53 protein-coding genes and 1 pseudogene (2 of these 54 cut by a window edge) are annotated in these 55,756 nt (G+C 71.2%); 18 read left to right on the forward strand and 36 right to left on the reverse strand.

Annotated features, from left to right (window positions below; translation table 11 throughout):
- The 4 genes from ACIRVK_RS15840 to ACIRVK_RS15855 form a co-directional block, all read left to right on the forward strand.
- Window positions 1-223, forward strand: the 3' end of a protein-coding gene (locus tag ACIRVK_RS15840) for an aspartate aminotransferase family protein (protein ID WP_404247211.1). Its footprint begins 1,133 nt before the window's first position; only the last 223 of its 1,356 coding nucleotides appear in the window; its start codon lies beyond the left edge, outside the window; it ends in the stop codon at window positions 221-223.
- 140 nt (window positions 224-363) lie between these two features.
- The gene (locus tag ACIRVK_RS15845; protein ID WP_404247212.1) at window positions 364-1,065 is read left to right on the forward strand and encodes a GntR family transcriptional regulator; all 702 of its coding nucleotides are present in this window, start codon (window positions 364-366) and stop codon (window positions 1,063-1,065) included.
- The gene (locus ACIRVK_RS15850; protein ID WP_404247213.1) at window positions 1,062-3,524 is read left to right on the forward strand and encodes a dolichyl-phosphate beta-glucosyltransferase; all 2,463 of its coding nucleotides are present in this window, start codon (window positions 1,062-1,064) and stop codon (window positions 3,522-3,524) included. Before ACIRVK_RS15845 ends, ACIRVK_RS15850 begins: the two co-directional genes overlap by 4 nt.
- Window positions 3,525-3,599: 75 nt before the next feature.
- Window positions 3,600-4,250: a hypothetical protein gene (locus ACIRVK_RS15855; RefSeq protein WP_404247214.1), complete on the forward strand. Its 651-nt coding sequence runs from the start codon at window positions 3,600-3,602 to the stop codon at window positions 4,248-4,250.
- A gap of 44 nt (window positions 4,251-4,294) precedes the next feature.
- On the opposite strand, the gene ACIRVK_RS15860 is transcribed toward ACIRVK_RS15855, so the two are convergent.
- The 4 genes from ACIRVK_RS15860 to ACIRVK_RS15875 all read right to left on the reverse strand — a co-directional run bounded on the left by ACIRVK_RS15860 (window position 4,295) and on the right by ACIRVK_RS15875 (window position 9,974).
- Entirely contained in the window at window positions 4,295-4,588 is a 294-nt protein-coding gene (locus ACIRVK_RS15860; RefSeq protein WP_404247215.1) for a hypothetical protein, read from the reverse strand.
- A 109-nt stretch (window positions 4,589-4,697) separates the two neighbouring features.
- Complete coding sequence (locus tag ACIRVK_RS15865) at window positions 4,698-6,623, reverse strand: glycosyltransferase (RefSeq protein ID WP_404247216.1); 1,926 nt, start codon at window positions 6,621-6,623, stop codon at window positions 4,698-4,700.
- A gap of 78 nt (window positions 6,624-6,701) precedes the next feature.
- The gene (locus tag ACIRVK_RS15870; RefSeq protein WP_404247217.1) at window positions 6,702-8,519 is read right to left on the reverse strand and encodes a bifunctional metallophosphatase/5'-nucleotidase; all 1,818 of its coding nucleotides are present in this window, start codon (window positions 8,517-8,519) and stop codon (window positions 6,702-6,704) included.
- A gap of 171 nt (window positions 8,520-8,690) precedes the next feature.
- Complete coding sequence (locus ACIRVK_RS15875; protein WP_404247218.1) at window positions 8,691-9,974, reverse strand: adenylosuccinate synthase; 1,284 nt, start codon at window positions 9,972-9,974, stop codon at window positions 8,691-8,693.
- 205 nt (window positions 9,975-10,179) lie between these two features.
- On the opposite strand from ACIRVK_RS15875, the gene ACIRVK_RS15880 reads away from it, so the two are divergent.
- Window positions 10,180-11,010, forward strand: coding sequence for a diacylglycerol kinase (locus ACIRVK_RS15880; protein WP_404247219.1), 831 nt, complete (start codon window positions 10,180-10,182; stop codon window positions 11,008-11,010).
- Here the strand turns inward: ACIRVK_RS15880 and ACIRVK_RS15885 are convergent.
- Window positions 10,988-11,581 carry a Uma2 family endonuclease gene (locus tag ACIRVK_RS15885; RefSeq protein ID WP_404247221.1) on the reverse strand — a complete coding sequence of 198 codons (594 nt, stop codon included), beginning with the start codon at window positions 11,579-11,581 and terminating at the stop codon, window positions 10,988-10,990. The two genes, ACIRVK_RS15880 and ACIRVK_RS15885, sit on opposite strands and share 23 nt — an antisense overlap.
- Window positions 11,582-11,769: 188 nt before the next feature.
- Here ACIRVK_RS15885 and ACIRVK_RS15890 point away from each other — a divergent pair, with 188 nt between their 5' ends.
- On the forward strand, window positions 11,770-13,281 hold the full coding sequence (locus ACIRVK_RS15890) for an APC family permease (RefSeq protein WP_404247223.1): 1,512 nt from the start codon (window positions 11,770-11,772) through the stop codon (window positions 13,279-13,281).
- Window positions 13,282-13,439: 158 nt separating this feature from the next.
- Here the strand turns inward: ACIRVK_RS15890 and ACIRVK_RS15895 are convergent, their stop codons facing one another.
- Window positions 13,440-13,928, reverse strand: coding sequence for a GbsR/MarR family transcriptional regulator (locus ACIRVK_RS15895; RefSeq protein ID WP_404247225.1), 489 nt, complete (start codon window positions 13,926-13,928; stop codon window positions 13,440-13,442).
- A 92-nt stretch (window positions 13,929-14,020) separates the two neighbouring features.
- On the opposite strand from ACIRVK_RS15895, the gene ACIRVK_RS15900 reads away from it, so the two are divergent.
- Both ACIRVK_RS15900 and ACIRVK_RS15905 read left to right on the forward strand, forming a co-directional pair.
- Window positions 14,021-14,905 carry an ATP-binding cassette domain-containing protein gene (locus tag ACIRVK_RS15900; protein WP_404247227.1) on the forward strand — a complete coding sequence of 295 codons (885 nt, stop codon included), beginning with the start codon at window positions 14,021-14,023 and terminating at the stop codon, window positions 14,903-14,905.
- Window positions 14,905-16,473 (forward strand): ABC transporter permease, encoded by a 1,569-nt coding sequence (locus ACIRVK_RS15905; RefSeq protein WP_404247229.1) that lies wholly within the window; start codon window positions 14,905-14,907, stop codon window positions 16,471-16,473. Before ACIRVK_RS15900 ends, ACIRVK_RS15905 begins: the two co-directional genes overlap by 1 nt.
- A gap of 24 nt (window positions 16,474-16,497) precedes the next feature.
- Here ACIRVK_RS15905 and ACIRVK_RS15910 read toward each other — a convergent pair whose 3' ends face one another.
- The 3 genes from ACIRVK_RS15910 to ACIRVK_RS15920 all read right to left on the reverse strand — a co-directional run bounded on the left by ACIRVK_RS15910 (window position 16,498) and on the right by ACIRVK_RS15920 (window position 19,831).
- Window positions 16,498-17,646, reverse strand: coding sequence for an acyltransferase family protein (locus tag ACIRVK_RS15910; RefSeq protein WP_404247231.1), 1,149 nt, complete (start codon window positions 17,644-17,646; stop codon window positions 16,498-16,500).
- Between the two features lie 151 nt (window positions 17,647-17,797).
- Window positions 17,798-19,003 (reverse strand): cytochrome P450, encoded by a 1,206-nt coding sequence (locus tag ACIRVK_RS15915; protein ID WP_404247233.1) that lies wholly within the window; start codon window positions 19,001-19,003, stop codon window positions 17,798-17,800.
- Between the two features lie 123 nt (window positions 19,004-19,126).
- Window positions 19,127-19,831 carry a TetR/AcrR family transcriptional regulator gene (locus tag ACIRVK_RS15920; protein ID WP_404247235.1) on the reverse strand — a complete coding sequence of 235 codons (705 nt, stop codon included), beginning with the start codon at window positions 19,829-19,831 and terminating at the stop codon, window positions 19,127-19,129.
- 109 nt (window positions 19,832-19,940) lie between these two features.
- Between ACIRVK_RS15920 and ACIRVK_RS15925 the strand changes: the two are divergent.
- A pseudogene (locus ACIRVK_RS15925) lies at window positions 19,941-20,312 on the forward strand (hypothetical protein).
- Between the two features lie 18 nt (window positions 20,313-20,330).
- Here the strand turns inward: ACIRVK_RS15925 and ACIRVK_RS15930 are convergent.
- From ACIRVK_RS15930 to ACIRVK_RS15945, 4 genes are all read right to left on the reverse strand, one after another.
- The gene (locus ACIRVK_RS15930; RefSeq protein WP_404247237.1) at window positions 20,331-21,095 is read right to left on the reverse strand and encodes a maleylpyruvate isomerase family mycothiol-dependent enzyme; all 765 of its coding nucleotides are present in this window, start codon (window positions 21,093-21,095) and stop codon (window positions 20,331-20,333) included.
- Window positions 21,096-21,170: 75 nt separating this feature from the next.
- Window positions 21,171-21,701: a DinB family protein gene (locus ACIRVK_RS15935; RefSeq protein ID WP_404247239.1), complete on the reverse strand. Its 531-nt coding sequence runs from the start codon at window positions 21,699-21,701 to the stop codon at window positions 21,171-21,173.
- Window positions 21,702-21,756: 55 nt separating this feature from the next.
- Complete coding sequence (locus ACIRVK_RS15940; protein WP_404247241.1) at window positions 21,757-22,101, reverse strand: ArsR/SmtB family transcription factor; 345 nt, start codon at window positions 22,099-22,101, stop codon at window positions 21,757-21,759.
- The gene (locus tag ACIRVK_RS15945) at window positions 22,098-22,559 is read right to left on the reverse strand and encodes an SRPBCC domain-containing protein (protein ID WP_404247243.1); all 462 of its coding nucleotides are present in this window, start codon (window positions 22,557-22,559) and stop codon (window positions 22,098-22,100) included. The genes ACIRVK_RS15940 and ACIRVK_RS15945 overlap by 4 nt, the downstream gene beginning before the upstream one ends.
- Before the next feature lie 189 nt (window positions 22,560-22,748).
- Between ACIRVK_RS15945 and ACIRVK_RS15950 the strand changes: the two genes are divergently transcribed.
- Both ACIRVK_RS15950 and ACIRVK_RS15955 read left to right on the forward strand, forming a co-directional pair.
- Window positions 22,749-23,684, forward strand: coding sequence for a protein kinase family protein (locus tag ACIRVK_RS15950; protein ID WP_404247245.1), 936 nt, complete (start codon window positions 22,749-22,751; stop codon window positions 23,682-23,684).
- Window positions 23,685-23,742: 58 nt separating this feature from the next.
- Window positions 23,743-24,177 carry an SRPBCC domain-containing protein gene (locus ACIRVK_RS15955; protein ID WP_404247247.1) on the forward strand — a complete coding sequence of 145 codons (435 nt, stop codon included), beginning with the start codon at window positions 23,743-23,745 and terminating at the stop codon, window positions 24,175-24,177.
- Here ACIRVK_RS15955 and ACIRVK_RS15960 read toward each other — a convergent pair.
- From ACIRVK_RS15960 to ACIRVK_RS16040, 17 genes are all read right to left on the reverse strand, one after another.
- On the reverse strand, window positions 24,174-24,839 hold the full coding sequence (locus tag ACIRVK_RS15960) for a response regulator (RefSeq protein WP_404247249.1): 666 nt from the start codon (window positions 24,837-24,839) through the stop codon (window positions 24,174-24,176). The two genes, ACIRVK_RS15955 and ACIRVK_RS15960, sit on opposite strands and share 4 nt — an antisense overlap.
- Window positions 24,836-26,206, reverse strand: coding sequence for a sensor histidine kinase (locus ACIRVK_RS15965; protein WP_404247251.1), 1,371 nt, complete (start codon window positions 26,204-26,206; stop codon window positions 24,836-24,838). The genes ACIRVK_RS15960 and ACIRVK_RS15965 overlap by 4 nt, the downstream gene beginning before the upstream one ends.
- Window positions 26,207-26,310: 104 nt before the next feature.
- Window positions 26,311-26,985 (reverse strand): response regulator, encoded by a 675-nt coding sequence (locus tag ACIRVK_RS15970; RefSeq protein WP_404247253.1) that lies wholly within the window; start codon window positions 26,983-26,985, stop codon window positions 26,311-26,313.
- Window positions 26,982-28,376: a sensor histidine kinase gene (locus tag ACIRVK_RS15975; RefSeq protein ID WP_404247255.1), complete on the reverse strand. Its 1,395-nt coding sequence runs from the start codon at window positions 28,374-28,376 to the stop codon at window positions 26,982-26,984. Before ACIRVK_RS15975 ends, ACIRVK_RS15970 begins: the two co-directional genes overlap by 4 nt.
- Window positions 28,369-29,616 (reverse strand): acyltransferase, encoded by a 1,248-nt coding sequence (locus ACIRVK_RS15980; RefSeq protein ID WP_404247257.1) that lies wholly within the window; start codon window positions 29,614-29,616, stop codon window positions 28,369-28,371. Before ACIRVK_RS15980 ends, ACIRVK_RS15975 begins: the two co-directional genes overlap by 8 nt.
- On the reverse strand, window positions 29,609-30,652 hold the full coding sequence (locus ACIRVK_RS15985; protein ID WP_404247259.1) for an alpha/beta hydrolase: 1,044 nt from the start codon (window positions 30,650-30,652) through the stop codon (window positions 29,609-29,611). Before ACIRVK_RS15985 ends, ACIRVK_RS15980 begins: the two co-directional genes overlap by 8 nt.
- 163 nt (window positions 30,653-30,815) lie before the next feature.
- Window positions 30,816-31,721: an alpha/beta hydrolase gene (locus tag ACIRVK_RS15990; RefSeq protein ID WP_404247261.1), complete on the reverse strand. Its 906-nt coding sequence runs from the start codon at window positions 31,719-31,721 to the stop codon at window positions 30,816-30,818.
- Between the two features lie 286 nt (window positions 31,722-32,007).
- Window positions 32,008-33,207, reverse strand: coding sequence for a kynureninase (kynU, locus tag ACIRVK_RS15995; protein ID WP_404247263.1), 1,200 nt, complete (start codon window positions 33,205-33,207; stop codon window positions 32,008-32,010).
- Window positions 33,200-34,039, reverse strand: a complete 840-nt coding sequence (locus ACIRVK_RS16000; RefSeq protein WP_404247265.1) for a tryptophan 2,3-dioxygenase family protein — start codon at window positions 34,037-34,039, stop codon at window positions 33,200-33,202. The genes kynU and ACIRVK_RS16000 overlap by 8 nt, the downstream gene beginning before the upstream one ends.
- 149 nt (window positions 34,040-34,188) lie before the next feature.
- Complete coding sequence (locus ACIRVK_RS16005) at window positions 34,189-34,602, reverse strand: DUF3151 domain-containing protein (RefSeq protein ID WP_404247267.1); 414 nt, start codon at window positions 34,600-34,602, stop codon at window positions 34,189-34,191.
- 67 nt (window positions 34,603-34,669) lie between these two features.
- Window positions 34,670-36,136, reverse strand: a complete 1,467-nt coding sequence (locus ACIRVK_RS16010) for an MFS transporter (protein ID WP_404247269.1) — start codon at window positions 36,134-36,136, stop codon at window positions 34,670-34,672.
- 69 nt (window positions 36,137-36,205) lie between these two features.
- Window positions 36,206-37,228, reverse strand: coding sequence for a class II fructose-bisphosphate aldolase (gene fbaA, locus ACIRVK_RS16015; RefSeq protein ID WP_404247271.1), 1,023 nt, complete (start codon window positions 37,226-37,228; stop codon window positions 36,206-36,208).
- 157 nt (window positions 37,229-37,385) lie between these two features.
- The gene (gene pyrE / locus ACIRVK_RS16020; protein WP_404247273.1) at window positions 37,386-37,937 is read right to left on the reverse strand and encodes an orotate phosphoribosyltransferase; all 552 of its coding nucleotides are present in this window, start codon (window positions 37,935-37,937) and stop codon (window positions 37,386-37,388) included.
- Between the two features lie 10 nt (window positions 37,938-37,947).
- A complete protein-coding gene (locus ACIRVK_RS16025; protein ID WP_404247275.1) occupies window positions 37,948-38,748 on the reverse strand; it encodes an aldose 1-epimerase in 801 nt (266 codons plus the stop codon).
- Between the two features lie 256 nt (window positions 38,749-39,004).
- Complete coding sequence (locus ACIRVK_RS16030; RefSeq protein WP_404247614.1) at window positions 39,005-39,829, reverse strand: SRPBCC domain-containing protein; 825 nt, start codon at window positions 39,827-39,829, stop codon at window positions 39,005-39,007.
- Window positions 39,830-39,927: 98 nt separating this feature from the next.
- Window positions 39,928-41,571, reverse strand: a complete 1,644-nt coding sequence (locus tag ACIRVK_RS16035; protein ID WP_404247277.1) for a polyamine aminopropyltransferase — start codon at window positions 41,569-41,571, stop codon at window positions 39,928-39,930.
- Between the two features lie 26 nt (window positions 41,572-41,597).
- The gene (locus ACIRVK_RS16040; protein ID WP_404247279.1) at window positions 41,598-42,194 is read right to left on the reverse strand and encodes a DUF2617 family protein; all 597 of its coding nucleotides are present in this window, start codon (window positions 42,192-42,194) and stop codon (window positions 41,598-41,600) included.
- Window positions 42,195-42,635: 441 nt separating this feature from the next.
- Between ACIRVK_RS16040 and ACIRVK_RS16045 the strand changes: the two genes are divergently transcribed.
- Window positions 42,636-43,166 (forward strand): YbjN domain-containing protein, encoded by a 531-nt coding sequence (locus tag ACIRVK_RS16045; RefSeq protein ID WP_404247281.1) that lies wholly within the window; start codon window positions 42,636-42,638, stop codon window positions 43,164-43,166.
- A 14-nt stretch (window positions 43,167-43,180) separates the two neighbouring features.
- Here ACIRVK_RS16045 and ACIRVK_RS16050 read toward each other — a convergent pair whose 3' ends face one another.
- Window positions 43,181-44,383, reverse strand: coding sequence for a hypothetical protein (locus tag ACIRVK_RS16050; RefSeq protein ID WP_404247282.1), 1,203 nt, complete (start codon window positions 44,381-44,383; stop codon window positions 43,181-43,183).
- A 107-nt stretch (window positions 44,384-44,490) separates the two neighbouring features.
- Entirely contained in the window at window positions 44,491-45,678 is a 1,188-nt protein-coding gene (locus tag ACIRVK_RS16055) for a pyridoxal phosphate-dependent aminotransferase (RefSeq protein ID WP_404247284.1), read from the reverse strand.
- Between the two features lie 129 nt (window positions 45,679-45,807).
- Here ACIRVK_RS16055 and ACIRVK_RS16060 point away from each other — a divergent pair, with 129 nt between their 5' ends.
- Window positions 45,808-46,101: a hypothetical protein gene (locus tag ACIRVK_RS16060; protein ID WP_404247286.1), complete on the forward strand. Its 294-nt coding sequence runs from the start codon at window positions 45,808-45,810 to the stop codon at window positions 46,099-46,101.
- A gap of 63 nt (window positions 46,102-46,164) precedes the next feature.
- On the opposite strand, the gene clpB is transcribed toward ACIRVK_RS16060, so the two are convergent.
- Window positions 46,165-48,762 (reverse strand): ATP-dependent chaperone ClpB, encoded by a 2,598-nt coding sequence (clpB, locus tag ACIRVK_RS16065; RefSeq protein WP_404247288.1) that lies wholly within the window; start codon window positions 48,760-48,762, stop codon window positions 46,165-46,167.
- 116 nt (window positions 48,763-48,878) lie between these two features.
- Here clpB and ACIRVK_RS16070 point away from each other — a divergent pair, with 116 nt between their 5' ends.
- Window positions 48,879-49,292 (forward strand): pyridoxamine 5'-phosphate oxidase family protein, encoded by a 414-nt coding sequence (locus ACIRVK_RS16070; RefSeq protein WP_404247290.1) that lies wholly within the window; start codon window positions 48,879-48,881, stop codon window positions 49,290-49,292.
- A gap of 105 nt (window positions 49,293-49,397) precedes the next feature.
- On the opposite strand, the gene ACIRVK_RS16075 is transcribed toward ACIRVK_RS16070, so the two are convergent.
- Window positions 49,398-49,733, reverse strand: a complete 336-nt coding sequence (locus tag ACIRVK_RS16075; protein WP_404247292.1) for a hypothetical protein — start codon at window positions 49,731-49,733, stop codon at window positions 49,398-49,400.
- On the reverse strand, window positions 49,730-49,981 hold the full coding sequence (locus tag ACIRVK_RS16080; RefSeq protein WP_404247294.1) for a hypothetical protein: 252 nt from the start codon (window positions 49,979-49,981) through the stop codon (window positions 49,730-49,732). Before ACIRVK_RS16080 ends, ACIRVK_RS16075 begins: the two co-directional genes overlap by 4 nt.
- Before the next feature lie 182 nt (window positions 49,982-50,163).
- Here ACIRVK_RS16080 and ACIRVK_RS16085 point away from each other — a divergent pair, with 182 nt between their 5' ends.
- Both ACIRVK_RS16085 and ACIRVK_RS16090 read left to right on the forward strand, forming a co-directional pair.
- Window positions 50,164-51,114 carry a helix-turn-helix transcriptional regulator gene (locus ACIRVK_RS16085; RefSeq protein ID WP_404247296.1) on the forward strand — a complete coding sequence of 317 codons (951 nt, stop codon included), beginning with the start codon at window positions 50,164-50,166 and terminating at the stop codon, window positions 51,112-51,114.
- Window positions 51,115-51,126: 12 nt separating this feature from the next.
- Window positions 51,127-52,113, forward strand: a complete 987-nt coding sequence (locus tag ACIRVK_RS16090; RefSeq protein WP_404247298.1) for a LuxR C-terminal-related transcriptional regulator — start codon at window positions 51,127-51,129, stop codon at window positions 52,111-52,113.
- On the opposite strand, the gene ACIRVK_RS16095 is transcribed toward ACIRVK_RS16090, so the two are convergent.
- Complete coding sequence (locus ACIRVK_RS16095; protein ID WP_404247300.1) at window positions 52,064-53,104, reverse strand: LuxR C-terminal-related transcriptional regulator; 1,041 nt, start codon at window positions 53,102-53,104, stop codon at window positions 52,064-52,066. The genes ACIRVK_RS16090 and ACIRVK_RS16095 overlap by 50 nt on opposite strands.
- A 381-nt stretch (window positions 53,105-53,485) precedes the next feature.
- On the opposite strand from ACIRVK_RS16095, the gene ACIRVK_RS16100 reads away from it, so the two are divergent.
- Both ACIRVK_RS16100 and ACIRVK_RS16105 read left to right on the forward strand, forming a co-directional pair.
- Window positions 53,486-55,030 carry a circularly permuted type 2 ATP-grasp protein gene (locus ACIRVK_RS16100; protein WP_404247302.1) on the forward strand — a complete coding sequence of 515 codons (1,545 nt, stop codon included), beginning with the start codon at window positions 53,486-53,488 and terminating at the stop codon, window positions 55,028-55,030.
- Window positions 55,027-55,756, forward strand: partial view of an alpha-E domain-containing protein gene (locus ACIRVK_RS16105; protein WP_404247304.1) — the 5' portion only. It continues 203 nt past the right edge of the window; only the first 730 of its 933 coding nucleotides appear in the window; the start codon lies at window positions 55,027-55,029; the stop codon falls past the right edge of the window. The genes ACIRVK_RS16100 and ACIRVK_RS16105 overlap by 4 nt, the downstream gene beginning before the upstream one ends.

Below are 55,756 nucleotides of genomic sequence, written 5' to 3' on the forward strand. Positions count from 1 at the left end.
CCGGGAGACCCGCGAGCCGCTGGTGCCGTACAACGCGACCGGTGAGGCGAACGCGCCGATGGCCGCCTTCGCCGCCGCCGCGAAGAAGCACGGCCTGTGGCCCTTCGTGAACATGAACCGCACCCATGTGGTGCCGCCGTGCAACGTGAGCGAGGCGGAGCTGAAGGAGGGCTTCGCGGCGCTGGACGCGGCGCTCTCGGTGGCCGACGAGTACACGCGGTAGCCGTCCCCTCGCCCTCAGCGGTCGCACCGGCCGCGTACAGCTACGCGAGTAAACACCGGGGCAACCCGAACGCGTAAGGTGGCGTGCTCGTAGATATGGACGAGTACGCCACCCGACGTTTTCGAGGAGACGCCCCGACCATGCCCGGCAGCAGTGGCAACGGCTCCGTGACCCGCAGCACCCTGCGGCAGCAGATCGCCGACGCGCTACGCGACGAGGTGCTCGCCGGGCGGCTGCAACCGGGCCAGGAGTTCACGGTCAAGGAGATCGCCGAACAGTACGGCGTCTCCGCGACGCCGGTGCGCGAGGCGCTGGTCGACCTGTCCGCGCAGGGGCTGCTCGACGCGGACCAGCACCGCGGCTTCCACGTCCACGAGTACTCGGCGGCCGACTACCGGGGCATCGTCGAGGCCCGCAGCCTGATCACCGACGGCATGTTCCACGCCCTCGAGGTCGACGGCGACCGCTTCCCGCCGCACGACGAGGCGCGTGCCGTGGCCGCCCTCGCCGGGGTGCGCCGGCGCGGCGAGGAGGCGCAGCGGGCCTCGCGGGCCGGTGACGTCACCGTGCTGATCGGCTACGACCTGCGCTACTGGCACGAACTGAGCTCGATGTTCGGCAACCCCTACCTCGCCGACTTCCTGCACCGGCTGCGCGTGCAGTCCTGGGTGTGCGCGGTGCAGCACCTGCGCCGGCTGACCGATCTGCGCGGCGCCCTGTGGTCCGGCCACACCGATCTGGTCGACGCCCTGTCGCACCGCGACACCAAGAAGGCCCGGTCGATCGTCGACGGGTACAACGCGCACGCCCTGGCCCTCATCGAGCGGCTGTCGGACCGGTGAGCGCCCTGGACACGGAGGCCGTGGATGTTCCCCTCGGCCCCTCGGTGGACCTCTCGGTCGTCATACCGGCCTACAACGAGGAGCTGCGGCTCGGACCCACGCTGGACGCGGTCACCCGCTATCTGCGGGAGAACGCGGGCCGCCTGGGCGAGTGGGAGATCGTCGTCGTGGACGACGGGTCGACCGACGGCACGCGCGAGCTGGTCACCGCCCGGCAGGACCCCCGGATCCAGCTCGTCAGCAGCCCGCGCAACCGTGGCAAGGGCAGCGCCCTGCGCCTGGGCGTGGCCGCCACCCGGGGCCGCCGGGTGCTGGTCACGGACGCCGATCTCGCGGCGCCGATAGAGGAGCTGGACAAGCTCGACAAGGCGATCAGCGAGGGCGACGCGGCGGCGATCGGCTCCCGTATGGCGCCCGGCGCCACCATCGAGGACCGCCAGCACCTTCTTCGCGAACTCCTCGGCCGCGCCGGCAACTTACTGATACGCGGCGTCGCCGTCCCCGGCATACGGGACACCCAGTGCGGCTTCAAGCTCTTCGACGGCGACCGGGCCCGCGAGGCCTTCGCCGCCTCCCGGCTCAACGGCTGGGGCATCGACGTCGAGGTCCTGCGCCACTTCCACCGCGCGGAGTGGCGGATCGCCGAGGTCCCCGTGCGCTGGTCCCACCAGCCCGGCTCCAAGGTCCGCACCCTCGACTACCTCCGGGTCCTCACCGAACTGGCCCGGCTGCGCGCCCGGTCACCGCGCCCGGCGGACCTCTTCGCCGTCACCGTCTTCCTGCTCATGTCGATGGCCCTGTACTCGGGCCGCCTCTTCGACGCGGACCACCGCTACCTCCCCGACTCCCTCCAGGACCAGAACCAGTGGGAGTGGTTCTTCGCGGTCACCGCCCACAACCTCGTCCACCTGCACAACCCGCTCTTCTCCGACCTGCAGGGCTTCCCCGACGGCGTGAACCTCATGGCGAACACGGTCATGCTGGGCCTGACCGTGCCCTTCGCGCCCCTGACGCTGCTGGCCGGCCCGGCGGTCTCCCTCAGCGTCTGCATGACGCTGGGCCTGGCCGCCACCGCCGCCGCCTGGTACTGGCTGATCGTGAAGCGGGTGGTCCGCAACCGCCCCGCGGCCTTCGTCGGCGCCGCGCTGGCCGCCTTCGCGCCGCCCATGGTCAGCCACGCCAACGCCCACCCCAACTTCGTGATCCTGTTCATGATCCCGCTGATCGTCGACCGCGCCCTGCGCCTGTGCGCGGGCACGCGGGTGGTGCGGGACGGGGTCGTGCTGGGCCTGATGGCGACCTACCAGGTCTTCCTCGGCGAGGAGCCGCTGCTGCTCGCGACGCTCGGGATGGTGCTGTTCGCGGCGGCCTACGCGGTCGCACACCGGGATGTGGCCCGGGCCGCCTGGCGCCCCCTCCTCAAGGGCCTGGCGATCGCGGCCGCCGTCTGCCTGCCCCTCGTCGCGTACGCGCTGACCTGGCAGTTCACCGGTCCGCAGAGCTACAAGAGCGTGCTGCACGGCGACAACGCGGGCAACAGCCCCCTGGCGCTGGTCTCCTTCGCGGAACGCTCCCTGGTCGCGGGCAACGAGCTGCGGGCGAACGCCCTGTCCCTGAACCCCACCGAGCAGAACGCGTTCTACGGCTGGCCGCTGTTCCTCGTCGCCTTCGCGATCGTCGTACGGCTCTGGGAGCAGGCCCTGGTCAGGGTGCTCGCGTTCACCGCGGTCGGCGCCGCGGTGCTCTCGCTCGGCCCGAAGATCCGCATCCCCATGACGGAGGACGTCTACCCCGGGCCCTGGACGCTGCTCGCCAAGGTGCCGCTGTTCGAGTCGGTGATCGAGGGCCGGGTGGCGATGGTGTGCGCGCCGGTGCTCGGCATGCTGCTGGCGCTGGCGCTGGAGCGGCTCGGAGCGACCACGCGGATCGGCACCCAGTACATCGGCCTGCTCGGCATCAGCCTCGCCCTGATCCCGCTGATCCCGGCCCCGCTCAAGGCGGTCGAACGCCCGCCGACGCCGGCCTTCTTCACCGACGGGGCGTGGAAGTCGTACGTCCGCGAGGGCGAGTCACTGGTGACCATTCCGCTGCCCGACTCCGGGTACGCCGAGCAGTTGCACTGGCAGGTCGAGGCGGGCCTCGGCTTCCGGCTCCCCGGCGGCTACTTCAACGGCCCCTACGGCCCGGACCGCATCGGCATCTACGGCGCCTCCCCGCGCTACACCTCCAACATGCTCCGTGACGTCCGCTACACCGGCCAGATCCCCACGATCGGCAAGAACTGGCGGGCGCAGGCCCGGCTCGACTTCGCCTTCTGGAAGGCGGGCGCGCTGGTGGTGGCCCCGCAGCCCAACGACGCCGCCCTGCGCCGGGCCGTGGCGGAACTGGTGGGCCGTGGCGGGAAGTGGGTGGACGGCGTGTGGGTATGGGACCTGCACGACCCGCACCACGGGAGCTGACCTGTCCGAACGGGGTACTCCCCGTGCCGCACCGACTACTCTGCCTTGACTGACCACCTCGCTAGGGAGCCCTCTTTGGCCTGTGACCTGTGGCTGGTACCGCTCGTCGACGTGTTGTGCCACACCCCCGACAACCCCTTCGCCGAGGAACTCGCGCAGTACAACAACGTGCTCGCCGCGGCCGGGCTGCCGCCGGTCCCGGTGTACCAGTACATGCCGGGCCTGTCCGGCGAGGTCGCCCCGGTCGCCGGCTTCGACTACGACGCGCTGCACTTCCTGCGCCGCGTCTACCTGCTGCAGGTCTGCGGCCTCCCGGTCACCCCGGTCGACGAACTGGGCGGCGACTACGAGCAGTTGCTGGAGATGTTCGAGGCGACGGCCCAGCAGTCCCACCTGGTCTGGCACTACGACCACGCGGGCGCGTACGTCCCCGTCGACTTCCCCCAGCCCCTCTCCAGCGACGACCTGCTGGCCGGCGGCGGGCCCCTGGGCTCCTCGCAGGCCCTGCTCAGGGAGCTGGAGTACGTCGCCCCGTCGATCGGCATCGACCCCGCCAACCCCCCGGCGGCGCCGGAACCGCCGCGCGCCCCCACGGAGTTGGAGGAGCCGGCCGTCCCGGCGCCGTACGACCCGAGCCCCTTCGCCCGGGAGCGGCACGTCTGGCTCGGCCTGCACGCGGCGACGACCCGGAGTCTGGCGCAGGGGTCGATGATCGTCTTCAGCTGACCCGGCCTTCAGCCGTCCCGGTCTTCAGCTGCCCCGGCCGGGGCTCAGCGCCCGAGCTGCGACAGGCCCTTCTGCACGTCCTCGAAGTTCATCAACGGCGTGTAGGACACCTTCGCGTCCAGGTTGAGGAAGAACGGCTCGCTGATCACCGGCATGAGGGAGACGTCCTCCATGTCGAAGATCAGGTAGGCGGTCCGCTGCCCGTCCTCGGCCGTGAAGTAGGCCGCTTCGGGCTTGATCTGCTCCATCGACACCTGGACCAGCTTCCCCAGGGTGCCGTTGCGGATGGCCTCGTTCGACTTCGCCGTGTCCATACCGACCTTCAGCAGTACGCGCATCGCCTTCACCTTCTTCTGTCGGACACACACACCTGCACGACACCACCGTATGCCCGGCATACACCGATTGCCCTGTTATGCCCTTTTCTACGCCGGGTGGTGGCCGGGGCTACCTCGCGAGCCGCCCGCGTATCCGGCGTACCTGGGGGTTGTCGGTTACGGCGTCCAGGAAGCGGCGGCCGGTGCCCGGCTCGTACGCCGGACCCTCCAGGCGCAGGAGCGTGCCGTCGCGGACCGTGGCGTGGGCGACGGGGGTGGCCGACTTCGGGAGGGTGACCGGGTGGCGGCCGGAGGGGAGCTTGAGGCGGGCGGGAAGGCGAAGGTGCGCCACCGTGCCCTCGGGGACGAGTTCGGCGTCCACCGTCACGGTGGAGACGGTGACCTTGAGACGGCCGGCCGGGGTGCCCGGGGCCACCGCGACGTAGGGCAACGGGAGGGAGCGGTCGCCGCGCTCGGCGTTCGTCGCGGCGGCGGTGGCCGTGTCGGGGCCCAGCTTGCGCTGACGCTGGTCGACGTCGAGGGCGAGCTGGCCGCTGCCGGTCCAGTACGGCAGGGCGAGCCGGCCGCCGGTCAGGGCGGGGCCGGCCGCCGGGGCGCCCGGGGTGCCGTCGCCCGTCAGGCGCACCATGCGGTCGATGCCCAGCAGCTGCACGAACGCCCACACGTCGTGCACCCCGCGCTCCAGCGGGCGCCCGCCCGCGAGCCGCTCCGGGTCGAGGCTCAGCCGCCCCGCGGCGACGACCCGCGAGCGTCCCTCGCCCGTGGGCTGGAGGCGCACCTCCAGATCACCGTCCGGATACCACCAGTCCTCCCGGTCCCGGTCCTTGACGACCAGCTCGGCGCAGGCGAGCCGGAAGGGATCGGGAACCTCCCACCCGTCCGCGGTCCCCGGCACCCCGTCCACCAGCTCGGGATCCAGCCACCACGTCCCGTCCCGCTCGAGGAGGACGAGCGGCTCCCCGTCCCCCCGCAGCAGATCCACGGTGACGTCCGCGACCAGCCGCCCGTCCTCCCACCGCAGCCCACCCATCTCGCTGCGGGCCTTCACCTCCCGGACCCTCTCCGCGAGCGCGACCGCCCCGTCGAAGTCGTCGCCCTCCAGGAGCGCGGCCCGCAGCCGCGACACCGCGGGCAGGCCCTCGCGTACGGCCGGCGGGAACTCCGCCAGGGCCAGTTCCCGTGCCGCCGCGAACCGCTGCCGCTGCTCGGCCGGGTCCTCGCGCAGGATCTCGGGCTCGCGGGTCCGGGAAAGGACCTCGACGTGGTACAGGCGGTGCAGGAGGCGGTTCTGCAGTGCGTCGACGTCGCTCGAGGCCTGGGTGCCGTCCTTGATCTGGCGGACGACGGTGCGGCAGTTGGCCCAGAAGCCGTGCCGGGGGTTGAAGCGGTGCTGGGTGTTGTTGCCGCCGTCGTCCCGCTTCATCCAGTAGTAGCAGGGGTAGTCGGCGAGGATCGAGATCCGCTCGGCCTTGAGGTAGGCGGCGCTGACGAAGGCCAGGTCCTCCAGGATCCAGGGCCCCTCGGGGAACCGCAGCCCGTGCTCCTCGACGAACGCGCGCCGGAACATCTTGTGCGGCGACATGCTCTGCATCAGCTCGTCGTTCTCGATGGTGCAGGCGTCCACCGTGTGCCGGAACAGCCGCCGGGGCCGCACCATCGTGCTGGACATCTTGCCGAGCACCACGTCGGCGTCGTTGCGCTTGGCGTGCTCGTACAGCCGCTCCAGCGCCTCGGTCCCGAGCATGTCGTCATGGTCGACGAACTGTATGTACTCGCCGCGCGCATGCCGCATCCCGAGATTGCGGGGCGCACCCGGCCAGCCGGAGTTGGCCTGCGTGTGCACCTGCACGTTCGGATGCCCGGCCGCGATCTTCTGCAGCCTGCTCAGCGTGTCGTCCGTCGACCCGTCGTCGACGTAGACGACCTCGTACTCGTCCGCCGCCAGACTCTGCCCGAGCAGCGACGGCGCGCACTCGTCGACGTACTTCCCGGTGTTGTACACGGGAACGATCACGCTGACCTTGATTCTCGGCATCCAGGGACTTTACCGCCCGAACGTGGTGGGGGGGGGGGGGGGGGGGGCGGGCGCCCCCCCCCCCCCCCCCCACGGCCATCAGAAGACCGGCGTCCCGTTCTGCGTGAGCCTCCAGTTGACCGACGCGAAGTCCTTCGGGTTCAGGGTGCCCTTGGCCGTCACGTAGTCGATCATCAGTTGGCGGATCTCGTTGGTGGAGCTGTAGGCGATGTCGGCGGTCGCGATGTGCGGGTAGCCGGAGCCGCCGTTGGCGCGGTAGTTGTTGACGGCGACGACGAAGACCTGGTTGTCGGCGACGGGCGCGCCGTTGTAGGTGAGGTTCTTGATGCGGGAGCCCTCGGGCTGCGCGATGTCGATGTCGTAGGAGACGCCCGCCGCCGTGTCGTACATGTAGTCCCAGAAGTTGTTGGCGTTGGTCAGCGTGGCGGTGTCGACCTTCGTGCCGGCGGGGACCTGGTGGTAGTACTTCGCCGCGTACTCCAGGTAGTCCTTGAGCTGGGCGCCGGTGAGCTTCTTGCCGTAGAGGGTGTTGTCGTAGATGTACAGGCCGGCGATGTCCTTGATCGTGACGCTGCCCGCCGGGATGTCGGCCGTGCGGGAGAAGGGCGCCGCCACCGAGATCAGCGGGAGCGCCGCGTCGGACGCCGACAGGCCCGCCTTCACCGTGGCCGTCTGGACCTGGTGGATGAAGTCCATGATCGGCACGTCCTTCCAGCAGGACTCCGCCGCCGAGAGGTCCTCGGTGCAGGTGCCGACCGGTGTGTTGACGTACTTCACGACCAGCTCGTGGTCGGCCTGCAGGAGCTTCTTGATCTCCGGGTCCTCGTCCACCCCGTTGGGGTTGAGGGTCTGCGCGGTCTTGCTGGTGACCTTCCAGCGGCCGTGCACCAGCTCGACCTCGAAGTCGAAGACGGTGAGGCGGTAGCCCCAGCAGTACGGCTCGGACAGCAGGACGTCCTCGCCGGTCTCCTCGTTCTTGACGGAGTACGAGGAGACCTCTTTGTGCGTGTGGCCGACCAGGATCGCGTCGATCCCGGGGACCTGCTCGGCGACCAGGTTGGAGGCGTTCTCGACGTACGGGAGGGCGTCGCCGTACGACGTCGATCCGTCGAGGCCGGAGTGGTCGGTGAGGAACACGACGTCACAGCCCAGCGCGCGCAGCCGCGGCACGTACTTCTTCGCCTGCTCCACCAGCCCGGGGAAGACCATCTTGCCGCTGACGTTGTCCTTGTCCCACAGCGCGATCCCGGGGTTGGTGAGCCCGAGGATGCCGACCTTGATGTCCGGCGCGCCCGGCACGCAGATCCGCTTCACGGTGTACGGCGGGAACGCCGGCCGCAGGGTCTTCGCGTGGAGCGCGTTCGCGCCCAGCAGCGGGAAGTGACACTGCCGCTCGAACTTGCGCAGCACCTCGATGCCGTAGTTGAACTCGTGGTTGCCGAGGGCGGCGGCGTCGTAGCGCATGTGGTTCATGGCGACGGCCATCGGGTGTCTCGGGCCGTGCTTGCCGTTCTTGCCCGTGATCGGGTCGACCCGCGCGAAGTAGTAGGCCAGCGAGGTGCCCTGGATGATGTCACCGGCGTCGACGAGCAGCACGTGCTCCTCGCCCTTCGCCGCCCGCTGCTGCTTGATGAGCGTGGCGACCCGGGCCACGCCCACGGAGTTGCCCGCCTTGTCGCTGTAGGCCGCGTCCTTGTAGTAGTCCCAGTCGAAGACGTGGCTGTGCAGGTCGGTGGTGCCCAGGATGGAGAACGACCAGGTCTTACGGTGGTGTTCGGGCGCACGCTCGGCGGCCTGCGCGGTGCCGGCCCCGATGGTTCCCGCGGCGGCGACGGCGGCCCCGGTGGCGGCCGACTTCTTCACGAACTCCCGGCGGTTCAGCGGACTGACGGGCATACAGGCTCCTGGGAATGGAGTGGACTGGGGAGGGCGCAGCGGCGGGCTACCCGCGTAGATGCTTGCGCCCCGCCGAGTCCGTACGGAACCAGGAGCAAGTCATGGGCCGGTCAAGGAAGTCCATGACCGGCCCAACAACTCGGGGAGAAAAGGGATTTACCCTGATGAGCTCTACAGGAACGAGTTGATCTCGATCGTCTCGTCCCGCCCGGGTCCGACCCCGATCGCGGAGATCGGCGCGCCCGACATCTCCTCCAGCGCCTTCACGTAGTCCTGCGCGTTCTTCGGCAGGTCGGAGAAGGACTTCGCCTTGGTGATGTCCTCGTTCCAGCCCGGCAGGTACTCGTAGATCGGCTTCGCGTGGTGGAAGTCGGTCTGGGAGTACGGGAGTTCCTCGACGCGCCGGCCGTCGATCTCGTAGGCGACGCAGACCGGGATCTCGTCCCAGCCGGTGAGGACGTCGAGCTTGGTGAGGAAGAAGTCGGTCAGGCCGTTGACGCGGGTCGCGTACCGGGCGATGACGGCGTCGAACCAGCCGCAGCGCCGGTCGCGGCCGGTCGTCACACCCCGCTCGCCGCCGATGCGGCGCAGCGCCTCGCCGTCCGCGTCGAACAGCTCCGTCGGGAAGGGGCCCGAGCCGACGCGGGTCGTGTACGCCTTGAGGATGCCGATGACCCGGCTGATCTTCGTCGGGCCCACGCCGGCTCCGGTGCAGGCACCGCCGGCGGTCGGGTTCGAGGACGTCACGAACGGATACGTGCCGTGGTCGATGTCGAGGAGCGTGCCCTGGCCGCCCTCGAACAGCACGACCTTGTCGTCCTCCAGCGCCTGGTTGAGCACCAGCACGGTGTCGGCGACGTACGGCCTGAGCTTGTCGGCGTACTGCAGCAGCTCCTCGACCACCTGGTCGACGGCGATCGCGCGCCGGTTGTAGAGCTTGGTGAGCATCTGGTTCTTGACGTCGAGGGCCGCTTCGACCTTCTGGGTGAGGATCGACTCGTCGTAGAGGTCCTGGACGCGGATGCCGACGCGGTTGATCTTGTCCGCGTAGGTGGGGCCGATGCCGCGCCCGGTGGTGCCGATCTTCCGCTTTCCGAGGAAGCGTTCCGTCACCTTGTCCACCGTCACGTTGTACGGCGTGATGATGTGGGCGTTGCCGCTGATCATGAGCTTGGACGTGTCGACGCCGCGGGCGTTCAGTCCGCTCAGCTCGGAGAGCAGGACCGACGGGTCGACGACGACACCGTTTCCGATCACCGGGGTGCACCCCGGCGAGAGGATTCCGGAAGGGAGCAGGTGAAGGGCGTACTTCTGGTCGCCCACGACCACCGTGTGGCCGGCGTTGTTGCCGCCCTGGTAGCGCACCACATAGTCGACGGAGCCGCCTAGCAGGTCCGTCGCCTTTCCCTTGCCTTCGTCACCCCACTGAGCACCGAGCAGCACAAGTGCGGGCACGCGCGTACACCCCTTCCGGGCGGGGCATGTCCAAGGTCAGGGGTGTACGCGTAGGGTTCCCGCCGCGTGCACCACGACCGGCCGCGAGCAACGTTGGCCGCGAACCGTCGGACCGGATGGCCCCGGAATAGACGAAGCCCCTGGCGCAATAGCGCAAGGGGCTCTTGCACAAAGATGCTACCCGAGGAAGCGAGGCAGGACCGAGGTGGCGACTTCCGCGACTTCCGATCAGCTGCTGGTGGTCATCGATCCGGTGGCCCGACGGACGGACGGGGAGTCGGTACGTATCGCGAAAGACGTGCTCAGCGCGGGTGCGCGGACCAAGGTGTGCCTGCCGGACAGCCCGGAGGAATTCGCCCGCGCACTGACCCGGCGGGGCTCGCGGCGGCCGGTGGTGGTCGGTGACGACCGCGCGCTGGCCCGCGCCGTGTCCCTCCTGCACCGGCGGCGGGAACTGGCCGGATGTGCGCTGTCGCTGGTGCCGGTGGGCGGTGCGCTGAGCGTGGCCGGGGCGCTGGGGGTGCCCATGGGGGCGGTGGCGGCGGCACGGGCGGTCCTGGACGGCGTCGAACGCCGGCTCGACCTGCTGGTGGACGACAGCGACGGCGTGGTCCTCGGCGCCCTGCGGATCCCCTCGGCGGCACATCGGACCACGGAGACCGAGGAGGGCCGCCCCTGGCTGCGCACGGCCCAGTCGCTGGTACGCACCCTGGTCCCGGCCCGCGAGACCCCGCTTCCGGCGTCCCGCCCTTCCCGCCTGCGCGTCGAGGTCGACGGTGTCACGCTGGTGGACCTCGACCAGCCGGTGGAGACGGTGTCGGTGACCCCGGGCGCGACGGGCGTGGCCGAGGTCGAGGTCCGACCCCTGTCGGTGGGAGCGGAGGCCTCCCCCCTCCTCGCCTCGGGGCGCAGGGTGAGCGTCTCCGGCACGGACTTCCACTACCGCGCGGACGCAGGTGTCTGGGGCCCGGTCCGCAGGCGCACCTGGACGGTGTGGGAGGGCGCGTGGGGGCTCACGGTGCCGGGGGCTCCGTAGGCGGAGCCTGGAAGCCGGTGGTGTCGAGGGTGCAGTCGAAGGGGGCGGGCATGGGCAACTCCCCGCCGAAAGGCATCGTGCAATGCGACTCGTAGCCTTTGGGGGAAGGCGTCCAGAAGACAGTGGCCTGTTTCTCCTGCATGTCGAGAAGCAGGTAGACCGGGACACCGACCCTGGCATAGACATCGGCCTTGACGGTCAAGTCGTTGTTGCGGGTGGAGGGGGAGGTGAGCTCGGCGGCAAAGGAGAGACCTTCGCCGTCCAAGTGGCTGCTCTCCGTCTCGAAGACCCGTTCATGTGCTGCGTAGATGTCTGGCCCGAACGCGCTTGCCTCACCGGGGAAGACGAACAGGAACGGTCCGTAATCCATCTGGTGCCCCTCGGGTAGGCGCGCCTCCAACTGGCGACACACCAGACGCATCACACGGTTGTAGTAGCCCTTCGACCACGGCGACACAACGACGTTCCCCCTGATGATCTCTGCTTTGTAGCCGTCGGGCACATGGAGCTCGTCGAGGAGGTCTAGGAGCTCCTCGAAACCGCTGCCGCTTATCGTCGGTCGCTCAGTCATCAACGTCATGATGCGCCCTCCCCTGTGATGCAGACCAGCCACCACTCAGAGTAGCCGATCAATCACACTTGCCGATCTAAAGGTATGGTTGACAAACATTTAACGCCCCGACACTCTTGACCGACTCATTCGGGCTACAGAGTTCCGGTCCAGTGCACCAGTGGACCAACAGGGAGAGGGGCCACCCGATGGCAGTGGACGAGGGCGTCACCCCGGCGGCGGCGACGAGCGGTGAGACCACCGTTCACCGGCTGAAACCCAATGCGATCGGCCTGCTCGGCGTCGTGTTCATGGCCGTCGCCACGGCCGCTCCGATCACCGCGATGACCGGCAACGTCCCCTTCATGGTGTCGTCGGGCAACGGCATCGGCGCCCCGGCAAGCTATCTCGTCGCAATGGTCGTCCTGGCAATCTTTTCCGTCGGCTTCACGTCGATGGCGAAACACATCACGTCGACCGGCGCCTTCTACGGATTCATCTCCTACGGCCTCGGCCGCACCGTCGGACTGGCCTCCGGACTGCTCGCCACCTTCGCCTACGTCGTCTTCGAGCCGGCGCTGATCGGCATCTTCTCCTACTTCGCGCACACGACCCTGCTCACCCAGACCGGCATCGACATCCCCTGGTGGATCTTCGCGCTCGTCATGCTGGCCATCAACGCCACCGGCACCTGGTTCGGCGTCTCCGTCGCCGAGAAGCTCCTCGTCGTCCTCCTCGGCACCGAGGTCACCGTCCTCGCCGCGATGGCGGTGTCCGTCGCCCTGCACGGCGGCGGCCCGCACGGCTTCAGCCTCGCCCCCGTCAACCCGGTCAACGCCTTCAAGGGCACCTCCGCCGGCCTCGGCCTCTTCTTCGCCTTCTGGTCCTGGGTCGGCTTCGAGTCGACGGCGATGTACGGCGAGGAGTCCCGCGACCCGAAGAAGATCATCCCCAAGGCCACGATGATCAGCGTCCTCGGTGTCGGCGTCTTCTACGTCTTCGTCTCCTGGATGGCCATCACCGGCAACGGCGAGGTGGAGGCCGTGAAGGCCGCGTCCTCCGCGAACCCGCTCGACCTCTTCTTCAACCCGACCGAGCACTACGTCGGCCACTGGGCGGTCGTCGTCATGCAGTGGCTGATGATCACCGGCTCACTCGCCTGCGGCATGGCCTTCCACAACTGCGCCGCCCGCTACATGTACGCCCTGGGCCGCGAGGGCGTCCTGCCCTCGCTGAAGCACACCATCGGCCGCACCCACGCCCGGCACGGCTCCCCGCACATCGCCGGCCTGGTGCAGACGCTCGTCTCCGCGGTGCTGATCGTCGCGTTCTGGGCCGCGGGCAAGGACCCGTACAACGCCCTCTACGTCCTGCTGGCCATCCTCGGCACGATGGCGATCCTGGTGGTGCAGGCGGTGTGCTCGTTCGCGGTGCTGGTCTACTTCCGCAGGAACCACCCCGAGAGCCGGCACTGGTTCAAGACCTCCGCCGCCCCACTCATCGGCGGCGTCGCGATGCTCGGCGTGGTCGTGCTGCTGGTGTCCAACATGGGCGTCGCGGCGGGCACGGAATCCGGCTCCCTGCTGCTGAAGGCGACCCCTTGGCTGGTCGCCCTGGTCGCGGCGACCGGCATCGGCTACGCCCAGTACCTCAAGCGCCGCTCCCCCGAGCGGTACGCCCTGCTGGGCCGGACGGTGCTGGAGGAGACCAAGGAGCGGTAGGGCGACGCAGGGAGCGCGCTAGTGCCGCGGCAGGCGACGTCCGCCCCGTCGCGACGCCCGGCACGCCGAGAGGACGCTCCCCCACTCTCGACTTCGCTCGAGCGGGAGGGGCCCCCACGACGCCGCTCCTGACCGGGCAACCGCTGCCTGCCGCGGCACTAGTCGCCGAAGCGCTCCCTCCGGTGCGCCCGCCAGCGCTCCATCATGGCCGCGATCTCGGTGTCCACGAACTCGAAGAAGGCGAGTGTCTCCGCCATGCGGCGGCCGGCCGGGGTGTCCGGGCCGAGGCTCTCCACGCCCTCGCGCAGGGCGACTTCCCACCGCTTGAGGACGGCCTCGCGGTTGGTGAGGGCCTCGTACCACTGGTCGCCGTGCACCCGGTAGCGCTCCCGCCGTGAGCCGGGTTCACGCTCGCGCGCGATCATGTGCGTCATGGTCAGATAGCGCACGGCGCCGGAGACCGCCGCCGGGCTGATCTGCAACTGCTCGCCCAGCTCCGACGAGGTCAGCACCCCCTCGTCGGAGGAGAGCAGCGCCGCGAAGACCCGGGAAGGCATGCGCTGCATCCCCGCCTCGACGAGCTGCGCCGCGAAGGTCTCCACGAACTTCGAGACCGTCTCGGGGTCGCGCCCCACCTCGTCCGTCATGGTCACCACCCTATCGAGAGTTCGAAGACTTCGAATACTTCCGATACTTCCGTAACTTCACAAAGTTCTGAAAGAAGCGTACGTTCTGAGGCATGACGAAGGCCATCACGGTCGCCGGGCTCCACAAGTCCTTCGGCCGTACCCACGCCCTGGACGGCCTGGACCTGGAGGTCGAGGCCGGCGAGGTGCACGGCTTCCTCGGCCCCAACGGCGCCGGCAAGTCCACCACCATCCGCGTCCTGCTCGGCCTGCTGCGCGCCGACTCGGGCGCCGCCCAGGTGCTGGGCCGCGACCCGTGGCGGGACGCGGTGGAGGTGCACCGCCGGATCGCGTACGTGCCCGGCGACGTGACGCTGTGGCGGAACCTGTCGGGCGGCGAGGTCATCGACCTGTACGGCCGCCTGCGCGGCGGACTCGACCCGGCCCGGCGCGCGGACCTGGTCGAGCGCTTCGAGCTGGACCCGACCAAAAAGGGCCGCACCTACTCCAAGGGCAACCGGCAGAAGGTCGCCCTGGTCGCCGCGTTCGCCTCGGACGTGGACCTGCTGATCCTCGACGAGCCGACCTCGGGCCTCGACCCGCTGATGGAGGAGGTCTTCCAGCGCTGCGTGGAGGAGGAGCGCGAGCGGGGGCGGACGGTCCTTCTGTCGTCCCACATCCTCAGCGAGGTCGAGGAGTTGTGCGACCGTGTCAGCATCATCCGCAAGGGCCGTACGGTCGAGAGCGGTTCGCTGGCCGACCTGCGCCATCTGACCCGGACCAGCGTGACGGCCGAACTCGCGGGCCCGCCCAACGGGTTGGCGCGGCTGCCGGGCGTGCACGACCTCGACGTCCAGGGCCGCCGGGTCCGGCTCCAGGTCGACACGGACAAACTCGACGCCGTCCTGCGGACGTTGACGGAGTCGGGCGTGCGGTCGCTGACATCGACGCCGCCGACGCTGGAGGAGCTGTTCCTGCGCCACTACCAGGAGGCGTGATGACCTCCCTCACCGGTACGGGCGTGCTGTTGCGCTTCTCGCTGCGCCGCGACCGGGTGATGACCCCGGTGTGGGTGGCGGTCACCGCCCTGATGGTCCTGTCCATGCCGAACACGCTCAAGGGCGTGTACGGCACCGAGACCGAGCGCGCAAACCTGCTGCACCAGGTCGCCACCAACTCCTCCTTCCGCGCGCTGATCGGCCCGGTCTTCGGCGACGGCCTGGGCGCCCTCACCGCCTGGCGCGTCGGCGTCTACGCGGGCGCGCTCGCCGCCGTCACCGGCCTGCTGGTCGTCGTACGGCACACGCGGGACGAGGAGGAGAGCGGCCGGCTGGAGCTGCTCGCGTCCGGCGCGGTGGGCCGCCGTGCCTCGCTGACGGCGGCGCTGCTGGCGGCGGCCGTGGCCGCCGGTGTGCTGGCGTTGCTGGTGGCCGTGGGGCTCGCGGCGCAGGGGGCCGCCGGTGCGCTGGCCTTCGGCCTCGGGCTCGCGGGCGTGGGGATGGTCTTCGCGACGCTGGCCGCGGTCGTCGCGCAGCTCACCGAGAGCGCGCGGCTGGCGCGGGGCCTGACGGCCGGGCTGCTGGGCGCCGCGTTCGTGCTGCGCGCGGCGGGGGATGCGGCGACGAGCGACGGGTCCTCGGTGTGGACCTGGCTGTCACCACTGGGCTGGCTGGAGAACCTGCGCGCCTTCGCCGGCGAACGCTGGTGGGTGCTGGGGCTGTTCGCGATCGCCGTGGCGGCGCAGGGAGCGGTGGCGTACGTCCTCGCCGGCCGCCGTGACGTGGGCATGAGCTTCCTGCCGACGCGTCCGGGCCCGGCGACCGGCCGCCTCGGCTCGGCGGGCGCGCTGGCCTGGCGCCTCCAGCGGGGCGGTGTACTGGGCTGGTCGATCGGCTTCTTCCTGGCCGGTGTCGTCTACGGCGGCCTCACGGACGGCGTGGCGGGCCTGGTCGGCGACAACAGGCAGGCCCGCCAGCTCTTCGAGCGGATGGGCGGGCGCAGCGGCATCACGGACGCGTTCCTCGCCTCGATGACCGGCATGCTGGGGCTGGTCGCCGCGCTGTACGTGGTCGCCTCGGTGCTGCGGCTGAACGGCGAGGAGACCTCGGGCCGCGCGGAACCGCTCCTCGCGAACGCGGTGAGCAGACTGCGCTGGGCCGCCGGCCATCTGGTGATCGCCTTCGGCGGCTCGGTGCTCATCATGCTGCTCGCGGGTCTCGGCTTCGCCCTCGGGTACGGCCGTCAGGTCGGGCCGATCCTGGGCGCCTGTCTGGTGCAGGTCGCCGGGGTGTGGGTGATCGGCGGGGTGGCGGTCCTGCTGCTCGGGCTGCTGCCGCGGGCGGCGGTGGCGGCCTGGGGTGTCGCCGGAGCGGTGCTGCTGGTGGGCTGGGTCGGACCGGCGCTGAACGCTCCGCGGGCGGTGCTGGACATCTCGCCGTACGGCCATCTGCCGAAACTGCCGGGCGGATCGATGGAGTGGGGGCCGGTGCTGGTCCTGCTGGGGATGGCGGTGGTGCTGGTGGGCGCGGGCCTGGCGGCCCTTCGACGGCGGGACCTCGGGGCCTGACCGGGACCGCCTGGGGCCGCGGCACTAGGGCGCGGTGCTCTGGGCGCTGGCGGTGGTGCGGGCGCTGCGCGTACTGCGAAGCCGCTGAGCCGAGGCGATCATCGATGACCAGGACCGGTTGCGCTTGAACGGCAGCTCGAAGACCTGGGAGAACAGCCATGCCCCGAGCAACGAGACCGGCAGGGCCACCGCGAGCGTGAACAAGAAGGTGGGCAGCCCGGGCGCCACGACGTGCGGGGCCACGCGCCGGATCACGGTCATGACGATCGGCAGATGGATCAGGTACAGGCTGTAGGAGAAGCCGCCGAGCCCCTGGACGGGCCGCGCGGTCAGGAACCGTACGACGACGGCGGGCCGGCCGGTGGCGACCGCGGCGATCAGCATGGTCATCGCGGGAGCGATGGCGAGGTCCACCCAGAAGTAGTGGTGCACGCTCCACACGGAGCCCCGGACGACACCGAGACCGGCGACGGGCAGGGCGGCCAGCAGCGCGAACCAGCCCCAGGGCAGGCGCCGTATCCGCTCCGGCGCGGCGACGACGCCCGCGCCCACCACGCCCGCCGCGAACACCGGTGCGAGATGGGGAGCGAGCCAGTTGTCGCCCTCCACCGGGGACGCGCCCGGCGCCGTCAGGCCGTAGGCGATCACCGGAAGGGCGACGCACGCCACCATGACCGCCGCGCTCCACCGCCGCCGGACGAACAGGAGCAGAGGGAAGAGGAGATAGAGCTCGGCCTCCACGCCGATCGACCAGAAGGCACCGTTCGGGGTCGGCGCGGTGAACACGTCCTGGGCGACGAAGCCGTACACCGCAGCCGACGCAGCGGTGGGAGGGCCGAAGTGCGAGGCCGGCACCACGAACAGCGAGACGAGCAGACTCAGGGCCAGCGCCGCCCAGTACGGCGGCAGGATGCGCCACGCGCGTCGGCGCAGGAACCGGGCGACACCGTCCGAGCGCCAGCCGTGCCGCGCCGGGGAGATGGCCAGGGAGAAGCCGGACAGCACCAGGAAGAAGACGACGGCGAGGCGCCCGAACATCAGCCCGCCCAGCCACCCCGGCGCCGAACTGTGCGGATACCCCGGGAAGGTGTACAGCCAGCAGTGGAACAGGACCACGTACAGGGCCGCCAGCCCGCGCAGACCGTCAAGCCCGCGCAACTGCGGCCGGGCCACCCGCTCCTCAGGCGCCCTCGCCGCGGGCGACTCGAGGGTGCTCGTGCTGCCGGCCGGAGGGCTCGCACTCAGTGAAATCGTTCGGCCCTCCCTTGTCGGGAGCGGCACGGTGCCGCCCCAGGGATGGGTACGCGGCGCCCGGCCGAGCAGTTCAACCGGCCGTGACCGAGAGCCCCTCCAACCCCCGGATCACAAAGTTCGGCTTCCGCTTCGGCTCCTCGGCGAGGGCGAGTGCGGGGGCCTTCTCCAGGAGGGCCGTCATGGAGGCGGCCAGTTCGATACGGGCCAGGGGGGCGCCGATGCAGTAGTGGATACCGGCGCTGAAGGAGATGTGCGGGTTGTCCTCGCGGGTGAGGTCGAGCCGCTCGGGGTTCCGGAAGACCTCGGGGTCGTGGTTGGCGGAACCGAAGAGCATGGCGACCTCGGCGCCCCGGGGGATGACGGTGCCGTCGATCTCGATGTCGTCCAGGACCCAGCGTTCGAACAGCTGCAGCGGGGTGTCGTACCGCATCACCTCCTCGACGGCGGCCGGGACCAGGGAGTGGTCGGCGCGCAGGGCCGCCAACTGCGCCGGGTTGCTGAACAGGGCGTACCAGCCGTTGACCGTGGCGTTGACGGTGGCCTCGTGACCGGCGTTGAGGAGCAGGACGGCGGTGGAGATCATCTCCTGCTCGCTGAGCCGGTCGCCCTCGTCGTGGGCGGCGATGAGCCCGGAGATCAGGTCGTCGCCGGGCCGCCGTCGCCGCTCGGCGATCAGCTCACGCAGGTACGCGGAGAACTCGACGGAGGCCCGCACGGCCTTCCTTGCGGTGTCCTGAGACGGGTTCAGCTCGTACATCCCGCAGATGTCGGCCGACCAGGGCCGCAGGGGCCCGCGATCCGACTCCGGGATGCCCAGCATCTCGGCGATCACGGCGACGGGCAGCGGCTCGGCGACGTCGCTGAGCAGATCCCCGCCGCCCTTCTCGACCAGCGCGGCCACCAACTCGCCGGCGAGGGCGTCGACGTACGGCTTCAGCCGCTCCACCGTGCGCGGCGTGAACGCCTTCGACACGAGCCGACGGATCCTGGTGTGGTCCGGCGGCTCCAGATCGAGCATGCCGTGGTCGTTGAGCGTGTGGAACGGCTCGTGCTCGGGCGGCGGCGCGGTCCGCCCGAACTCCTCATGCGTGAACCGGTGCAGGTACGTCCGCCCCAGCCGCCGCTCCCGCAGCAGCGCCGAGACGTCGGCGTGGTGCGGCACGAGCCACTGGTTCGTCGGCTCGAAGTAGTGCACCCGCCCCTTGGCACGCAGCTCGGCGTAGGCGGGGTAGGGGTCGGCGAGGAACGCCGGGTCCCAGGGATCGAAGGCTGCCATGCCCGGACGCTAACCCGGGGCGCCGGGCTCTGACCAGGGGTGTTCTTCAACGGCTGCGCTACGGGTCCACTGGACGACGGAGTCCTGTACGTGTGGTGTTAGCTGGCGACCGCCGGAGAACCGTCAGCTCGGGAGCACCCATGAGCCGAGGCCCGTGTCGAGGAGGCGGGCGGCGCGGCGGACCTCGGCGGTGACCTCCTCGTACAGCCGTTCCGGCGTTTCCGCGCGGTTCAGGTGCCGGTGCAGGGCCTGGAACTGGAGCGGCCACAGGGCCAGCAGCGCCGCCGCGGCGATCCGGGGTTCGGGGGCGTCCAGGGTCGTACCCGCGCGTCGGGCCAGGATCTCGGCGGCGACGGTGACCTGCTGGTCGGTCATGTCACGGTGGTAGGCGCGCAGGGACGGGGTGGATCTGATGAGCGCCGCGAAACGCAGCAGGGCGGCCTTGGCATCGGCCGGGTTCGGCTGGGCGGCGAGCCAGGAGGTGATGGCGGCCAGTTCGGCGGAGAGGATCTCCAGCACGGCCTCGACCGGCGAGAGGGCCGGGTCGGGGAGGGTGGCGCGCAGGGAGTCGAGGGTGGTCTCGCCGAGGTCGAGTACCAGGGACTCCTTCGTCGGGAAGTGGTTGAAGACCGTCTTCTCCGACACCCCGCAGGCCTCGGCGATCTCGGCCACCCGCACCGCGTCGAAACCCCGCTCCAGGAACATCTCGGTGGCGGTGTCCGACAGCCGCTGCCGCAGCAACCGCTTCTTGCGCTCCCGCAGCCCCTCGCCGGCGGGCTCCTCCTCGCGACGACGCAGTGCCGTCCAGTCCACGGTGCGGGTGTTCATGGCGGGAGCTTAGAGCGCCCAGTAGCAGGCGTGCCGGGCATGCCCGGCACGCCCCCGGATACCGAGCAGGCACGAGCCCAGGTGATCATGGAGTCCTCTACGCTCAGTGATCACCGGAGGGCTCGTCCCTGTCCTGCCATCATGCCTGCTCGGACCCCTGTGGGACCGGTTCGTGGCTCTGCTGCCCGAACACGTCGACGCGCGTCCGCTTGGCTGCCACAACCCGCGCATCGCGGACCGGACCGTCTTCGAGCGCGTGATCGGCTGGCGCTGGTCCACGGCTCCGGCCACGAGCGCATTGCGGAGCCACGCGTGGATGAACGGCTTCGGCAAGTTGCGGCGCTGTACCGAGAAGCGCAGCCGCGTCGTGGACTTCCACCTCTACCTGTCCGCGGCGATCGTCACGCTGCGTATGCTCATCCGCCGCGCGACCCCGCGCTACCGCCGGGACGGCCGCCCCACCACCCGACGCCTCAAGTGATCCATCTGCCGGTCGGCCTCAGCCCCAGTCCTGCAGCTGCTGGAGCAGGTCGGCGTCGCCCTCCATCCGCAGCGAGCCGGCCGGGATGCGCATGTACATGAGCAGGGCCATCTCGCTCGCCGTGCCGTAGATGGCGGCGGTGGGCCTGCTCCCTGCGGCCTCCGCCGCGGTGAGGCGGGTGAAGCGGGAACCGGTGGCGTCCACCGTCTGGCGCCAGGAGCCAGCCTCGGCTGCGTGGTAGTCCATGGTGGCGGGCTCGCCCGGCCACGGGACCGTGCTGGTGCAGACGGTGGCGAGGAACTCCTCGATGGCGTCGCCCGCCTCGGTCGTCGGCAGCTCCTGCGGGGTACCGGAGGCCAGCTGGGCGTCGTAGGTGTGGATCAGCGACTCCGGGACGCGGCGGCGGGCCACGGCGGCCACCGTGTGCGGCGAGGCCAGCGGCTCCCACCAGGCCCAGCAGCCCCGGTCCGGGCCGGCCTCGCGCAGAGCAGTAAGCAGCTGCTCCGTCGAGTCGGCCAGCCAGGTTGTGAGGGCCTCGCGCTCCCTGGGCGCCGCCAGCCCGTCCTTGTTCGGCCGCTCGTCGCCCGGCGCGGTGTTGAGCACGATGTAGGACCAGAAGCGGTCCCCCTCACTGAGGTGGTTCGCCAGGTCGTACAGCGTCCAGCCCGGGCAGGACGGGACATCGGCGTCGAGGCTGGGGGCCGCGGCGACGGTGGCGCGGAACGCGGCGGAACGCTCGTCAATCCTCCGCAGCAGGGTGGGGAAGTCGAGATGATCAGTCACGCGGACCTTGTATCACCCCGACCGGGACTCTCGCACTCGATTAAGACCGCCCAGCACGCCTACTGCCGGGCGCTCTTAGTTGCGTTGAGCTGTGGTGCTGGCCCCGTCGAGCGCTTCGCGGATGATGTCCGCGTGTCCGGCGTGCTGGGCCGTCTCCCTGATCAGGTGCAGCAGGATCCGACGTGCGGACCAGTGGACGGTCTCCGGTGGGGACCAGGGCGTCTTGGGAAGAGGAACGCTCCGGCCGAGGTCCGGGAGGGCGGCCACGGACGCCTCGGTTCTCCGAGCTGCAGCGGCGTACTGCTCGAGCAGCCCGGCGAGCGTCTCGCCGTCGACCATGCGGTACTGCTCCAAGTCGAGCATGCCGTCCGGCAGTTCTCCATCCCCCTTGCTCATGATCTGCGCCCAGACCTGCTCACCTTGAGTGAGGTGCTTGAGAATGCCGCCCAGGGTGAGCTCGCTCACCGTCGTGCGCTCCGCGGCCTGCGCGTCGGTGATCCCGCGCACGGTGATCAGCAGCAACGTCCGCTGCTCCGCGAGCGCGTGCAGCAGATCATCGTGCTCGCCTGGGAGAGACGGGGATGGCGTTGGCGACGAAGTGGTCATGGACCGACCGTAGGAGGCATATAGGCCGGGCGCTGTCCTCGTTGCCCTCCCCGGCTCAGGGCCCGGTGGCCCCTTCCGCCAGGTCCTTGATCGCGGCGAGGCGGTGTTCCCACTGGGTGGCGAGGGCGTTCATCCAGTGCGTTGCCTGCCTCAGCGGCTGCAGGTCGGCTTCGTAGCGGACCTCCCGTCCGGCGCGATGGGCGCGTACCAGTCCGGCGCGGTCGAGGACGGCCAGGTGTTTGGCCACCGCCTGGCGCGTGACGGGAAGCCCCGCTGCCAGGGAAGTCGAGGTCGCGCCGCCCTCGCGGACGAGGACGGTCAGCACCTCTCGGCGGATGGGGTCGGCCAGGGCCACCAATACGTCCTCAGGGGCCACTTCACCCTCGGTGGTGCTGGTCATGCCGTGGTCTGTTCGCAGTCCGCCCGCAGTTGGTCGAGCTTGCCGGGCCAGTTCTGACTGTTGGCGCGCTGCCGGTCGGCGGCCTCGCCGGCGGGCAGCCCCAGGCTCGCGAAACCGCTCTCCACCATGGTGAGCCGGGTGCCTCCCGCAGAGCTTTCGTCCGTGGCCAGGGTGAACTCGACCAGGGTGGCGTTGGTGTCGTCGGGCTCTTCACCGGCGGCACCCTGAGACCACCGCCAGGACAGGACGCGTGGGGGTTCGACCGTCTCGATACGGGCGGGAATGACACCATGAACGCCATGGTCGAAGACCACAAGACCGCCGGGACGCAGGTCGATCTTGACCGCCTCCCCACTGCCGAACCAGCGGCCCAGGAATGCGGGTTCCGTCAGAACGGACCAGACTCGTTCCCTGGGCGCATTGATCACGATGGTGCGTTCGATCGTGTTGGGAATCATCAGCAACCTCACGTCGACCGGATACGCTACCTCAAGGTTGCACATTCGGGGCGGCATGCGCAACTAGGTGGTTGCATTTATGGACGGCGACTGTCGCGTGGAGCCACGAGGTCGGCATTCCGATGCAGGTAGCGGTTGAGGGGGCCGGCGCACCAGAGGACGCACGAGGTCGGGGGGAAGTCGGCGTTCGTGAAGCGGGTACCACTCACGGATGTGGAGCTTCTTCCGGAGCACGTACGGTCCACGGCGAACCTGTTCGGGCTTCCCGCCTTCTGCCAGTACGGCGTTGGCGGGCCGGGGCCGATCGGGCCCAGTTTCGGGGCGTGGCGGGAGCTCGCCGCCCACACCATGACGACCAACTGGGTTCCGGGAGGGCGGTACCAGGGGTTTCCGTTGATGTACCACTGGCGGGTGCTGCCTGACACGACCGTACTCAGCGGAGAACTCCCGGACGTGGAGCCGGCCGTGGACTACTGGGGAGGCGGCCCGGAGGTACGCCCTCATATCGAGGCCCTTCAGCAGTCCTCCGCGAGCCTGGCACTCTTCCTGGAGTACATCCCTCAGACGCTCGACGAGTGGCTCTTTGGGCAGGTACAGGCTGGCGAAGAGTCGGCCGACCGGGCTTGTTCCCTGGTGGAGGGCGAGTTGGAGGCCGGCACGTCCTTCATGAACGCTCGCGGACTGCTGCACTTCGACGCCCATTTCCAGAACATCCTGTTCGACGGCCGACGCCTTTACTTCGCCGACTACGGCCTCGCCCTCTCCTCCCGATTCGATCTCTCACCCTGCGAGACGAGCTTCTTCGAACTGCACCGGACCTACGATCACTGCTACACGCGCAGCTGGCTGGTGAACAGGCTGATCACGGCCCTCTACGGCTACCGGCGGCAAGAACGCGAGGCCCCTGTCCGCGCCTGCGCGGAAGGGGAGGACCCGCCGGACGGGCCGCAAGCAGCAAGGTCGATCCTCTCCCGCCACGCACCGCTCGCCGCAGTGATGACGGACTTCTACAGGACGAGAACAGGGAGACCCCGTACCCGTCGGAGGCGCTTCGCCGGGCGCTGGATGCGGACAGGTCGCGTCGCCGCTGAGCACCCACTTCCGAGATTATTACTGCTACAGTAATTTTTTAGTGACTGTAATTACTGACGGTCGGTGGCCGACCCCTCCCCGAGGAGCCCCCATGAGCGCCATCCACATAGTCCGCGACTATCCGCACCCTCCTGGGAAGGTCTGGCGGGCGGTCACCGATCCGGAGTTGATTCCGCGGTGGACGGCGACCGGAGCGGGGGCGCGGCCGGAAGGGTTTGCCACCGTGCCGGGGACGCGGTTTCGGTTTGTGGCCAGGCCCAAGCCCGGGTGGAGCGGGGTTGTCGTCTGTGAGGTGCTTGAGGTGCGTGAACCTTCGCTGTTGCGCTACTCGTGGCAGGACGAGGGCGGCGGTGAGGTGACCGAGGTCGTCTACCGGCTCGAACCCCACGCCGGCGGGACCCGGTTCACCTATGACCACACCGGCTTCACCGGCGCCGGCGGGTTCCTCATGGCGAAGGTCCTCGGCAGCGTCCGCGGCAAGATGCTCAGCAAGGGTCTGCCCGCCGTCCTCGATCAGTTGGACTAGCCCGGCGTCACCAGCCGTGCCTCGTACGCGAACACCGCCGCCTGCGTGCGGTCTCTGAGGCCCAGCTTCACCAGGATGCGGCTGACGTGGGTCTTTATCGTGGACTCGGCGACCACCAGGCGCTCGGCTATCTCCGCGTTGGACAGACCCTGGGCGATGAGGACCAGGACCTCCGTCTCCCGGTCGGTGAGGTCGCCGTAGGCCGCCTGGGCGGAGTGGACCAGGCGCGGTGACTCGGAGATCCTGGAGAACTCCGTGATCAGGCGTCTGGTCACGGAGGGGGCGAGCAGGGCCTCCCCGGCCGCCACCACCCGTACGCCGTCGGCCAGTTGGCGGGCCGAGGCGTCCTTCAGGAGGAAGCCCGACGCCCCCGATCGCAGGGCCTGGTACACGTACTCGTCCAGGTCGAACGTCGTCAGGACCAGCACCTTCGACGTGGTGTCGGCGGCCACGATCTCGCGGGTCGCCTCGATGCCGTTCAGCTCGGGCATGCGGATGTCCATCAGGACGACGTCGGGGGAGAGTTCGCGGACCCGGTCGACCGCCTCCCGGCCGTTGACCGCCTCGCCAACGACCTCGATGTCCGGCATCGCGTTCAGCAGGACCGAGAAGCCCTCGCGGACCATCATCTGATCGTCCGCGATCAGTACGCGGATGGTCATGCGTCCCCTTCGCTCACGGGGGCGACCGGCAGGAACACCGTCACCTCGTAACCTCCCTCGTCCGTCCGGCCCGCCGTCATCTCCCCGCTGAGCATCGAGACCCGCTCCCGCATACCGGTGATGCCGTGGCCCGCGCCCGGCGAGGGCTTGATCAGCGACGGCTCGGGCGGCGGGCCGTTGACCACGCGCAGGCCGAGTCCGCCCAGAACGTAGCCGATCTCCACGCGGGCCGCCGCCCCCGGGGCGTGCCGCAGGGTGTTGCTCAGCGCCTCCTGCACGATGCGGTACGCCGACAGCTCGACGCCCTGCGGGAGTTCCCGCACCGCGCCGGTCACCACCTTGTCGACGACCAGGCCCGCCTCGCGCACATTGGCGAGCAGTCCGTCCAGGTCGGCGAGGGTGGGCTGGGGCGCATCCGGGGCCTCGTAGTCCTCGGCGCGGACCACGCCCAGCACACGGCGCAGTTCGGTCAGCGCCGCCACCGCGTTCTCCCGGATCGTGGCGAACGCCTTCTCCAGCTCGGGCGGCGGGTTCTGCACCCGGTAGGGGGCGGCCTCCGCCTGGATGGCGACCACGGACATGTGGTGCGCCACCACGTCGTGCAGCTCGCGGGCGATCGTCGTGCGCTCCTCCAGCAGGGTGCGCCGGGAACGCTCGTGCGCGGTCACCGTCTGCTGGGCGCTCACCTCCTGCCGGGCCTCGCGGCGTATGTGCCAGATGGTGACGGCGAGAAGGGCCAGGGCGGAGAGGAACAGCATCTCCATGGTGTTGGAGGGCATGTAGCGCCCGCCCCGGAAGAGACTCTCCGACGCGGCGCCGTACACGGCCGTAAGCAGCCACATCCATGCCGCCGTGCGCGGCCGGGTGCGTATCGCCACCACGGTAAGCACCACCAGATGGGCGACGAAGTTGCCCGGCAGCCACGGCCAGTCGTCGTTCCAGCCGCCCGTCCACACGGCGGCGAACAGGGACACGGCCATCGACAGCCAAAACGCGGCGACGGGCCGCATCGCCGTCAGCACCACCGGGGCCATGGTGAACAGGCCGAGAATCACGTTGACGCCGGCGCCGCTGTTGTCGTTGTTCGTGGCGATGAGCAGCACCAGGGCGCCGGCCGCGATGATCAGGGCGTGCGGGGTCCACATCGCGTACTCGCGCAAGCGGCCGGACCGGCGGCGCACGAACGGGCTCTGCGGGCCCAGGCGGGGCAACGGGCGATAGGCGAAGGCGCCTTTGAACAGGTCCTGCCGCAGCCCGCGCAGGGCGTCCGCGGCCGCCCGGGCCTCGGGACTGCGCGGCTTGTAGGGCTCGTATGCGCTGTCCGCCGGATCCGGCGACAGCCGCTGCGTCTGGGTCGTCTCGGTCACGTTGGAAACGGTAGGCCTCGGCCCGGGTAGCGGGCGTCACCAGTGAGGATGGTCCTGCGGCCTCCCTCTCAGGTACTACGGGTACGGGTGCCGCGGGGTACGGGTCAGTACCCGGACGGGCGCACCAGTCCCGACTCGTACGCGAACACCGCCGCCTGTGTGCGGTCCCTGAGGCCCAGCTTCACCAGGATGCGGCCGACGTGGGTCTTCACGGTCTGCTCGGCGACCACGAGGCGCTCGGCGATCTCCGCGTTCGACAGGCCCTGCGCGATCAGCGCCAGGACCTCCGTCTCCCGCTCGGTCAGGTCGCCGACGCGTTCCTTGAGCGGGGCCCGGGGTCTGCCGTCCAGCTGGGAGAACTGGGCGATCAGCCGTCGGGTGATGCCGGGCGCGAGCAGCGCGTCGCCGGCCGCCACCACCCGTACCGCCTCGGCGAGTTTGTCCGCGGAGGCGTCCTTGAGCAGGAAGCCGGACGCGCCGGAGCGCAGCGCCTCGTACACGTACTCGTCGAGGTCGAAGGTGGTGAGCACCAGCACCTTGATGTCCGGGCGTTCGGTGGTGATGCGGCGGGTGGCCTCGATACCGCCCAGTTCGGGCATGCGGATGTCCATCAGGACGACGTCCGGGGTCAGTTCGGCGACCTTGGTCACGGCGTCCAGGCCGTCCACCGCCTGGCCGATCACGTCGATGCCGGGCTGGGCGTTGAGCAGCACGGTGAAGCCCTGCCGGACCATCTGCTGGTCGTCGGCGATGAGCACGCGGATGGGACTGCTGGTCATGCGGTGTCGTCCTTCTCGGGGTCGCGGTACACGAGACCGCCGTTCGGCCCGTACTCCAGACCGCCGGCGAGGGTGTTGACCGGTATGAACGCGGAGACCTTGTAGCCGCCGTCGGGCTGCGGGCCCGCCGACAGGTCCCCGCCGAGCATGGCGACCCGTTCCCGCATGCCGAGCAGCCCGTGCCCCGCGCCCGGCGACGCCGGAGCCGGCCGCTCAGGGCGCGAGTTCACGACGTCCACCTGCAGACCGTAGGGGATGTACTGGACCTCGACGCGGGCGCTCGCGCCCGGTGCGTGGCGCAGGACGTTGCTCAGCGCCTCCTGCACGATCCGGTACGCCGACAACTGCACGCCGGACGGCAACGAGCGGCGCTCGCCGACGGTCCGGACGCTCACCGTCAGACCGGCCGCCCGGGTGTTCTCCACGAGCGCGCCCAGCCGCTCCAGCGTGGGCTGCGGGCTGTGCTCGGCGTCGCCGTCCTCGGTCGCGTCCGCGTCCGGGCCCTGCGACCGCAGGACGCCCAGCACCCTGCGCAGTTCGGTCAGGGCCTCCAGCGCGTTCTGCCGGATGCCCTCGAGGTTCTCCCTGAGCTCCTGGGAGGGGTCGGCCACGAGGTGCGGGGCGACCTGGGCCTGGATGGAGATGACGGACATGTGGTGGGCCACCACGTCGTGCAGCTCGCGGGCGATGCGGTTGCGCTCCTCGAGGAGGGTGCGCCGGGCCCGCTCCTCCGCGGTGAGCGTGGCCTGCCGGCCGAGCTCGACGCGTGCCTCGCGGCGGCCGCGAATCGCTATGCCGAGGACCACGACGATCGTGAACAGGGCGAGGGCGAGGACGCCGGTCGGATGGTGGACCTGGCTGCCCCACACGCTTTCGAGGAGGTAGGTGACCACTACGGTCACCCCGAGTGCCTCGCTGGCCACGCGGGTCGGGACCCGCAGCGCGAGCAGCAGCAGGACCAGCATCTGCGCGAGGATTCCGGCAGTGGTCCACGGCCAGGTGAACTCCGACCCCGGTGGGCCGCCCAGCCGCGAGTGCAGCTGGATGGCGCCCACCAGCGTGGCCCCCGTCGACAGCCACCACCCCAGGATGGGCCGTCGTAGGGCGACGACCACGGAGCCGCCCTGCGTGAGCGCGATCGCGAAGGCGGCCCCGAACCCCTGACTGCCGTTGTCCGTCAGCTGCGCCAGCCCGCCCACCGTGATGCCCCACGCCGTCACGCACAGCACGACATGCGGCAGTCGGCGCAGCCGTCGCGGCCGGACCATCGGCGGCAGCGGGTGCGGGCGGACGGTCCACAGGTCGTCGCGCAGGGTCCGCAGAGCGTCCAGGACACGGCCGCCGAGCAGCCGCTGGATCCCCTTCTCCGTCACGCGGATCAGCCTAGACACGGCGGGCCCTCGCTTCGGTCGCTCCGTCCGGCGGCCGATGCGACCGCACGATGCGCGAACCGCCCGTCGCCCGGGCCCCGTTGCCATGCCGGAGGCGCAGGGGGCGGTATGGGTGCCGGCGGTCGGCTCGCTCGGACGAATGACCCTGCTCGTAGGAGCGGAAGGCGGTCCAGCACACGGCCAGGGTCAGGGCGAAGACGGGCAGCCAGGCCAGCCGGGCCGCCACCCAGGCCAGGGTGTCGGGACGAGTGTGCAGGCCGGGCAGACGGCCGGCGAGCAGACCGGTGGCCGTCGTCGCCATCAGGGCCGTCTGGTGCCAGAGGAATATCGTCATCGCGGACAGGTTCACGAAGGCCGCCGCCGCCCAGGCCAGGGGCCGCCGCATCGCACGGCGCAGCTTCTCCCGCAGCAGCAGGGCGAGGCCGCACTGGGCCAGGCCGAAGGTGACCGCGGCCAGCGTGGGCGGGTCCAGGTTGGAGACGGACGCGCCCGGAACGCCGACCATCGAGGCCGGGTAGTGCGCCCAGGCGACGAGGGCCGCCGTCGCCGCCGTACCGCCGATGAGCAGGACCCAGCCGGACCGTGCGCGGTCCAGCTCGCCCCGGGTCCAGGCCGCGCCCAGGGTGTACGGCACCAGCCAACCGGCTGCCAGGCTCACCCAGCCGAGGCTCTGGGGGGCGCCGAGGCCGAAACGGAGTAGGTCCACGTGGAGGACGACGGCCAGCGGCCACACGGGGTTGAGCCGGGTGACGAGGGGCGTCGCCGCGGTCAGGGCGGCGAACACGACGAGGAACCACAGCGGGGAGAGGGCGAGTTTGGCGAGCGTGCGGACCGTGTCGAGCTGGGCGCCCGTCAGGAGGAGGGCGGCCGTGACGACCGTCCACAGGGTGAGGACCGCCGCCACGGGTTTGAACAGCCGGGACAGACGGGCGGCCAGCCAGCTTCCGTACGGTATGCCCCTGGCCCGGGCCGCCGCGTGACTGCGTGTCGCCACGTGGCCGCCGACCAGGAAGAACACGGCCAAGGTCTGGAAGGCCCAGGAGATCGGGGCGAGCCACGGCATGTACTGCAGGGGGCTGCTGGTGTGCAGGGTGCCGCCGTCGGCCACCAGGGCGGTGACCAGCCAGTGGCCGAGCACCACACCGAGGATGGCGAAGGCGCGCAGGGCGTCGACCGCGCGGTCACGGTGCGGCGGCGTGGCGGCGTCGATGCGCTCGGCGGTGCGTCGTAGCTCATGCATGCGTCACTTCCTTGGTGTCGCCCAGGACGATCCGGGCGAGGTTGGTCAGGGAGGTCGAGCCCGGGGTGAAGTAGTCGCTGTGACCGCCGGGACCCGCCGCGAAGACGCGGGCGCCGAAGGCCGGGGCCACGGGGTCGGTGCCGAAGCCGACGGTGGGGCCGAAGAAACCGAGGAGGCGGCCACGTATGTGCGGTACGTCGCCCACCCAGTCGCCGGCACCGCGGCCCGCCCAGACACGGGCTCGGGTGTGGAGGGCGGCGGCCGAACCCGCTCCCGTGCCGGGGCTGCCGACCAGGACCAGGTCGGTGACGCCCAGAGCGTCCAGGCCGGCGGCCGCGCGGGCGCAGACGACCGAGCCGTAGGAGTGGCAGAGCAGGGAGATGCCGGGTCCGTCACCGGCGACCCGGCGGAGGTCGCGGAGGGCTTCCCGCAGGTGGGGGGCGGCCTGGTCGGCGCGGCCCGCGGTGAGGACGCTGGGGCTGACCGTGCCGGGCGTCCGGTAGCCGAGCCAGGCGACGACCGCGACCGCGGTGCGCGGAGCTGTCGGCTGCTCCTGGAGGAGGCGTCGGTAGAGGGCGCTCGCCGCGCTGTGGAAGCGGGCGTAGGTGTCGAGGGAGGTGTCCGAGCCCGGGACCAGGACGGCGATGTGGTCGGCGTGGGTCAGGTCGCCCAGGACCTCCGTCGCCTCGCCCGCGCCCCTGCCGTCGAACTGGAGGAGGTGGCGCGAGGGAGCGGCGAGCGTACGGTCCGCGGCGGCACGGGAACGGTCGCCGTGGGCTTCGGCCATGCGGGAGGCTCGGGCGGCGTCCTCACGGTTGGCCCGGTAGGCCGCGTCCAGGGTGGCCGGGGTGAGGGGGGCGAGGGTCGCGGGCGGCGGGGCCGGGATGTCGGGGCGGGTCGCCGCGGAGAGGGGGAGCACCACGGCGGCGCAGATCAGGGCGGCGAGGGCGGTGCGACGCCACCGGTGAGGGCTTCGGCGTTCGGGCGTACCTGTGGGCGTACGTCCCCTCGCCCGCTCCCCCGTCTCCTGCCCCATGGTCGTCTTCCCTCCCCGTCCGCCCGGCCATCGGGCTTGCCTGGATGGGAAGTTACGGAGCGGGGGGTGTCGTCGGCGTCCCGCCTGGGAGCTGTTGTGGGGCGTAGCTCTCAGGTACTACGGGTATGGAGGGGGTTGCCTCGGGGCCGGTGTACTGGGCGCGTCACCAGGCCAGTTGGGCGATCTCCTCCGCCACCACCGCGCACGCGTCCGCCGCCGGGTCGATGAGGGGGAAGTGACCGACGTCCTCCAGGAGGGTCAGGCCCACCACCTCGCCGGCCTTCGCCGCCGCGTCGGCGTACGACTCGGCGACGGCCTGCGGTACGACCTCGTCCGTACGGCCCTGGACGAGGGTGGTCGCGATGCCCGTCGGCAGCAGCAGGGCGGGGTCGGCGTACGGCTGCCGTTCGGCGAACCTCTCCTCGCCTCCCAGGAGTTGGCGCGTGGCGCCGGAGCAGACGTCCAGTTTCTCGGCGACGGCGAAGTCCGCGATCGGGGCGAGGGCCACCACGCCGCGCAGCGGGGCGGGGCCGCCGGTGCGCCAGGGCGCGTCGGCGGGCAACAGGTGACGGGCCGCGGCCCACAGGGCGAGGTGGCCGCCCGCCGAGTGACCGGTGAGCACCATGCGCCGCGGGTCGGCCTGCGGCAGCAGCTCGCGGACCAGGCCGGGCAGCGCGTCCAGCGCGGCGGCGACGTCGTCGAAGGTGTCCGGCCAGCGACCGGCGACCGGGACGCCCTCGGATCCGGCTTCCTGCTCGGTGCCGTCCTCCGCCGGGGCCGCCCCCCTCCGGTACTCGACGTTGGCCACGGCGAACCCGCGCCTGGCCAGGAAGTCCGCGAACGGGGTGATGTGCACGCGGTCGTACCGGGCACGCCAGGCGCCGCCGTGCAGGACGACGACCATGGGGGCGAGCGTGCCGGGTACGACGTCCACGCGCGGGGCGTAGAAGTCGATCACCTGGTCGGGGTGGTCGCCGTACGCGGCGGTGACGTCGGGTTCGACGGTGAGGTGTGAGAAGGCCGACTCCTCCTCTGCGGCGGCACGGGCTGCTGCGGCGTCGTCCGGCATGCTCCAACCTCTCAACGACGAAACGGACTTGGCGAACCGGGATGGCGAACCGGGGTGGCGTACCAGGGTGTGGGCCAGGGTGTGGGCCAGGAGAGACATCCAGCCGTTGGCGGGGACGGTACCAGGCCGGTGACGTGCGCGGACACGCGGACGTCACGCTCGGTGAGGGGAAGACGGTTCGGGATGACGCTTCCATACCGTCCCCGCACGCGCGCGTGGGCCGAGCGGCACCACGGCCCGCCCGGCCCACACCCCAACAAAGCACCGCAAACCGCACACCTGACGGCTACCCCAGGGCCTCCCCCAGCACCCGAGCCGCCCGTTCCACATCCCCGAACCCGACGTACAGGGGTGTGAATCCGAAGCGCAGCACGTCCGGGTGACGGAAGTCCCCGACCACCCCCCGCTCGATCAGCCGCTTCATGACGTCCCCGGCGTCGGCACAGCGCAGCGCCACCTGGCTGCCGCGCTCCTCGTGCGCCACCGGAGTCAGTGACTCCACCCGTCCTCCGGGCACGTACTCCTGCACGCACTCCAGGAAGAAGTCCGTCAGGGCGAGGGACTTGGCGCGGACCGCCTCGACAGTGACGTCGTCCCAGACCTCGAGGGCCGCCTCCAGGGCGAGCATGGAGAGGATGTCCGGGGTGCCGACCCGTCCTCTCAGCGCGCCCGGCGCCGGTTCGTAGTCGGGCCGCATCCCGAAGGGCTCCGCGTGGGAGTTCCAGCCCGGCAGCGGGGAGTCGAAACGGTCCTGCAGGTCTCGGCGGACGTACAGGTACGCGGGCGACCCCGGGCCGCCGTTCAGATACTTGTACGTGCAGCCGACCGCGAGGTCCACGCCGTGCGCGTCCAGGCCGACCGGCAGGGCGCCCGCGCTGTGGCACAGGTCCCAGACGGAGATCGCGCCGGCATCGTGCACGGCCGCGGTCAGCGCGGGCAGGTCGTGCAGGCGGCCGGTGCGGTAGTCGACGTGGTTGAGCAGCACGGCGGCCGTACGGCCGGAGAGAACCCCGGGCACCTCCGCCGGCGTCACCGGGCGCAGGGTGCAGCCCGTCAGCCGGGCCGCCGACTCGGCGATGTAACCGTCGGTCGGGAAGGTCGTCGCGTCGATGACGATCTCGTCCCGCACCCCGGCATCGGCGGCGAGCCGCACCAGCCGTACCGCGCCCACAAGTGCCTTGAAGACGTTGACACTTGTCGAGTCGCCGACCACGATCTGCCCGGGCGCCGCGCCGACCAGCGGGGCGATGTGGTCGCCGATGCGTTCCGGCGCGGTCCACCAGCCGCTCTCGTCCCAGGAGCGGATGCGCAGCGAACCCCACTGGCGCCGGACGACGTCCGCCACCCGGTCCGGTACGGCGGCCGGCAGGGCGCCCAGCGAGTTGCCGTCCAGGTAGACGACCTCGTCCAGGACGAACTCGGCGCGCTTGCCCGCCAGTTCGTCAGCAGCATCCAACTTCTCAGCTTTGACCGTGAGTTCAGACATGGGACCGCGCCGTCCACAGCTCGGGGAAGACGTTGTTCCGCGCCCGCTTCTCCAGCCAGGCCACGCCGGCCGAGCCGCCGGTGCCCGGCTTGGCGCCCATCGCGCGCCGGGTGGCGACCAGGTGGTCATTGCGCCAGCGCCACACCAGTTCGGCGACGTCGGTCAACGCCTCGCCGAGCCGGGCGAGTTCGGCGCTCTCGTCGCCGGCGTAGATCGCCGTCCAGGCGGCCTCGACGGCGTCGTCGGGCTCGTACCGCCGCGAGACGTCGCGCCGCAGCACCGAGCCGGGGATCGCGCACCCGCGCCGGGCGAGCAGCCGCAGCACCTCGTCGTACAGGCTCGGCTCGTGCAGCGCCTTCTCGAGTTCCGCGTGGACGCGGGGCGCGCCGCGGTGCGGGACCAGCATGGACGCGGACTTGTCGCCGAGCAGGAACTCCATGCGGCGGTACATCGCCGACTGGAAGCCGGAGCCCTCGCCGAGGGCGGAGCGGTAGGAGTTGAACTGGGCGGGGGTGAGCTGGCCGAGCGGCTTCCAGGAGGCGTTCAGCGCCTCCAGTTCCCGTACCGAACGCTTCAGGGCGGCGATCGCGGTCGGGACGTCGTCCGAGCGCAGCGCCCGGGCGGCGGTCTCCCACTCGTGGACGATGACGGTGAACCACAGCTCCATGACCTGGGTCGTGACCAGGAAGACCATCTCTCCGGGATCGTCGGAGAGGGTGTGCTGGAGGTGGGTGAGCACGTCCGCCTTGACGTAGTCCTCGTACGGCGTCGTGCCGGCGAAGTCGAGATGCGGGGTCTCGGGCTCCTGCGGTTCCTGAGCCTCGTGGGACATCGCTGTCTCCTGATGTGTACTCCGGGTGGCGGTCCGCCCCTGCCGTTACCGACACGGGGGCCCCGGTCCCCACCCGAATCCTCGGGCGTCGCCCCCCAAGAGCGCAAGGCCCGCCTGGTCACACCAGACGGGCCCGCCCAGCCGACCTGCTAGCCCAGGGTCTGGGCCGCCGTGGCGGAGGAGTCCTTCAGGAACTGGGTGCAGCGCTCGTACTCCTCCTGCTCGCCGATCGCTCCGGCGGCACGGGCGAGGGCGTGCAGGGCGCGCAGGAAGCCCCGATTCGGCTCGTGCTCCCAGGGCACCGGTCCGTGTCCCTTCCAGCCGTTGCGGCGCAGGGCGTCCAGGCCCCGGTGGTAGCCCGTACGGGCGTAGGCGTACGACTCCACGACGCTGCCCCGCTCGAACGCGTCGTCGGCGAGCTGCGCCCAGGCCAGCGAGGACGTCGGGTACTTGGCGGCGACATCGGCGGGCGCGGTGCCGTTCGCCAGCAGCTCCCGGGGCGCGGGGTCGTCGGGGAGGTGGGTCGGGGGCGGACCCCCGAGAAGGTTCTCGTGAATCGACATGTGAACCAGTGTCGCCCTTGCCGGGGGCCACCGCCCCCAGACCCCCGCCGTCGCCGTGCCCCCCGCGCTACGTGAACCGCTTCGCCGCCCGCTCCCCCTCCAGCGGCGGAGCCGTGAGTGCGCCGTGGGTGCGGCATTCCGGGCGACGGCAGTCCGGGGGGAGGGAGCGTACGGTCGTGAAGGCGACCGCCGCGCCCACCGCGAGGACGCCGGCGCACAGGAGCATCGCGCGGTGGAAGGCGCTGTCGAAGGCGCCCGGCGAGCGGTAGGCCTCGGGGCCCATCCCTGCGAGCAGGGGCAGCGCGGCCACCGCGACCAGGCCGGCCGCGCGGGCCGCCGCGTTGTTGACGCCGCTGGCCAGGCCCGCCCGGGCGGTGTCCACCGAGGCCAGCACCGTGGAGGTCAGCGGTGCGACCAGGGTGACCATGCCGGTCCCGAGGACGAGGAGGGCGGGCAGGACGTCGGCGGCGTACGAGGCGCCGGGGCCGACCCGCAGCATCAGCAGCATGCCGGCCGCGCACAGCAGGGGCCCGACGGTGAGCGGGATGCGCGGGCCGATGCGGTCGGCGAGGGCGCCCGAGCGGGCCGAGAACAGCAGCATCATGGCCGTCGTCGGCAGCAGGGCCGTACCGGCGGCGAGCGGCGACCAGCCGACGGCGACCTGGAGCTGCAGCGCGGCGAGGAAGAAGAAGCCGCCGAAGGCCGCGTACACGCACAGGGTGACCAGGTTGACGGCCGTGAACTGGCGGGAGGCGAAGATGTCGAGCGGCATCATCGGGTCCGGGTGGCGCTTCTCGACGTACACGAAGGCGACGGCCGTCAGCACGCCGACGACCGCCGTCAGGGCGACGGCAAGGGAGCCCTGGCGGGCCTCGATGAGCGCGTAGGTGATCAGGGCCAGCGCGAGGGCGCCGAGGAACGCGCCGAGGACGTCGAAGCGGCCGTGGCTGCGGCTGTCCCTGGACTCCGGGACGTGGCGCACGGCGATCGGCGCGCACAGCAGCGCCAGCGGGACGTTGAGCAGGAAGACCCAGCGCCAGCCGGGTCCGTCCACCAGCCAGCCGCCGAGGAACGGGCCGACGGCCGCGCCGATGCCGCCGAAGCCGGACCACAGGCCGACCGCCCGCCCCCGGTCGTCGGGGTGGAAGGAGGCCTGGATCAGGGCCAGCGAGCCGGGGGTCAGGAGCGCGCCGCCGACGCCCTGGAGGGCGCGGGAGGCGATCAGCACCCCGGCGTTCGGAGCCAGGCCGCACAGCAGGGACGCCGTGGCGAACCACACCACCCCGATGACGAAGACCTTGCGGCGGCCGTAGTGGTCGCCGAGGGAGCCGCCGAGCAGGATCAGCCCGGCCAGGGTCAGCATGTACGCGTTGACCGTCCACTGCAGGGCGGCCAGGTCGGCGCCGAGGTCACGGCCGATGCGCGGCAGGGCGACGTTGACGACGGTCGAGTCCAGCATCGCCATGCTGGAACCGAGGACGGTGGTGAGCAGGATCCACTTGCCCTGCGGTGAGGCCAGCCGGACGTCGGGCATGCCCCAGGTATACAGCGAGCCCGGCGCCTTTGGGCAGGCGCCGGGCTCGCCGGGGACGATCGCGACGGGTTACTTGATCTTGTTGCCCGCCGAGCGCAGGTTCTGCGTGGCCTCGACGACGCGCGCGGCCATGCTCGCCTCGGCCAGCTTGCCCCAGGTGCGCGGGTCGTAGGTCTTCTTGGAGCCGACCTCGCCGTCGACCTTCAGGACGCCGTCGTAGTTGCGGAACATGTGGTCGGCGACCGGACGCGTGAAGGCGTACTGGGTGTCCGTGTCGATGTTCATCTTCACCACGCCGTTCTCCAGCGCGGTGTGGATCTCCTGCTCGGTGGAGCCGGAGCCGCCGTGGAAGACGAAGTCGAACGGGGACTGCTTGCCGAACTTCGCGGCGACGCCCTCGTTCAGCTCCTTCAGCAGCTCCGGGCGGAGCACGACGTTGCCCGGCTTGTACACGCCGTGGACGTTGCCGAAGGAGGCGGCGAGCAGGTAGCGGCCCTTCTCGCCGAGCCCGAGCGCCTCAGCGGTACGGATCGCGTCCTCGACCGTCGTGTACAGGGAGTCGTTGATCTCGTGGGAGACGCCGTCCTCCTCGCCGCCGGTCGGGGTGATCTCCACCTCGAGGATGATGTTGGCGCGGCGGGCCTGCTCGAGCAGTTCCTGCGCGATGGCCAGGTTGTCGGCGAGGGTCTCGGCGGAGCCGTCCCACATGTGCGACTGGAAGAGCGGGTTGCCGCCGGCCTTCACGCGCTCCTCGGAGATCGCCAGCAGGGGACGTACGTACCCGTCGAGCTTGTCCTTCGGGCAGTGGTCGGTGTGCAGCGCGACGTTGACCGGGTACTTCTCGGCGACGATGTGCGCGAACTCGGCGAGCGCGACCGAGCCGGTCACCATCTCCTTGGCGTACTGGCCGCCCAGGAACTCGGCGCCGCCCGTCGAGATCTGGACGATGCCGTCGCTCTCCGCCTCCGCGAAACCGCGCAGGGCCGCGTGCAGGGTCTGGGTCGAGGTCACGTTGATGGCCGGGTAGGCGAACCTGCCTGCCTTCGCCCGGTCCAGCATCTCGTTGTAGACCTCGGGAGTTGCGATGGGCATCTGTCCGCTCCTTGTATCTGCGGGTTGACGTTCGGCGTACTACGGCCCTGACCTAGACCTTGGGGATGACGTCATCGTCGGCCCCATCTTTCCAGACGCCGCCGGATGCTTTGCCCGCCCTGTCCGGCTTGTGGACAACTCGGTCCTTGTGGATGACTCAGTCCAGACCGAGGTCGTCCTTGGAGTAGGCGAAGAGGTACGGCACCCCTGCACCCTCCTGGATCTTCTCCGCGGCACCGGTCGCGCGGTCCACGATGGTCGCCACGGCGACGACCTCCGCACCGGCCTCGCGCACCGCCTCGACGGCGGTCAGCGGGGAGCCGCCGGTGGTGGAGGTGTCCTCGACGACGAGCACCCGCCGGCCCTTGATCTCCGGGCCCTCGACCCGCCGCTGCAGCCCGTGCGCCTTGGCCGCCTTGCGCACGACGAAGGCGTCCACGCGCCTGCCCCGGGCGGCGGCCGCGTGCAGGATGCTGGCCGCGACCGGGTCGGCGCCCATGGTGAGCCCGCCCACGGCGTCGTACTCCAGGTCGGCGGTCAGGTCCAGCAGCACCTGCCCGACCAGCGGGGCGGCCTCCCCGTCCAGGGTGATGCGGCGCAGGTCGACGTAGTAGTCGGCCTCCAGCCCCGAGGAGAGGGTCACCCTGCCGTGCACCACGGCCTTGTCCTTGATCTGCCGCAGCAGCTCGCCACGCACGTCGGTCGTCATGCCTGCCAGCTTAGACAGCTTGGAGGCGACGCCAAGTCCAGGTCGTCGAGGCTTCGAGGGGCTCCAGGAGCGTCACCAGCCGGGGCGTGCTGTTCAGCCCGTCCGGCGGCCCGGTCTGCGGCTCCACGCACACGGCGGCCTCCTGCTCGTCGTACACGACGACCCACTCCTCGCGGCTGGTCACCGTCAGCTCCAGCTGCCCGGGCCAGGTGAGGGTGACATCGACGCCGCCGGGCATGCCGAAGCAGTCGTCCCAGGGGCCGGGGCGAGGCTCGATCCGGTTGCCGGTGGGCAGATGGTCCTCGCCGCGCTCCTCCTGCCAGGCGGGCGTGAAGTCGAGGCGCACGTCCTCGCCGCCCAGGTTGCGGTTGAACCAGGGGTGCCAGCCGATCTGCGCCGGGAAGGAGGAGTCGTACGCCTCCACGGCCGTCGTCAGCGTCAACGAGTCGGGCGTCAGCGCGAACTGCTGGGTGACCAGCCCCGGGTAGGGCCAGGGCGCGACCAGCTCGTACGTGATCACCGCCTCGTCGTCCTGCACGCGCGCGTGGCGCCACGCTCCGTCGCGGACGGTGCCGTGGATGGCGTGCGGCGGGGAGCTGAGCGGCATCTGGTGCACGGTCGCCCCGTCCCGGAACCGGCCGTCCCGGATCCGCCCGCACCAGGGCACCATCGGGAAGCACCCGAACCGCTCCCCCTGCCGCAGCAGTTCGACCCCACCGACCCGCAGCCCCCCGACCCGCCCACCGTTCCCCGGCCGGATGACCACCTCCGCGTCACCCGCGGTCAACGTGATGATGTCTTCGTCACTCACGGGACGACCCTACTGGGATGATCGCGACCGAGGCGGTCCTTCTGAGCGCCGGTCGGATCAATCAGTCCGTCGGGCACGTCTGGACGCCGGTCGCGACTATCAGCCCGTCTGGGGGTGCCCCCTCTGGGGGAGTTTGAGGACGAGGCCCTTAAGCGCCGTTCGGGGGTCCAGGGGGCGGAGCCCCCTGGACAGGGCCGAAGGGGCAGCAGCCCCTGGTGACGGGACGGGTAGGGGCGGCGGGGGCGAAACACCCCCCTCAACGACGCCGCCGCAACACCCGCCCCACCACGATCGCCGACGCCACCACCACAGCCGCCGCCGGAGCCGCCCACCGCAGCGTAGCCGACCCCTGGGACGCCCCCTCCGGAGCAGGAACCGGCGCATACCGCCCCCGCGGCGGAGCATGATCGACCTCCTCCGCACTACGCCCGATCATCGTGCGCCGAGCATGGGCCGCCTCCGCGGGCGGCTCGCCGAAGCCTTCGGAAGCACCGGCACCGACCTCGTCCCCGTCGTCAGCCACTGGCTCCAACGACGGCGGCGGCACATCCTCCGCATCCGGCGTCGTCTCGAAGTCGTCGGTCACCCTGTCCTCGAACTCCCGCGTGACCATGGGCTCGGGCCCCTCAAGCACCTCGGTCCCCTCGTCACCCTCGGCCGCGCCCAACACCCCCAAGTTCTCCGCGAAACGGTTCAGCAACCGCGCTGCGGCCGAGCCCACCGCCTCCGCAGGCAACTCCGTCACCCGCCCGTCCGCCGACACGGTCCCCTCGAAGGCCAGTGAACAACCCCCCTCCGCCTCCCGCACGCGGAGCGTCAACGCGAGCTTGACCGAGCCGCTGCCCCGCGTCTCCGTGGCGTCACCCTCGACGGCGTACGAACCGTCCTGCCGCGCGGTGACACGGACCGCCCCCCGATAGGTGACCGAGTGGCTGCCGACGCGCAGTTTGAGCCGCCCGGAGACGGGTTCGCCACCGGCGTCCTGCTGGAGGCCGGGAACCGCCCGAGCCACCCGCGCGGGATCGGCGAGGGTCTCCTCGAGCCGACGGACCGGAACCGGAACGAACACCTCATGCTCCATGTCGGCCGAGCCTACCCAGCGGTCCGCGCCCCGCACCCCCGTTGACCGAAAGTGACGCGGCCGGTTCGACCGGATGCGGGCGTACGCGCGCGTGCCGGTCAGTCGGCGTACCGCGGGTCCACCAGCGTCGACGGCGGCAGGTCGGGGAGGCGGTGACGGGTCGCCGCGCGGGCGTCCGCCGCCAGGGACGCCGGGGTGAGCGTCCGCGGGCGCGGGGCCTGCGGGTCCAGGCCGAGGCGGGGCGTGGTGGCGACGGCGGCCAGCAGGAAGCCCCAGTCCCTCGGTGCGCGGGAGGCGAGCGCGGTGCGGTCGGGGCTGCCGGCGAAGCCGCCGTCGCGGCGGCCCACACGGTAGGCGACGGCGCGCAGTCCGGCGGCTCGCAGGGTCGCCTCGACGGTCCAGAACACCCGCGGCCGGGTGGCGCACGGCCCCGCGTGCACCACCAGCCGCCCGCCCGGGGCCAGTACCCGGCGGGCCAGGCCGTAGAACTCCTCGGAGTACAGCTTGGTGCTCGCCGTGATGCCGGGGTCGGGCAGGTCCGAGATCACCACGTCGTACGCGGCCGCGGGCGCGGTGCGCAGCCAGTGGAAGGCGTCCTGAGTCGTCACGCGCATGCGTGGGTCGTCGTAGGCGTGGCCGTTCAGCTTCGACAGCGCCGGGTCGTGCCGGGCCAACCGGACGACCCCCGCGTTCAGTGCGACGACGTCCACCCACCGCACTCCGGGGTGCCGCAGCACCTCGCGGGCGGCCAGTCCGTCGCCGCCGCCGAGGATGAGCACGCGCGCGTGGGGGCCGTCCATCGCGGGGTGGACCAGCGCCTCGTGGTAGCGCTGTTCGTCGCGTCCGCTGACCCGCAGGCGGCCGTCGAGGAAGAGGTCGAGGGGCCGGCCGTGCGTACCGCCGGTGAGGACGACCTCCTGGGTGCCGGTCTGCTGCGCCACGCGGACGTCCGCGCCGTACACCGCGTGCCGTGCGGCCCGCTCGAAGTCGTCGACGAGGGCGGCGGCGGAGGCGAGCAGGCCGAGGACGGTGAGGTTGGCGACCAGCAGCGTCCACCGGGCGCGGCGGGTCAGGTCGCGGCGGAAGAGGCCCAGGACGAGGGTGGCGCCGGCGATCGCGTTGACGGCGCCGGTGAGCAGCGCGCCGGTCAACTGGCCGAGCAGCGGCAGCAGCAGGAACGGGAAGGCGAGGCCGCCGACCAGTGCGCCGACGTAGTCCGCCGCGAACAGGTCGGCCACCGCGCCGCCCGCGTCCTGGCGCCGTACCCGCTGGATCAGCTCCATCAGCAGCGGCACCTCGGCGCCGATCAGCAGCCCTATGGTCAGCGAGAAGGCCACCAGCAGCCAGCGCGGGCCGCTCGCCCACAGACCGCCCCAGTCGCCGGTCCAGGCGAAGACGGCGTACAGCGCCATGGCGCTGCAGCCGCCCACCAGGGCGAGGGTCGCCTCGATGGCGCCGAAGCCGACCGCGGCCAGCCGGCGCAGCCGTTTCGCCGCGAGCGAGCCGATGCCCATGGCGAACACCATGACCGACAGCACGACCGAGGCCTGGGTGACCGAGTCGCCGATCAAGTAGGAGGCCAGGGCGACCAGTTCGAGTTCGTACACCAGTCCGCAGGCCGCGCAGACGAACACGCAGGCGAGGACGAGGAACCGCCCGGTGGCGGGCCGCACGGGCAGCCGCGCCGGGCCGCCCCAGGGGGGTGGTGTGCCGGGCGGTGCGGGTGCGTGCGGTTCGATCACGACTGCGACGTTACGTCACTGTGGCATCACCCTTCGTCACCCACACGTGTGGAACTGGCGGCCGATCGGGCCCCGAGGGGTTTGAACCCGTCACCGGACGAACGGAGTTGCCCCGCCCCCACCCGCGCCCCCACCCGCGTCCACGTCGCCACCAACTGCCCGTCCTGCGGGTAGGCGTGCCAGGTCCGCCACTGGACCTGACCCTCCTGGTGCTGGGCCAGCAATGCCGTGAACGCGTGCGGGCTGCCCGGGAAGACGCCGGCCAGGCCGTGCGGGTGGTCACGGACCAGGGCCAGCAACTCCTGGGCGCGGCCCGCGAAGGAGCCCGGCGAGAGGACCTCGACGCGCGCGGCGAACTCGTACTCCCAGTCGCCGACGCGCTTGGCCACGCCGAGCGGGAGGGGCGTGCTGCTGCCGGGGATGCATGCCACCGTCTCCGAGCAACTGCCCCGTTCCTCCTCCAGGAGCACCTGGTGGGACGCGCCGAGGAGTCTCAACTGGAGAGCCGCCCCCGCCAGTTCGAGGTCGAGCGTGGCGAGGGCCGGAAGCGGCTCACGCCCCAGGGCCCAGGCCAGGTCGGCCGCGCGCGTGTCGGTGTACGAAGTGTTCAGGGTCGTGAGCATGGGTCGGCTCCGCTGGCACGCAAAGAAAGGGTGGTGTGGGGTTCCGGCACACCCGGGCGACTGTGGGGGGGATCGGCCCGGTCAGCCCAGTCGGGAGGTCAGGGGGTGTCCGCATGACGTCCGAGGGGCTGCGTTGGTGATTTAGAGGGAATCATGAACTGTGACGCCGCCACAGCGTTTTTACCCAACTTCGTGGGGTTTCCATCCCTCAGGGGGCTCCCCAGCTCAACTGTTCAACCACGGCGTACGCCACGTCGGCCATGGCGTGCGCCGGGGCGCGGTGACGAGGGGACCCACCGCATTCGCGCCGATCCGGCGCTCGACAGGTACGCGTCAGCGACGGAGGTTGCCGGTCGTGGCCCAAGAGAGAGAGGGTGGGAGGTATACGTCTGGTCTCAGCTATGGCCGGACGAGCCAGACGACCGCCAGGAGTCTCCAAGTATGACCATCGACCCGTCCTCGATTCCGAACTTCGGGGGCCAGCCCGAGCCGCAGCCCCAAGGACCGGCGGGCCCCGTCATTCCGGATCAGGACCTCGTGAAGCAGCTCCTCGACCAGATGGAGCTCAAGTACGTCGTCGACGACGAGGGTGACCTCGCGGCGCCGTGGGAGCAGTTCCGGACGTACTTCATGTTCCGCGGTGAGGACGAGCAGCAGGTCTTCTCGGTGCGGACGTTCTACGACCGGCCCCACAAGATCGACGAGAAGCCCCAGCTGCTGGAGTCCATCGACGACTGGAACCGGCGGACCCTGTGGCCGAAGGTCTACAGCCACACCCACGACGACGGCACCGTCCGTCTCATCGGCGAGGCGCAGATGCTGATCGGCACCGGCGTCAGCCTGGAGCACTTCGTCTCCTCGACGGTCAGCTGGGTGCGGGCGGCCATCGAGTTCGACAAGTGGCTCGTGGAGCAGCTGGGCCTCGAGCAGGAGGTCAACGAGGCGGAGGGCCCCGAGGACGACGAGGAGTAGTCCGCCGTCCGCCGCTACAACGGCATGTGGGCGGTCACCAGCAGGTACGCCCCGTAGCAGTACGAGAGCCCGGCCAGGGCGCCGACCACCACGGTCGCGTGCCAGGGCCGGGCTCTCGCCGTGCGGACCAGGGCCCGGGCGAGGGGGATGAGCAGGGGGAAGGCCGGCAGCAGGAAGCGCGGCTTGGACTCGAAGTAGCCCGAGCCGCCGAGCACGACCAGCAGCAGGACACCGCTGTAGACCAGCAATGGGAGCGGCGCGCGGTCGGCGAGCAGCAGGGAGTACAGGACGACGCCCGCCGCGATGATCATCAGGGCGATCGGGAAGATGAAGCGGTCCCCGCGCACCAGCAGGTGGTGGATGAAGTGGAGCGAGCCGCGGCCGAAGTCGAACCGCGAGCCCCATTTGCGCTGCACCTCGAAGTAGCCGCGCAGCGGTTCTCCCGCCTTGTGCCCGACCCACAGCACGTAGGCCAGCCATCCGGTCGGCGCGAGCGCGGCCCCTGTCCACAGGCTGTGGGTGACGGGGCGGCGCTGCCTGAGGCGCTGCCACAGCTCCCAGGCGGCCGCCGCGAGCACCGCGGCGGCGACCGCGAAGGCGTTGGGGCGGGCCAGGCCCGCCAGTGCGGCCAGGGCACCCGCCCACAGCCAGCGGCCGGTGAGCACCGCGTACAGCGCCCAGGCGGCGAACGCGGTCAGCACGGGCTCGGTGTACGCCATGGACAGGACGACGGAGTGCGGCAGCACCCCCCACAGCAGGACCAGCGCGGTGCCGACGGCCCGTCCGTACAGCCGGGCGCCGACCGCGTAGATCCCGCAGGCGGCCACGGCGGCGGCCGTCCACGACACCACCAGGCCGGCCGCGCCGCCGCTCAGCGGGGTCACGGTCGTCACGGCGCGGACCAGCGCCGGGTAGAGCGGGAAGAAGGCCATGTCGCTGAAGACGCGTCCGGGGCGCAGGTGCTGGGTGCGGACGTAGCCGTGCGCGGCGATGCCCAGGTACCACAGGGAGTCCCAGGACCGGCCGAGCAGCGCGAGCGGGTTCTTGCCGGCCGCCCAGGAGACCAGGGTGAGCGCGGCGACGCCGAGCATGCGGGCGGCGAGGAACAGCCCGACGGCGGCGCTCATGGCGGTCGCCGGGGACCACCGGGCGCGGTCCTTCGTGTCGGGAGCCGGTTGCGTGCGGGGGCGGGGGGCGAGGGTACTGACGTGGGTCACACCGGAACATTGCCTGGTAAAACGGTCATTTGCATACGTTGTGCCGCCGGGTGAGTACGTTTTCGTGGCGTACGGCGTGGCGGCGTGACGTCTCAGGCCGGCGCGTCTCAGGCGAGCGCCTTCAGCCTCCGCGCCGCCTCCTCCAGCACGGAGGTCCGCTTGCAGAACGCGAACCGCACGAACGGGGCGCCCGCCTCCCGGTGGTCGTAGAACACCGCGTTCGGGATGGCGACGACCCCGGCGCGCTCGGGCAGGGCGCGGCAGAAGGCGAAGCCGTCGCTCTCGCCGAGGGGGCGGATGTCGGTGGTGACGAAGTACGTGCCGGCCGTCCGGAAGACCTCGAAGCCCGCGTCCGCCAGTCCCGCCGCCAGCAGGTTCCGCTTGGCCTGCATGTCCTCGCGGAAGGCGGTGAAGTACGACTCCGGGAGGGCGAGGGCCTCGGCGACGGCGTACTGGAAGGGGCCGGAGGACACGTACGTCAGGAACTGCTTGGCCGAGCGCACCGCCGAGACCAGGGCGGGCGTGGCGGTGATCCAGCCGACCTTCCAGCCGGTGAAGGAGAAGGTCTTGCCGGCCGACCCGATGGTGACCGTGCGCTCCCGCATGCCCGGGAGGGTCGCGAGCGGCAGGTGCTCGGCCTGGTCGAAGACCAGGTGCTCGTAGACCTCGTCCGTGACGACCAGCAGGTCCCGCTCCACGGCCAGCTCGGCGATCGCGGTGAGCTCCTCGCGGGTGAGGACGGTGCCGGTGGGGTTGTGCGGGGTGTTGACCAGCAGCAGCCGGGTGCGGTCCGTGACGGCGGCGCGCAGTTCGTCGAGGTCGAGGCGGAAGCTGCCCTCGTACGGCCGCAGCGTCACCGGCACGCGCGTGCCGCCCGCCATGGCGATGCAGGCCGCGTAGGAGTCGTAGTACGGCTCCAGGGCGATCACCTCGTCGCCGGGCTCGAGGAGCGCCAGCAGCGCCGCCGCGATGGCCTCCGTGGCGCCCGCGGTGACCAGCACCTCGGTGTCGGGGTCGAACGACAGGCCGTACCGGCGTTCCTGGTGCGCGGCGATCGCGGTGCGCAACTCGGGGATGCCGGGGCCCGGCGGGTACTGGTTGCCGCGCCCGTCGCGCAGCGCCCGTACGGCGGCCTCGCGGACCTCCTCGGGGCCGTCGGTGTCGGGAAAGCCCTGGCCCAGGTTGATCGAACCGGTCTGCACGGCCAGGGCCGACATCTCGGCGAAGATCGTCGTCCCGAACTCGGCGAGCCTGCGGTTGAGGAAGGGGCGGGTGCTGGAGGTCATGCGGGTCATCCTGCGCCCAAGCTCTGAAGTTCCTCAACTCTGCTTTGGCCGGTGGGGCGGCCGGGCATCCCCGCTGCACGCAAGGAACGAGGCGCCCACGGGGGGTCGCTTCGGGGGACTCGGAAGGACGGTGACGAAATGTTCACCGGATTCGTCGTGGCGGTGATCGTGCTCGCCATCGTGGGCGTCGTGGTGGCGACGGCGCGCGCGGGCGCACGCGGCAAGGGGGACCTGGGGGGCTCGTCGAGCGGCGGCAGCTGGTGGGCCGGCGACGGCGGTTCCTCCCCGGGCGGCGGGCACCACTCGGGCGGCCACCACTCGGGAGGGCACCACGGGGGCGGCCACTCGTGCGGAGGTGGTCACTCGTCCTGCGGAGGCGGGGGCCACTCGTCCTGTGGCGGCGGGGGCGGCTGCGGCGGAGGCGGCCACTGAGAGGGGACACGGCCCCGGGGCGTTTGCCCGGGGCCGCGTCCGTTCTCCAGCGCAAGCCGCCGGTTACAGCGTCTTGCCCGTCGCCGGACCGACGATCAGGCCCTCTCCGAACGCGTCCACGCGGACCGTGTCGCCGTCCTTGACCTCGCCGGCCAGGATCTCCTTGGCGAGGCGGTCGCCGATGGTGGTCTGGACGAGGCGGCGCAGGGGACGGGCGCCGTAGGCCGGGTCCAGGCCCTCCGTGGCGAGCCAGTCCAGGGCCTCCTCGGTAACCTCCAGGGTGAGGCGGCGTTCCGCCAGCCGCGCCGCCAGGCGGTCGATCTGCAGGCGCGCGATGCGCCGCAGTTCGGGCTTGGTGAGGGCGGAGAAGACGACCAGGTCGTCGAGGCGGTTGAGGAACTCCGGCTTGAAGGACGTCCGGACCACCTCCAGGACCTGTTCCTTCTTCTCCTCCTCGCTGGTCAGCGGGTCCACCAGGAACTGGCTGCCCAGGTTGGACGTCAGCACCAGGATCGTGTTGCGGAAGTCGACGGTACGGCCCTGACCGTCCGTCAGGCGTCCGTCGTCCAGAACCTGGAGCAGGACGTCGAAGACCTCCGGGTGCGCCTTCTCCACCTCGTCGAGCAGGACCACGGTGTACGGGCGCCTGCGCACCGCCTCCGTGAGCTGGCCACCCTCCTCGTAGCCGACGTAGCCGGGGGGCGCGCCGACCAGGCGGGCGACGCTGTGCTTCTCGCCGTACTCGGACATGTCGATGCGGACCATGGCCCGCTCGTCGTCGAAGAGGAAGTCGGCGAGGGCCTTGGCGAGTTCGGTCTTGCCGACGCCCGTCGGGCCCAGGAAGAGGAAGGAGCCGGTGGGGCGGTCGGGGTCGGAGATGCCCGCGCGGGTGCGGCGGACGGCGTCGGACACCGCCCGGACGGCCTCGGTCTGGCCGATCAGGCGCTTGCCCAGCTCCTCCTCCATGCGCAGCAGCTTCTGCGTCTCGCCCTCCAGGAGGCGCCCGGCGGGGATGCCGGTCCAGGCGGCGACGACGTCGGCGATGTCGTCGGAGCCGACCTCCTCCTTGACCATGGTGTCCTTGGCGGCCTCCTCCTCGGCCTCGGAAGCGGCCTCCAGGTCGCGCTCCAGGGCGGGGATCTCGCCGTACAGCAGCTTGCTGGCGGTGTCGAAGTCGCCGTCGCGCTGGGCGCGTTCGGCGGTGCCGCGCAATTCGTCCAGCTTCTCCTTGAGTTCACCGACGCGGTTGAGGGACTGCTTCTCCTTCTCCCAGCGGGCGGTCAGGCCCCGCAGCTCCTCCTCCTTGTCGGCGAGGTCGCGGCGCAGCTTCTCCAGGCGCTCGCGGGAGGCCGGGTCGGTCTCCTTCTCCAGCGCCAGCTCCTCCATCTTCAACCGGTCGACGGCGCGCTGGAGTTCGTCGATCTCGACGGGCGAGGAGTCGATCTCCATGCGCAGCCGGGAGGCGGCCTCGTCGACCAGGTCGATGGCCTTGTCGGGGAGGAAGCGGGAGGTGATGTAGCGGTCGGAGAGGCCGGCGGCGGCGACGAGCGCGCTGTCGGCGATCTGGACCTTGTGGTGGGCCTCGTAACGGCCCTTGAGGCCGCGCAGGATGGCGATGGTGTCCTCGACGGTGGGCTCGGCGACCAGCACCTGCTGGAAGCGGCGCTCCAGGGCGGGGTCCTTCTCGATGCGCTCGCGGTACTCGTCGAGCGTGGTCGCGCCGACCATGCGCAGTTCGCCGCGCGCCAGCATGGGCTTGAGCATGTTGCCGGCGTCCATCGCGGAGTCGCCGCCGGCGCCCGCGCCGACGACGGTGTGCAGCTCGTCGATGAAGGTGATGATCTGGCCGTCCGAGTCCTTGATCTCGGCCAGGACGGTCTTCAGCCGCTCCTCGAACTCGCCCCGGTACTTCGCCCCGGCGACCATCGCGCCGAGGTCGAGGGCGACGAGCCGCTTGTCCTTCAGCGACTCGGGCACGTCCCCCTTGACGATGCGCTGGGCGAGTCCCTCGACGACGGCGGTCTTGCCGACGCCGGGCTCGCCGATGAGCACGGGGTTGTTCTTGGTACGGCGCGACAGCACCTGTACGACGCGGCGGATCTCCTGGTCGCGGCCGATGACGGGGTCGAGCTTGCCGTCCCGGGCCGCCGCCGTGAAGTCGGTGCCGAACTTCTCCAGGGCCTTGTACTGGCCCTCCGGGTCGGGTGTGGTCACCCGGCGTCCTCCCCTCGCCTTCTGGAAGGCTTCCTGCAGCTTCTTGGCACTGGCCCCCTGCCCGGACAGCACGTCACCGGCCGGACCGCCCTTGGCTGCGATGCCGAGGAGCAGGTGCTCGGTGGAGAGGTACTCGTCGCCGAGGTCGCGGGCGCGCTCGGTGGCGTCCGCGATGACGGCGAGCAGCTCGCGGTTGGGCTGCGGGGGCGCGACGGTGGAACCGGTCACGCTGGGCAGCCCGGCGAGGATCTTCTCGGCTCCGGCGCGTACGGCCGCCTGGTCGGCGTCGACGGCGGCCAGCAGGTCGGTGATGTTCTCGTTGTCCTGCCCCTGGAGCAGTGCGAGGAGCAGGTGGGCTGGGGTGAGGTCGGGGTGCCCCTCGGTGACGGCACGGTTGCTCGCCGCATTGATGGCGTCCCGGCTCCGGTTGGTCAGCTCGGCGTCCACGGTCGCGCTCTCCTCCTGCCACGTTCTCCAGTTGCTGACTCAGTCAGCGTACACAAAGTTGAGTCTATTCCGCTCAAGGCAACAGCAGGAGGTTCCGTGGGAATAGGTTTCCGGGCATGGCGACCCACACCCAGGACCCTCGCGACCCGGACCCCGCGTACCTCACCTTCTGGCGGGAGAGGCATCTGTGCACGCTGACGACTCCGCGTGCGGACGGCAGCCCGCACGTGGTGCCCGTCGGGGTCACCTACGATCCCGAGGCCGGCCTGGCGCGGGTCATCACGAACAAGTCCAGTACGAAGGTGGCGAACGTCGCGGCGGCCGGGCCCGAGGGGGCGCGGGTGGCCGTGTGCCAGGTGGACGGCCGGCGCTGGGCGACGCTGGAGGGGCGGGCGGTCGTCCGCACCGACCGGGAGCGGGTCGCGGAGGCGGAGCGGCGCTACGCCGAGCGCTACGAGCGCACTCCGGCGCCGAACCCGGATCGCGTGGTGATCGAGATCCGGCTGACGCGGGCGATGGGCCACGGGTAGCCGGGAAGGTCCGCGCAAACTGCAGCGGCGGCACCGTGTTCAGGTCACGGTGACGCCGCTGCGGGGGGAAGCACCTGAGCGAACTGTTACGACGGGGGATTCGCGTCAGGCACTGCGGGGGGTGGCTGAGATGGTCCGAACATCGGGGGTTTCCGGTTCCACCAGCCGGTGGTCTCGTTGGTCCAGGTTCACGAAGATCATTCCGTACCGGACAGCGCATCGCACGGGCTGCGGCGCCCCCCGAGGCCGCCGCAGACACCGGTACGCCCGGACGTCCTCCTCCTCGTCCCGCGTGACGACCACCGGCTCTCCGAAGACGGTCACCATCAACGAGTCACCGGAGTGGGGGATCGCGGTGACGAGGTCGATGAAGTGCCATCCGGAGCGGTAGGCGGTGGCCATCTCGCGGCGGAAGGAGCGGTCGTCGGGTGGAGTGGTCATGACCGCACGGCCCACGTGCTGTCGGCGGGCGCGACCCAGGTGCTGTCGCCGGGCGCGGTCCATGTGCTGTCACCCGGGACGTCCGACGCCCTGACGACCCACGTGCTGTCGCCGGCAGCGGCGGCGGTCACGGAGGTCGTGCGCCACGTGCTGTCCTTTGCGCTGTCGGCCTTGGCCCCCGCGAGCCCGCCCAGCGCTCCGAAGGCCACGGCGGCGGAGAAGGCGGCGACAAGCGCCGAGCGAAGCATTCTCTTATGCATAGTCGGCTTCGTCCTCATGTGAAGGTCACCTCTCCCCCGTCCGAATACGACGATGGCCCATTCCGGCACGTCATGGCCACACAATCGATGCATCATGTTCCTGCACGTTCAGGACCCTGGGGGGTGGAGATTTGGCGATAAATGAGACTAAGCGGACACATCCCCACGGTGTGACCGACCTGTGCGAGGACGGGCGCCGTCTTTACGGGAACGCTCTCCGGACGGGACGCGTATCCCGTGCGGATGTGGAACCTGCGCCCTGTTTGATGGAGTTCGCCCTCCTTCATCCCGATCCCGACGACCCGAACTGGCTCCGTCCGGTACCCCCTTCGATCGCCCTGGCCCAGCGGCTGAACCCGATCGAGCAGCAGATCACCCAGCACCGCCGCCGGTCGATCGAACTCGCCGATGCTTTCGAGCCGTTCATGGGCATCAGTGCCCAGCCCACGGCGACCACGCACTCGATCACCGTGCTGGAGGGTCTCGACCGGATCAACGCGGCCCTCGACCTGGCCACCGCCCAGTGCCACACCGAGATGCTCACCGTCCAGCCCAGCCGCAGACGCCTCGAACACACCCTCGCCCAGGGCCTCAACCGCGACCGGCCGCTGATCGAGCGGGGCTGCCGCATCCGCACCCTGTACCAGCACCCCGCCCGCTACAGCCCCGAGACGCTGGCGTACGTGGCCCAGTTCACCGAGGGCAAGGTCGAGTACCGGACGATCGACGAACTCGTGGAGCGTCTGATCATCTGCGACGAGACCGTGGCGTTCATCCCCACCCGCGACGACGGGGAGGTGGCCCTGGAGCTGCGTCACCCGGGGCTGGTCCGCTATCTGATCAAGGTCTTCGAGTTCATGTGGGCCCGCGCGGTCCCGCTCAGCGCCGGCGCCCCCTACGAGACGGCGCCGGACGGCATCACGGAGATCCAGCACTCCATCGCCAAGCTTCTGGTCGAGGGCCATGTCGACGAGGCGATCGCGCGTCGGCTCGGCATGAACGTCCGCACCTGCCGGGCCCACATAGCCAAGCTCGCCACCGCCCTGGGCAGCGGCAGCCGGGCCCAACTCGGCTTCCTCATAGCGCAGTCGGGGATCCTGAAACAGGAACCCGATGTCTGAGGGCGGGCCCTCGTGACGGCACCGGCGCACCGGCACGGCCCGGAGGAGTTGTGCGAGCCGGGCCGGGAGCTGTACGGCCGTGCCCTGCGCGAGGGGCAGGTGAGCGGTACGGAGGCCGAGGCGGCGCCCTGTCTCGTCGACTTCGGCCTGCTGCGCCCCGCCGCGACCGACCCCGGCCGGCTGGAGCCCGTCGCCCCCGCCGTGGCCCTGCACCGCCTGCTGAGCGACTCGGCGGACCGCGTCGCCGACGAGCGCCGGCGCGAGCGGCGGCTGACCGAGACGTTCGAGCCGCTGCTGCGAACCGGCGGCGGCACCACGCCGGCCGATCCGCCGACCCTCGCCTTCCTCGCCGGAGTCGACCGCATCAACGAGGCCATCACCGCGGCCATGGCGGACGCCTCCCGCGAACTGCTCGCCATCCAGCCCTACGACGGCCGCAACCCCGCCGGGCGCCTCGCCAGGAGCCTGGAGCGCGACCAGGCGTTCCTCGACCGCGGCGGCCGGATCCGCACCCTGTACCAGCACACCCAGCGCCACTCCCCCGCCGTGACGGCCCGTTACGAGCAACTGCGCGGCGACGCCGAGGCCCGCACCCTCGACCAGGTCCCCGAGCGCCTCGTGGTGATCGACCACGCGGTCGCCTTCGTCCCCGCGAACAAGGCGCGCACGCTCGCCCTGGAGATCCGCCACCCGGTCCTCATCGGCCACTTCGCCGTCACCTTCGACCGGCTCTGGCACCTGGCGACCCCGATGCACCCCCGGGCCGTCCCCGAACCCGCCCCGGAGGGCATCACCCCCCGCCAGCGCGCCGTCGCCACCCTCCTCGTGGAGGGCCACACCGACGCGGTGATCGCGGAGAGGCTCGGCATGAACGTCCGCACCGCCCGCGTTCACATCGCCAAGCTCGCTGCGACGTTGGGCAGCGAGAGCCGCGCCCAGCTCGGCTATCTCATCGCACGGTCGGGGATCCTTGACCGGGAAGGTTCACGGCAGGAGTGACCTCCGCCGGTCGACGCGGACCGTCGAGCCCCACCTGCGCGATCCGCACCCCGAGTTGGGTACGGCTCGCCGCGCCGAGCGTCTCCGACAGGCGGGCGATGTGCGCCCTGCAGGTGCGGACGCTGATGCCGAGCCGCTCCGCGATCACCGCGTCCTGGTGGCCCTCCGCCAGCAGCGCGGCGATGGACTGCTCGCGGTGCGAGATGCCCTCGATGCCGGTGTCCGGGAGCGGGGCGGTGAGCGGGATGCCCAGGCGCCACAGGCGTTCGAAGACCGTCACCAGGTAGCCGACCAGGGCCGGGTGGCGCAGTTCCAGGGCGAGGGTGCGATCCGCGTTGGCGGGGATGAAGGCGACCGTGCGGTCGAAGAGGATCAGCCGGTCGATGACCTCGTCGAGGGTGCGTGCCTGGACCGTGTTGCCCATCAGCTCCAGGTAGTTGAGCAGACCCTGCCCGTGGCGGGCCACGTGCGTGTACAGGTCGCGCATCCTGACGCCCCGGGTGCGCAGTTCGAGCGCCCGGTGCAGGCCCTCGGTCAGTTCGTGCTCGGGGCGGATGCCGCCGGGCTGCACGGTGAGCACCTCGGTGGTGCACGCCTGGGTCGCCTCGTCCATGGCCGCCTGGATACGGGAGAGCCCGTCCAGGACCCGGATCGCCGTTCCCTCGGCCGAGTTGGCCTGCATCGCCGGCCCCAGCCCCGCGTACCACTCGACGGCGGCCACCGCCGAGCCCACCCGCCGCTGGCTCGCGCTGACCTCGTCGTGGACGCCGCGCAGCAGCCGCGTCATGACCTCCTGCGGGGACGTCGGCACCAGCCAGCCCATGTCGTCGGGGTCGGGGTGCAGCAGGGCCAGCTCCAGCAGACAGGGCACCGACTCGGCGTCACAGCGCGGTACGCGGCCCCGCCGTACGGCCCGGGAATACACACGATCCCCGGCCTCGCACAGTCGGTCAGCACCGTGTGGATGCTCGTCCGTCCCGTGCCCGGCCATCACCCATTCCACCCCCGGTCCCGGCGTCTTCCGCAGCGCAACTATGCGCGGACACTCCCGGCTCCGCAACACGGCTCCCGCCAACCCGGGCGCCGAAAACTCCCTGTACGCCCGGGTATTTCCGCCCCACCGTCCGTCGGGTCGCAACAAGCTGAGGGGGCTGGGGTCCTTCTGACGGATCTCCGCGGAGAAAGGAGCGGCGTCGTGGGGCCCCCGCTCGCGCGCAGCCGAGAGTGAGGGAGTGCGTGCCGGGGGTCGCGACGCCCCGGAGATCCGTCAGAAGGGCCCCAGGACCCGCCACCCCGGAGGGTGTCCTTCCGCGCAAGCTGCCGGAAACGCCTCAGTGATCGTCGCGTTACGTACCGCCTCTAACGTCCCCTCATGGCGGACATATTTGACGCGTACGCGTTGGCCGACGCGTGGGACGAGATGTTCGAGCGGCCGGGTGAGGTCAGGACCGCCTACGAGCCGGTGCTGGCCGCACTCCAGCCGATCGAACCGAGTGAACTGCGCTTCCGGGCCGACCAGATGGCCCGGGCGTTCACCGACAGGGGCGTGACGTACGCCTTCGCGGGCGAGGAGCGGCCCTGGCCGCTGGACCTCGTGCCCAGGATCCTCGACGCCCTCGAGTGGGATCTCGTACACAGGGGGGTGAGTCAGCGGGTCAGGGCGCTGGAGGCCTATCTCGCCGACGCCTACGGGCACTGCCGGGCCTTCGAGGACGGTGTCGTGCCCTGGCGGCTGCTGCTCAACTCCCCGCACTTCCACCGGGCCGCGCAGGGGGTCGAACCGCCGGGCGGGGTGCGCATCCACGTGGCCGGAATCGACCTGGTGCGGGACGAGGCCGGGGACTTCCGGGTGCTGGAGGACAACGTGCGGGTGCCCAGCGGGGTGTCGTACGTCATCGAGAACCGCAGGGCCATGACCCGGATCTTCCCCTCCCTCTTCGCCGAGCAGCACGTGCTGCCGGTCGACGGGTACTGCGGCCGGCTGCTCGCCGCCCTGCGCGCCGCCGCTCCCGACGGGGTCGACGATCCGAGGGTGGTGGTGCTGACGCCCGGGCCCAGCAACGCCGCCTACTTCGAACACGCCCTGCTGGCACGGCTGATGGGCGTGCAGCTGGTCGAGGGGCACGACCTGGTGTGCCGCAACAACCGGGTGTGGATGCGCACGACGCGCGGGGAGGTGCCGGTCCATGTCGTATACCGGCGCCTGGACGACGACTTCCTGGACCCGCTGCACTTCCGGCCCGACTCGGTGATCGGCTGCCCCGGGGTCATGGGCGCCGCGATGGCGGGCAACGTCACACTCGCGAACGCCGTGGGCAACGGGATCGCCGACGACAAGCTGCTGTACACATACGTGCCGGACCTGATCCGCTACTACCTCTCCGAAGAACCGGTTCTGCCGAATGTCGAGTCCTACCGGCCCGACGAGCCGGGCCAGTTGGAGGCGGTGCTCGACCAGATCGACCAGTTGGTGATCAAGCCGGTCGACGGGGCCGGCGGTCAGGGGATCGTCATCGGACCGAAGGCCGACAAGGCCACTCTCGAACGCACTCGCAAAGCAGTCGCCGCCGACCCGCGCGGCTTCATCGCCCAGCGGCCGGTCGCCCTTTCCACCTCACCCACCCTCGCGGGCGAGCGCATGGCGCCGCGCCACATCGACCTGCGCCCGTTCGCCGTGAACGACGGCAGCGAGGTCTGGGTGCTGCCCGGCGGGCTCACCCGGGTCGCCCTGCAGGAGGGCAACCTGATCGTCAACTCCAGCCAGGGCGGCGGCTCCAAGGACACCTGGGTGCTCGCCGAAGGCCCGGCCGAGCAGCCGGCACCCGAGCCGGACACCACGATCCCGGCCGTCGCCCCGCGCCGGCTCGGACCCGACGGCACCCGCGCGGTCGTACAGGAAGGGGCGCAGCAGCAGTGAACGACGTGATCCTCTCCCGGATAGCCGAGTCCCTGACCTGGACCGGCCGTTACGTCGAGCGGGCCGACGCCACCGGCCGCATCCTCGACGCCTATCTGCACCGCATGCTGGAGGACCCCTGGCGCGACGAGGACGCGGCCTGCCGGTCGCTGTACGCGATCCTCGGCATGGCCGCGGACGGCGACCGCGTGGACATGCAGCAGGTGCTGGACCAGCTGGCCTTCGACGCCCGCTCCACGGGCTCCATCGAGGGCGCGCTGGGCGCGGCCCGGCTCAACGCGAGAAGCGCCCGGGAGGCCGTCTCCTCGGAGATGTGGGAGTGCCTGAACTCCACCTGGCACGCCCTGGCCGACCAGCGGCTGGCGGCGCGCCGCACGGGCCCGTACGCCTATCTGGAGCTGGTCCGCAGCCGGGCCGCCCTCTTCTTCGGCCTGGCCGACTCCACCATGAGCCGGGACGACAGCTGGCGGTTCGTCGTCCTGGGCCGGAGCCTGGAGCGGGTGGACATGACCGTACGGCTGCTGTCCGTGCGGGTGCTGGACGCCGCGCACGCGCCCGACTGGCCGACGCTGCTGAGCGCGTCCGGCGCCGACGAGGCGTACGCGCGCGTGTACGGCGGTTTCGGCGACACCCCGCGGGTGGCCGAGTTCCTGCTCCTGGACCGGGAGTTCCCGCGCTCGGCGCTGCACGCGCTGACCACGGCGGAGGACTGCCTCACCGCCCTCG

This window comes from Streptomyces sp. NPDC101152, assembly GCF_044768275.1.
GTDB lineage: Bacteria > Actinomycetota > Actinomycetes > Streptomycetales > Streptomycetaceae > Streptomyces.

Coding starts and splice junctions, on each gene's coding strand:
- pyrE (WP_404247273.1), bottom strand. CDS start 37,937: ATGACGACCGACGTGCGTGGCGAGCTGCTGCGGCAGATCAAGGACAAG.
- ACIRVK_RS15940 (WP_404247241.1), bottom strand. CDS start 22,101: ATGACCAGCACCACCGAGGGTGAAGTGGCCCCTGAGGACGTATTGGTG.
- ACIRVK_RS15890 (WP_404247223.1), top strand. CDS start 11,770: ATGGCAGTGGACGAGGGCGTCACCCCGGCGGCGGCGACGAGCGGTGAG.
- ACIRVK_RS15860 (WP_404247215.1), bottom strand. CDS start 4,588: ATGCGCGTACTGCTGAAGGTCGGTATGGACACGGCGAAGTCGAACGAG.
- ACIRVK_RS15920 (WP_404247235.1), bottom strand. CDS start 19,831: ATGAACACCCGCACCGTGGACTGGACGGCACTGCGTCGTCGCGAGGAG.
- ACIRVK_RS15845 (WP_404247212.1), top strand. CDS start 364: ATGCCCGGCAGCAGTGGCAACGGCTCCGTGACCCGCAGCACCCTGCGG.
- ACIRVK_RS15915 (WP_404247233.1), bottom strand. CDS start 19,003: ATGGCAGCCTTCGATCCCTGGGACCCGGCGTTCCTCGCCGACCCCTAC.
- ACIRVK_RS15980 (WP_404247257.1), bottom strand. CDS start 29,616: ATGCATGAGCTACGACGCACCGCCGAGCGCATCGACGCCGCCACGCCG.
- ACIRVK_RS16040 (WP_404247279.1), bottom strand. CDS start 42,194: ATGCTCACGACCCTGAACACTTCGTACACCGACACGCGCGCGGCCGAC.
- ACIRVK_RS16095 (WP_404247300.1), bottom strand. CDS start 53,104: ATGGCCGGGCACGGGACGGACGAGCATCCACACGGTGCTGACCGACTG.
- ACIRVK_RS15935 (WP_404247239.1), bottom strand. CDS start 21,701: ATGACCACTTCGTCGCCAACGCCATCCCCGTCTCTCCCAGGCGAGCAC.
- ACIRVK_RS16005 (WP_404247267.1), bottom strand. CDS start 34,602: ATGTCGATTCACGAGAACCTTCTCGGGGGTCCGCCCCCGACCCACCTC.
- ACIRVK_RS16045 (WP_404247281.1), top strand. CDS start 42,636: ATGACCATCGACCCGTCCTCGATTCCGAACTTCGGGGGCCAGCCCGAG.
- ACIRVK_RS16000 (WP_404247265.1), bottom strand. CDS start 34,039: ATGTCCCACGAGGCTCAGGAACCGCAGGAGCCCGAGACCCCGCATCTC.
- ACIRVK_RS15865 (WP_404247216.1), bottom strand. CDS start 6,623: ATGCCGAGAATCAAGGTCAGCGTGATCGTTCCCGTGTACAACACCGGG.
- ACIRVK_RS15960 (WP_404247249.1), bottom strand. CDS start 24,839: ATGACCATCCGCGTACTGATCGCGGACGATCAGATGATGGTCCGCGAG.
- ACIRVK_RS16100 (WP_404247302.1), top strand. CDS start 53,486: ATGGCGGACATATTTGACGCGTACGCGTTGGCCGACGCGTGGGACGAG.
- ACIRVK_RS15885 (WP_404247221.1), bottom strand. CDS start 11,581: ATGACTGAGCGACCGACGATAAGCGGCAGCGGTTTCGAGGAGCTCCTA.
- fbaA (WP_404247271.1), bottom strand. CDS start 37,228: ATGCCCATCGCAACTCCCGAGGTCTACAACGAGATGCTGGACCGGGCG.
- ACIRVK_RS16070 (WP_404247290.1), top strand. CDS start 48,879: ATGGCGACCCACACCCAGGACCCTCGCGACCCGGACCCCGCGTACCTC.
- ACIRVK_RS16060 (WP_404247286.1), top strand. CDS start 45,808: ATGTTCACCGGATTCGTCGTGGCGGTGATCGTGCTCGCCATCGTGGGC.
- ACIRVK_RS16030 (WP_404247614.1), bottom strand. CDS start 39,829: ATGGAGCATGAGGTGTTCGTTCCGGTTCCGGTCCGTCGGCTCGAGGAG.
- ACIRVK_RS15905 (WP_404247229.1), top strand. CDS start 14,905: ATGACCTCCCTCACCGGTACGGGCGTGCTGTTGCGCTTCTCGCTGCGC.
- ACIRVK_RS15990 (WP_404247261.1), bottom strand. CDS start 31,721: ATGCCGGACGACGCCGCAGCAGCCCGTGCCGCCGCAGAGGAGGAGTCG.
- ACIRVK_RS15900 (WP_404247227.1), top strand. CDS start 14,021: ATGACGAAGGCCATCACGGTCGCCGGGCTCCACAAGTCCTTCGGCCGT.
- ACIRVK_RS15970 (WP_404247253.1), bottom strand. CDS start 26,985: ATGACCAGCAGTCCCATCCGCGTGCTCATCGCCGACGACCAGCAGATG.
- ACIRVK_RS16075 (WP_404247292.1), bottom strand. CDS start 49,733: ATGACCACTCCACCCGACGACCGCTCCTTCCGCCGCGAGATGGCCACC.
- ACIRVK_RS15870 (WP_404247217.1), bottom strand. CDS start 8,519: ATGCCCGTCAGTCCGCTGAACCGCCGGGAGTTCGTGAAGAAGTCGGCC.
- ACIRVK_RS16055 (WP_404247284.1), bottom strand. CDS start 45,678: ATGACCCGCATGACCTCCAGCACCCGCCCCTTCCTCAACCGCAGGCTC.
- ACIRVK_RS15895 (WP_404247225.1), bottom strand. CDS start 13,928: ATGACGGACGAGGTGGGGCGCGACCCCGAGACGGTCTCGAAGTTCGTG.
- ACIRVK_RS15955 (WP_404247247.1), top strand. CDS start 23,743: ATGAGCGCCATCCACATAGTCCGCGACTATCCGCACCCTCCTGGGAAG.
- kynU (WP_404247263.1), bottom strand. CDS start 33,207: ATGTCTGAACTCACGGTCAAAGCTGAGAAGTTGGATGCTGCTGACGAA.
- ACIRVK_RS16010 (WP_404247269.1), bottom strand. CDS start 36,136: ATGCCCGACGTCCGGCTGGCCTCACCGCAGGGCAAGTGGATCCTGCTC.
- ACIRVK_RS16080 (WP_404247294.1), bottom strand. CDS start 49,981: ATGCTTCGCTCGGCGCTTGTCGCCGCCTTCTCCGCCGCCGTGGCCTTC.
- ACIRVK_RS15945 (WP_404247243.1), bottom strand. CDS start 22,559: ATGATTCCCAACACGATCGAACGCACCATCGTGATCAATGCGCCCAGG.
- ACIRVK_RS15985 (WP_404247259.1), bottom strand. CDS start 30,652: ATGGGGCAGGAGACGGGGGAGCGGGCGAGGGGACGTACGCCCACAGGT.